Annotated in this window: 49 protein-coding genes and 2 tRNA genes (2 of these 51 running past the window's edge); 38 read left to right on the top strand and 13 right to left on the bottom strand. The window is 66.4% G+C overall.

All coding sequences use genetic code 11. The features are described 5' to 3' along the window. From IPF36_RS31790 to IPF36_RS31725, 14 genes are all read left to right on the top strand, one after another. Positions 1–705, top strand: partial view of a transglycosylase SLT domain-containing protein gene (locus IPF36_RS31790; RefSeq protein ID WP_135705537.1) — the 3' portion only. 990 nt of this gene lie to the left of the window's left edge; only the last 705 of its 1695 coding nucleotides appear in the window; the start codon falls outside the window, past its left edge; it ends in the stop codon at positions 703–705. 139 nt (positions 706–844) lie between these two features. Then, on the top strand, positions 845–2764 hold the full coding sequence (locus tag IPF36_RS31785; protein ID WP_195431999.1) for a propionate--CoA ligase: 1920 nt from the start codon (positions 845–847) through the stop codon (positions 2762–2764). A 146-nt stretch (positions 2765–2910) separates the two neighbouring features. Then, positions 2911–5265, top strand: coding sequence for a bifunctional salicylyl-CoA 5-hydroxylase/oxidoreductase (locus tag IPF36_RS31780; RefSeq protein ID WP_195431989.1), 2355 nt, complete (start codon positions 2911–2913; stop codon positions 5263–5265). Beyond that, positions 5262–6065, top strand: a complete 804-nt coding sequence (locus IPF36_RS31775; protein WP_133096083.1) for an SDR family NAD(P)-dependent oxidoreductase — start codon at positions 5262–5264, stop codon at positions 6063–6065. The genes IPF36_RS31780 and IPF36_RS31775 overlap by 4 nt, the downstream gene beginning before the upstream one ends. Before the next feature lie 25 nt (positions 6066–6090). Continuing rightward, positions 6091–6942: an enoyl-CoA hydratase family protein gene (locus IPF36_RS31770; RefSeq protein ID WP_133096084.1), complete on the top strand. Its 852-nt coding sequence runs from the start codon at positions 6091–6093 to the stop codon at positions 6940–6942. Between the two features lie 14 nt (positions 6943–6956). Continuing rightward, positions 6957–8126, top strand: coding sequence for an acyl-CoA dehydrogenase family protein (locus IPF36_RS31765; protein WP_135705535.1), 1170 nt, complete (start codon positions 6957–6959; stop codon positions 8124–8126). Between the two features lie 49 nt (positions 8127–8175). After that, positions 8176–9870: an AMP-binding protein gene (locus IPF36_RS31760; protein ID WP_195431987.1), complete on the top strand. Its 1695-nt coding sequence runs from the start codon at positions 8176–8178 to the stop codon at positions 9868–9870. Then, positions 9867–10292: a thioesterase family protein gene (locus IPF36_RS31755; RefSeq protein WP_133096087.1), complete on the top strand. Its 426-nt coding sequence runs from the start codon at positions 9867–9869 to the stop codon at positions 10290–10292. The genes IPF36_RS31760 and IPF36_RS31755 overlap by 4 nt, the downstream gene beginning before the upstream one ends. 67 nt (positions 10293–10359) lie before the next feature. Then, a complete protein-coding gene (locus IPF36_RS31750) occupies positions 10360–10770 on the top strand; it encodes a RidA family protein (RefSeq protein WP_133096088.1) in 411 nt (136 codons plus the stop codon). A gap of 346 nt (positions 10771–11116) precedes the next feature. Further along, positions 11117–12253, top strand: a complete 1137-nt coding sequence (gene carA, locus IPF36_RS31745) for a glutamine-hydrolyzing carbamoyl-phosphate synthase small subunit (RefSeq protein WP_133096089.1) — start codon at positions 11117–11119, stop codon at positions 12251–12253. A gap of 36 nt (positions 12254–12289) precedes the next feature. Continuing rightward, positions 12290–12961, top strand: coding sequence for a leucine efflux protein LeuE (gene leuE, locus IPF36_RS31740; RefSeq protein ID WP_133096090.1), 672 nt, complete (start codon positions 12290–12292; stop codon positions 12959–12961). 100 nt (positions 12962–13061) lie between these two features. Then, a complete protein-coding gene (gene carB / locus IPF36_RS31735; RefSeq protein ID WP_195431985.1) occupies positions 13062–16310 on the top strand; it encodes a carbamoyl-phosphate synthase large subunit in 3249 nt (1082 codons plus the stop codon). Between the two features lie 264 nt (positions 16311–16574). Then, positions 16575–17051, top strand: a complete 477-nt coding sequence (greA, locus tag IPF36_RS31730) for a transcription elongation factor GreA (protein WP_063238187.1) — start codon at positions 16575–16577, stop codon at positions 17049–17051. A gap of 58 nt (positions 17052–17109) precedes the next feature. Beyond that, positions 17110–17613, top strand: a complete 504-nt coding sequence (locus IPF36_RS31725) for a DUF4149 domain-containing protein (RefSeq protein ID WP_133096092.1) — start codon at positions 17110–17112, stop codon at positions 17611–17613. Between the two features lie 51 nt (positions 17614–17664). On the opposite strand, the gene IPF36_RS31720 is transcribed toward IPF36_RS31725, so the two are convergent. After that, the gene (locus IPF36_RS31720; RefSeq protein WP_133096093.1) at positions 17665–18168 is read right to left on the bottom strand and encodes a YhbY family RNA-binding protein; all 504 of its coding nucleotides are present in this window, start codon (positions 18166–18168) and stop codon (positions 17665–17667) included. Positions 18169–18366: 198 nt separating this feature from the next. Here IPF36_RS31720 and IPF36_RS31715 point away from each other — a divergent pair, with 198 nt between their 5' ends. The 11 genes from IPF36_RS31715 (at position 18367) to phoR (ending at position 30606) form a co-directional block, all read left to right on the top strand. Beyond that, positions 18367–19032: an RlmE family RNA methyltransferase gene (locus IPF36_RS31715; protein ID WP_195431983.1), complete on the top strand. Its 666-nt coding sequence runs from the start codon at positions 18367–18369 to the stop codon at positions 19030–19032. Between the two features lie 150 nt (positions 19033–19182). After that, positions 19183–21066, top strand: a complete 1884-nt coding sequence (ftsH, locus tag IPF36_RS31710; protein WP_133096095.1) for an ATP-dependent zinc metalloprotease FtsH — start codon at positions 19183–19185, stop codon at positions 21064–21066. A 209-nt stretch (positions 21067–21275) separates the two neighbouring features. Beyond that, positions 21276–22076, top strand: coding sequence for a dihydropteroate synthase (folP, locus tag IPF36_RS31705; RefSeq protein ID WP_240745999.1), 801 nt, complete (start codon positions 21276–21278; stop codon positions 22074–22076). 77 nt (positions 22077–22153) lie between these two features. Next, positions 22154–23497, top strand: a complete 1344-nt coding sequence (gene glmM, locus IPF36_RS31700) for a phosphoglucosamine mutase (protein ID WP_195431981.1) — start codon at positions 22154–22156, stop codon at positions 23495–23497. Positions 23498–23728: 231 nt separating this feature from the next. Next, positions 23729–24760 (top strand): phosphate ABC transporter substrate-binding protein PstS, encoded by a 1032-nt coding sequence (pstS, locus tag IPF36_RS31695; RefSeq protein WP_133096098.1) that lies wholly within the window; start codon positions 23729–23731, stop codon positions 24758–24760. A 117-nt stretch (positions 24761–24877) separates the two neighbouring features. Beyond that, positions 24878–25846 (top strand): phosphate ABC transporter permease PstC, encoded by a 969-nt coding sequence (gene pstC, locus IPF36_RS31690; RefSeq protein WP_195431979.1) that lies wholly within the window; start codon positions 24878–24880, stop codon positions 25844–25846. Between the two features lie 5 nt (positions 25847–25851). Continuing rightward, a complete protein-coding gene (gene pstA, locus IPF36_RS31685; RefSeq protein WP_135706291.1) occupies positions 25852–26757 on the top strand; it encodes a phosphate ABC transporter permease PstA in 906 nt (301 codons plus the stop codon). Between the two features lie 66 nt (positions 26758–26823). Further along, complete coding sequence (gene pstB, locus IPF36_RS31680) at positions 26824–27612, top strand: phosphate ABC transporter ATP-binding protein PstB (RefSeq protein ID WP_022535815.1); 789 nt, start codon at positions 26824–26826, stop codon at positions 27610–27612. A gap of 55 nt (positions 27613–27667) precedes the next feature. Further along, positions 27668–28372, top strand: a complete 705-nt coding sequence (gene phoU / locus IPF36_RS31675; protein ID WP_029046387.1) for a phosphate signaling complex protein PhoU — start codon at positions 27668–27670, stop codon at positions 28370–28372. Between the two features lie 27 nt (positions 28373–28399). Next, on the top strand, positions 28400–29107 hold the full coding sequence (gene phoB / locus IPF36_RS31670) for a phosphate regulon transcriptional regulator PhoB (protein WP_133096101.1): 708 nt from the start codon (positions 28400–28402) through the stop codon (positions 29105–29107). Between the two features lie 134 nt (positions 29108–29241). After that, complete coding sequence (gene phoR / locus IPF36_RS31665; protein ID WP_135705532.1) at positions 29242–30606, top strand: phosphate regulon sensor histidine kinase PhoR; 1365 nt, start codon at positions 29242–29244, stop codon at positions 30604–30606. Between the two features lie 83 nt (positions 30607–30689). On the opposite strand, the gene ppk1 is transcribed toward phoR, so the two are convergent. After that, a complete protein-coding gene (gene ppk1 / locus IPF36_RS31660; RefSeq protein ID WP_133096103.1) occupies positions 30690–32816 on the bottom strand; it encodes a polyphosphate kinase 1 in 2127 nt (708 codons plus the stop codon). Between the two features lie 148 nt (positions 32817–32964). On the opposite strand from ppk1, the gene ppx reads away from it, so the two are divergent. After that, the gene (gene ppx, locus IPF36_RS31655; protein WP_133096104.1) at positions 32965–34497 is read left to right on the top strand and encodes an exopolyphosphatase; all 1533 of its coding nucleotides are present in this window, start codon (positions 32965–32967) and stop codon (positions 34495–34497) included. Between the two features lie 47 nt (positions 34498–34544). On the opposite strand, the gene IPF36_RS31650 is transcribed toward ppx, so the two are convergent. From IPF36_RS31650 to infA, 3 genes are all read right to left on the bottom strand, one after another. Further along, on the bottom strand, positions 34545–35384 hold the full coding sequence (locus tag IPF36_RS31650) for a GNAT family N-acetyltransferase (RefSeq protein ID WP_133096105.1): 840 nt from the start codon (positions 35382–35384) through the stop codon (positions 34545–34547). 431 nt (positions 35385–35815) lie between these two features. Further along, entirely contained in the window at positions 35816–36292 is a 477-nt protein-coding gene (locus IPF36_RS31645) for a histidine phosphatase family protein (RefSeq protein WP_133096132.1), read from the bottom strand. Between the two features lie 218 nt (positions 36293–36510). After that, positions 36511–36732 (bottom strand): translation initiation factor IF-1, encoded by a 222-nt coding sequence (infA, locus tag IPF36_RS31640; RefSeq protein ID WP_008641674.1) that lies wholly within the window; start codon positions 36730–36732, stop codon positions 36511–36513. A 650-nt stretch (positions 36733–37382) separates the two neighbouring features. Here infA and IPF36_RS31635 point away from each other — a divergent pair. Both IPF36_RS31635 and IPF36_RS31630 read left to right on the top strand, forming a co-directional pair. Beyond that, entirely contained in the window at positions 37383–37904 is a 522-nt protein-coding gene (locus tag IPF36_RS31635; RefSeq protein ID WP_135705529.1) for a hypothetical protein, read from the top strand. A gap of 164 nt (positions 37905–38068) precedes the next feature. Beyond that, positions 38069–38827 (top strand): exonuclease domain-containing protein, encoded by a 759-nt coding sequence (locus IPF36_RS31630; protein ID WP_133096107.1) that lies wholly within the window; start codon positions 38069–38071, stop codon positions 38825–38827. Between the two features lie 94 nt (positions 38828–38921). Here IPF36_RS31630 and IPF36_RS31625 read toward each other — a convergent pair. Continuing rightward, positions 38922–38998: transfer RNA gene (locus IPF36_RS31625), tRNA-Pro, on the bottom strand. A 410-nt stretch (positions 38999–39408) separates the two neighbouring features. On the opposite strand from IPF36_RS31625, the gene IPF36_RS31620 reads away from it, so the two are divergent. Together IPF36_RS31620 and IPF36_RS31615 are read left to right on the top strand one after the other, a co-directional pair. Next, complete coding sequence (locus IPF36_RS31620) at positions 39409–40656, top strand: GGDEF domain-containing protein (RefSeq protein ID WP_133096133.1); 1248 nt, start codon at positions 39409–39411, stop codon at positions 40654–40656. Positions 40657–40707: 51 nt separating this feature from the next. Further along, positions 40708–40784, top strand: a tRNA-Arg gene (locus IPF36_RS31615). A 97-nt stretch (positions 40785–40881) separates the two neighbouring features. On the opposite strand, the gene IPF36_RS31610 is transcribed toward IPF36_RS31615, so the two are convergent. From IPF36_RS31610 to IPF36_RS31590, 5 genes are all read right to left on the bottom strand, one after another. Then, complete coding sequence (locus IPF36_RS31610) at positions 40882–41220, bottom strand: copper-binding protein (RefSeq protein ID WP_195431977.1); 339 nt, start codon at positions 41218–41220, stop codon at positions 40882–40884. After that, complete coding sequence (locus tag IPF36_RS31605; RefSeq protein WP_195431975.1) at positions 41217–44390, bottom strand: efflux RND transporter permease subunit; 3174 nt, start codon at positions 44388–44390, stop codon at positions 41217–41219. Before IPF36_RS31605 ends, IPF36_RS31610 begins: the two co-directional genes overlap by 4 nt. Further along, a complete protein-coding gene (locus tag IPF36_RS31600) occupies positions 44387–45937 on the bottom strand; it encodes an efflux RND transporter periplasmic adaptor subunit (protein ID WP_195431973.1) in 1551 nt (516 codons plus the stop codon). The genes IPF36_RS31605 and IPF36_RS31600 overlap by 4 nt, the downstream gene beginning before the upstream one ends. Next, complete coding sequence (locus IPF36_RS31595; RefSeq protein ID WP_195431972.1) at positions 45934–47241, bottom strand: TolC family protein; 1308 nt, start codon at positions 47239–47241, stop codon at positions 45934–45936. Before IPF36_RS31595 ends, IPF36_RS31600 begins: the two co-directional genes overlap by 4 nt. Before the next feature lie 72 nt (positions 47242–47313). Next, positions 47314–47712 carry a copper resistance protein gene (locus tag IPF36_RS31590; protein WP_133096112.1) on the bottom strand — a complete coding sequence of 133 codons (399 nt, stop codon included), beginning with the start codon at positions 47710–47712 and terminating at the stop codon, positions 47314–47316. Positions 47713–48166: 454 nt separating this feature from the next. On the opposite strand from IPF36_RS31590, the gene IPF36_RS31585 reads away from it, so the two are divergent. Next, positions 48167–48694, top strand: coding sequence for a cytochrome c (locus IPF36_RS31585; RefSeq protein ID WP_195431971.1), 528 nt, complete (start codon positions 48167–48169; stop codon positions 48692–48694). Positions 48695–48882: 188 nt separating this feature from the next. Next, a complete protein-coding gene (locus IPF36_RS31580; RefSeq protein ID WP_195431970.1) occupies positions 48883–49350 on the top strand; it encodes a nucleoside deaminase in 468 nt (155 codons plus the stop codon). A gap of 11 nt (positions 49351–49361) precedes the next feature. On the opposite strand, the gene IPF36_RS31575 is transcribed toward IPF36_RS31580, so the two are convergent. Next, positions 49362–49520: a hypothetical protein gene (locus IPF36_RS31575; RefSeq protein WP_195431969.1), complete on the bottom strand. Its 159-nt coding sequence runs from the start codon at positions 49518–49520 to the stop codon at positions 49362–49364. Between the two features lie 15 nt (positions 49521–49535). Between IPF36_RS31575 and IPF36_RS31570 the strand changes: the two genes are divergently transcribed. After that, positions 49536–49697, top strand: coding sequence for a hypothetical protein (locus IPF36_RS31570; RefSeq protein WP_165971515.1), 162 nt, complete (start codon positions 49536–49538; stop codon positions 49695–49697). Positions 49698–49867: 170 nt separating this feature from the next. Next, on the top strand, positions 49868–51157 hold the full coding sequence (locus IPF36_RS31565; protein ID WP_133096113.1) for an MFS transporter: 1290 nt from the start codon (positions 49868–49870) through the stop codon (positions 51155–51157). A 106-nt stretch (positions 51158–51263) separates the two neighbouring features. Here IPF36_RS31565 and fabI read toward each other — a convergent pair whose 3' ends face one another. Continuing rightward, positions 51264–52049 carry an enoyl-ACP reductase FabI gene (fabI, locus tag IPF36_RS31560; RefSeq protein ID WP_133096114.1) on the bottom strand — a complete coding sequence of 262 codons (786 nt, stop codon included), beginning with the start codon at positions 52047–52049 and terminating at the stop codon, positions 51264–51266. A 211-nt stretch (positions 52050–52260) separates the two neighbouring features. Between fabI and IPF36_RS31555 the strand changes: the two genes are divergently transcribed. The 4 genes in view from IPF36_RS31555 to IPF36_RS35040 are tightly spaced (at most 41 nt apart) and all read left to right on the top strand, a layout consistent with a single transcriptional unit that may run on beyond the window. Continuing rightward, entirely contained in the window at positions 52261–54159 is a 1899-nt protein-coding gene (locus IPF36_RS31555; protein ID WP_135705524.1) for an extracellular solute-binding protein, read from the top strand. 41 nt (positions 54160–54200) lie between these two features. Beyond that, a complete protein-coding gene (locus IPF36_RS31550) occupies positions 54201–55250 on the top strand; it encodes a microcin C ABC transporter permease YejB (protein ID WP_133096116.1) in 1050 nt (349 codons plus the stop codon). Beyond that, entirely contained in the window at positions 55247–56383 is a 1137-nt protein-coding gene (locus IPF36_RS31545) for an ABC transporter permease (protein ID WP_133096117.1), read from the top strand. The genes IPF36_RS31550 and IPF36_RS31545 overlap by 4 nt, the downstream gene beginning before the upstream one ends. Then, positions 56380–57671, top strand: partial view of an ABC transporter ATP-binding protein gene (locus tag IPF36_RS35040; RefSeq protein ID WP_135705523.1) — the 5' portion only. 376 nt of this gene lie beyond the right edge of the window; only the first 1292 of its 1668 coding nucleotides appear in the window; its start codon is at positions 56380–56382; its stop codon lies beyond the right edge, outside the window. The genes IPF36_RS31545 and IPF36_RS35040 overlap by 4 nt, the downstream gene beginning before the upstream one ends.

The following is a 57671-nucleotide window of genomic DNA, read 5'->3' as shown; positions in this document are numbered from 1 at the left end:
TTCCAGTACAACCTGAACACCTACCGCGGCGGGTTGTCGAGCTGGACCGCGGTCACGGTGGACGGGCGCGAGCGCGTCGAGTCGCTGGCGGCGCGGCTCAATGTCGATGCCGACACGCTGCGCGAAATCAACAGCATTCCCAAGGGCATGCGCCTGAAGGCCGGCTCGACCGTGATGATCCCGCGTTCGGGCCGCCACGACCAGGACATCAGCGCGAGCCTGGCCGACACCGCCATGCTGGCGATGGAGCCCGACCTGCCCGACGCGCGCCGCGTGGTGGTGCGTGCAAGCCGGCGTGATACGGTGACGTCGGTGGCGCGGCGCTACGGCGTGTCGCCGGGCCAGGTGCAGTCCTGGAACAAGCTGTCCGGCACCAAGCTGGTGGCAGGGCAGAGCCTGGTGCTGATGGTGCCGGTGCGCGGTGCCGGCGCGGTCCGCGCGGCGCGTGCCGAACGGGCCGACCGGGCCGAGCGCGAAGACCGCGCCGAGCGCGCCGAACGTGGCAGCAAGGGCAGAATCGTGCGCGTCTCGACACAGGGGGGCAAGGCCGAGCCGCGCAAGCGCATCACTGTGGAAGCCTCCCCGCGCCGCGGTACCAAGGCGGCGCCGACGGCCAAGGTGGCGCGCGAGGCCAAGGCGGCCCCGGTGAAGGCATCGGCCAAGTCCAGCGTCAAGGCCAGCAGCAAGGGCAGCAAGGCGCGCTGAGCGCAGGGCTTGAGAGCAAAAAGGCGTGCCGGCGGCACGCCTTTTTTGCATCTGCCGTGTGCATCGGCCGGGGGCGGCACCCCTCTGAATCCCGTTTCCTCCACGCCCGCGCCGGTGGCAAACTACCGTCATCATCACAATGACCGCAGACGCGGAGGAGACTGCCATGACGGCAAGCCATGCCGTGCATGCCCGTTCGCTGGCCGACCCGCAGGGGTTCTGGGCCGAACAGGCGGCACGCATCGATTGGGAAACTCCCTTCGATCAGGTGCTCGACAACAGCCACGCGCCGTTCACCCGCTGGTTCGTGGGCGGACGCACCAACCTGTGCCACAACGCGGTAGACCGCCACCTGGCGGCGCGCGCCAGCCAGCCCGCCTTGCACTGGGTTTCGACCGAAGTCGACCAGTCCCGCAGCTACTCCTATGCCGAGCTGCACGACGAGGTCAACCGCATGGCGGCGATCCTGCAGGGGCTCGGGGTGCAGAAGGGCGACCGCGTGCTGGTCTACATGCCGATGATCCCGCAGGCTGCGTTTGCGATGCTGGCGTGCGCGCGCATCGGCGCGATCCATTCGGTGGTGTTCGGCGGCTTTGCCTCGGTGAGCCTGGCGGCACGGATCGACGACGCCCGCCCGCGCGTGGTGATCAGCGCCGACGCCGGCTCGCGCGCCGGCAAGGTGGTGCCGTACAAGCCGCTGCTGGACGAGGCCATCCGGCTGTCGTCGCACCAGCCGGAGAAGGTGCTGCTGGTCGACCGCCAGCTGGCCGACATGCCGCGCACCGAAGGCCGCGATGAAGACTATGCCACCTGGCGCGACCGCGTGGCCGGCGTGCAGGTGCCATGCGCATGGCTGGAGTCCACCGAGCCGTCTTATGTGCTCTACACCTCCGGCACCACCGGCAAGCCCAAGGGCGTGCAGCGCGATACCGGTGGCTACGCGGTGGCGCTGGCCACGTCGATGGAATACATCTTCTGCGGCAAGCCGGGCGACACCATGTTCACGGCCTCGGATATCGGCTGGGTGGTCGGCCACAGCTATATCGTCTACGGGCCCCTGCTGGCCGGGATGACCACGCTGATGTACGAAGGCACGCCGATCCGCCCGGACGGCGGCATCCTGTGGCGGCTGGTCGAGCAATACCGGGTCAACCTGATGTTCAGCGCGCCCACCGCGATCCGCGTGCTGAAGAAGCAGGACCCGGCCTGGCTGACCCGCTACGACCTGTCCAGCCTGCGCCTGCTGTTCCTGGCCGGCGAGCCGCTGGACGAGCCCACCGCGCGCTGGATCCAGGACGGCCTGGGCAAGCCGGTGGTCGACAACTACTGGCAGACCGAGTCGGGCTGGCCGATCCTGGCGATCCAGCGCGGCATCGAGCCGCTGCCGCCCAAGCTGGGCTCGCCGGGCGTGCCGGCCTACGGCTACGACCTGAAGATCGTCGACGAGAACACCGGCGAGGAATGCCCGCCCAACCAGAAGGGCGTGGTCGCGATCGACGGGCCGCTGCCGCCCGGCTGCATGAGCACGGTGTGGGGCGACGATGACCGCTTCGTGCGCACCTACTGGGAGGCGGTGCCGAACCGGCTGTGCTATTCCACCTTTGACTGGGGCGTGCGCGACGAGGACGGCTATGTCTTTATCCTCGGCCGCACGGACGATGTGATCAATGTCGCCGGCCACCGGCTGGGCACGCGCGAGATCGAGGAAAGCCTGTCTTCGAACGCCGCCGTGGCCGAGGTGGCGGTGGTGGGCGTGCAGGATGCGCTCAAGGGCCAGGTGGCGATGGCGTTCTGCATCGCGCGCGATCCGGCCCGCACCGCAACGCCGCAGGAGCGGCTGGCGCTGGAAGGCGACCTGATGAAGACGGTGGAACAGCAACTCGGCGCCGTGGCGCGGCCGGCGCGGGTATTGTTTGTCAATGCGCTGCCCAAGACGCGTTCGGGCAAGCTGCTGCGGCGCGCCATGCAGGCCGTGGCGGAGGGGCGCGACCCGGGCGACCTAACCACCATCGAAGATCCGGGTGCGCTGGAGCAGATCCAGGCGGCGCTGAAGGGATGAAGGGTTGAAGCGGTCGACGGTGCGGAGTGCGTGGCGAGGCACTCCGCACCGAATGCTTGCCTTATCTCGTGATGCAATCTAATATTTGAAGCATAAAATATTTAGACATGATCTACATGACGGCACGGCCGGCAGGAGATGAAGCGATGCGAGTGCTTTGTATTGGCGGCGGCCCCGCCGGACTGTACTTCGGCCTGTTGATGAAACTGCAGGACCCGGCTAACGAAGTGATCGTGGTCGAGCGCAACCGGCCGTACGACACCTTCGGCTGGGGCGTGGTGTTCTCCGATGCCACCATGGACAACCTGAAGCAAGCCGATCCGGTGAGCGCCGACGAGATCAACGCCGCCTTCAACCACTGGGACGACATCGACATCCATATCGGCGGGCGCACCATCCGTTCCGGCGGCCATGGCTTTATCGGCATCGGCCGCAAGCGCCTGCTCAACATCCTGCAGGCGCGCTGCGAAGCGCTCGGCGTCAGGCTGGTGTTCGAGAACGATGTCACCGACGACCAGGCGCTGGCGATGCAATACCAGGCTGACCTGGTAATCGCCTCGGATGGCCTGAACAGCCGCATCCGCACCCGCTACGCCGAGACCTTCCAGCCCGACATCGATACGCGCCAGTGCCGCTTCGTCTGGCTGGGCACGCACAAGCTGTTCGACGCCTTCACCTTCGCCTTCGAGAAGACCGAGCACGGCTGGTTCCAGGCGCATGCCTACCGCTTCGACGACAACACCTCGACCTTTATCGTCGAAACACCGGAATCGGTCTGGCGCGCCGCCGGCATCGACGAGATGAGCCAGGAAGAGGGCGTGGCGTATTGCGAGAAGCTGTTTGCGCGTTACCTCGACGGCAACAAGCTGATTACCAACGCGGCGCACCTGCGCGGCTCGGCGATCTGGATCCGCTTCCCGCGCGTGATCTGCCGCCAGTGGGTGCATTGGAACACGCTGCCGGACGGTCGCCGCGTGCCCGTAGTGCTGATGGGCGATGCCGCGCACACGGCGCACTTCTCGATCGGTTCCGGCACCAAGCTGGCACTGGAAGATGCGATCGACCTGGCCGAAGAGATCCGCGGCAGCGGCCACGACGGCCTGCCTGATGCGCTGGCGCGCTATGAAGCCACGCGCGGCGTGGAAGTGCTGAAGATCCAGAATGCCGCGCGCAACTCGACCGAGTGGTTCGAGAACGTCGAGCGCTACGCCGGCAGCTTGCCGCCGGAGCAGTTCGCCTATTCGCTGCTGACGCGTTCGCAGCGCATCTCGCACGAGAACCTGCGCGTGCGCGACGCCGATTATGTGGCGCAATTCGAGCACTGGCTGGCGCAACACGCCGGCGTGCCGCAGCAAAGCCTGAAGCTGCGCGAGCATGAGCCGTTGCCGCCGATGTTCACGCCGTTCCGGCTGCGCGGCGTCACGCTGAAGAACCGCGTGGTGGTGTCGCCGATGGCGATGTACTCCTGCACCGACGGCATGCCGGGCGACTTCCACCTGGTTCACCTCGGTTCGCGCGCGCTGGGCGGCGCCGGCATGGTGGTGGCGGAAATGACCTGCGTGTCGCCCGATGCACGCATCACGCCGGGCTGCCCGGGCTTGTGGAACGATGAGCAGCGCGACGCATGGAAGCGCGTCGTCGATTTCGTCCATGCCAACAGCGATGCGCGCATCGCCATGCAGATCGGCCACTCGGGCCGCAAGGGGTCGACGCAACTTGGCTGGGAAGCGATGGACCATCCGCTGCCGCAGGGCAACTGGCCGGTGATGTCGGCCTCGCCGCTGCCGTACCTGCCCGGCGAGTCGCAGACCCCGCGCGAGATGACGCGGGACGACATGGACCGCGTGCGCGACGACTTCGTGGCCAGCGCGCGGCGCGCGGCCGAAGCGGGCTTCGACTGGCTCGAGCTGCACTGCGCCCACGGCTACCTGCTGTCGAGCTTTATCTCGCCGCTGACCAATACGCGCAACGACGAATACGGCGGCTCGCTCGCGGCGCGGCTGCGCTATCCGCTGGAGGTGTTCGAGGCCGTGCGCGCGGTATGGCCGCAGGACAAGCCGATGTCGGTGCGCATCTCGGCGCACGACTGGGTCGAAGGCGGCATCACGCCCGACGACGGCGTCGAAATCGCCCGCGCCTTCAAGGCCGCCGGCGCCGACATGATCGATTGCTCGTCGGGGCAGGTCAGCCCGGACCAGGCGCCGGTCTATGGCCGCATGTACCAGACCCCGTTCGCCGATCGCATCCGCAACGAGGCGGGCATCGCCACCATCGCCGTGGGCGCGATCTTCGAGGCCGATCATGTCGACTCGATCATCGCCGCGGGCCGCGCCGACCTGTGCGCGATCGCGCGGCCGCACCTGGCCAACCCGGCGTGGACGCTGCATGAAGCCGCGCGCATCGGCTACCGCGACATCAACTGGCCCAAGCAGTACCTGGCGGGCAAGCGGCAACTGGAAACCAATCTCGAACGCGCCGCGGCGCAGGAGAAGCAGGCTTGACGGGCAGCATGGCGACACTGGCCGGCAGGCACGCGCTGGTCACCGGCGGCGGGCGCGGCATCGGCGCAGCGATCGCGCGGCGGCTGCTGGCCGACGGCGCCAGCGTCACGCTGCTGGGGCGCGATGCCGGCACGCTGCAAGCGACGGTGCAAGTCCTGCGCGAGCAGGCACCGGCAGGCGCCAACGTTTCGTTCGTCACGGCCGATATCGCCGATGCCGGCAGCGTAGCGCGCGCCTTTGCCGCGGCCACGGAGCAGGCTGGTCCGGTATCGATGCTGGTCAACAACGCCGGGCAGGCGCACAGCGCCCCCTTCATGAAGACCGATGCCGCGCTGTGGCAGCGCATGCTCGACGTGAACCTGACCGGCACCTTCCTGTGCACGCAGGCCGCACTGCCTGCGATGCTCGAAGCCGGCTGGGGCCGCATCGTCAACGTGGCCAGCACCGCCGGGTTGATCGGCTACGGCTACGTCAGCGCCTATTGCGCGGCCAAGCATGGCGTGATCGGACTGACGCGCGCGCTGGCGCTGGAGACCGCGGCCAAGGGCGTGACCGTCAACGCGGTTTGCCCGGGCTACACCGAGACCGATATCGTGCGCGACGCCGTCGCCAACATCGTCGGCAAGACCGGCCGCAGCGAGGACCAGGCGCGCGCCGAACTGGCCGCGCGCAACCCGCAGCGGCGACTGGTGCAACCCGAGGAGGTGGCCGACGCCGTGGCATGGCTGTGCCAGCCGTCCGCCGGCGCGATCACCGGGCAGGCGATCCCGGTGGCCGGCGGCGAAGTGATGGCGGGCTGACAAGACAAGGACCTGAGAGAGAACCATGACTGAAATCGCACTCGACATGCGCCACCACAAGCGCAGCTTTGCCGGCTACGAACCGCGGCACTTCCTGTGGTCGGTGTCCGACGACGGCAAGGTCGGCACCATCACGCTGAACCGGCCGGAGCGCAAGAACCCGCTGACGTTCGACTCCTATGCCGAGCTGCGCGACCTGTTCCGCGCGCTGTGCTACGCCAGCGACATCAAGGCGGTGGTGGTCACCGGCGCCGGCGGCAATTTCTGCTCGGGCGGCGACGTGCACGAGATCATCGGGCCGCTGACGCAGATGACCATGCCCGAACTGCTCGACTTCACGCGCATGACCGGCGACCTGGTCAAGGCGATGCGCGCGTGCCCGCAGCCTGTGATCAGCGCGGTCGACGGCATCTGTGCCGGCGCGGGCGCGATGATGGCGCTGGCTTCGGACATGCGGCTGGGCACGGCGCAAGCCAGGACCGCGTTCCTGTTCGTGCGCGTTGGGCTGGCTGGCGCCGACATGGGCGCGTGCTCGCTGCTGCCGCGCGTGATCGGACAGGGGCGTGCCAGCGAGCTGCTCTATACCGGCCGCGCCATGAACGCGGAGGAGGGGCTGCAGTGGGGCTTCTTCAATGCGCTGCATCCGTCCGAGGCCGTGCTGGCACAGGCGCAGGCACTGGCCGCGCAGCTCGCCGCCGGGCCGACCTTCGCCCACGGCGTGACCAAGAAGCTGCTGCACCAGGAATGGAACATGGGGCTGGACGAGGCCATCGAAGCCGAAGCCGAAGCCCAGGCCATCTGCATGCAGACGCGCGATTTCCGCCGCGCCTACGATGCCTTCGTGGCCAAATCGAAGCCGGTGTTCGAAGGCGACTGAGCCAGGGAGCCGCGATGTCAGACAAGACCTATCTCGACCTGCCGCTGTTCGACGACGCGCACCGCACGCTGGAGCGCGAGCTTGACGCCTGGTGCGCGCAGCACCTGCATGTCGACCACGGCGATGCCGATGCCGCCTGCCGCGCCCTGGTGCGCCAGCTCGGCGAAGCGGGCTGGCTGCGCTATTGCGTGCCGGCCACGCACGGTGGCGCGTTGCCCGCGCTCGACTCACGCTCGCTGTGCCTGCTGCGCGAGACGCTGGCGCGCCATGACGGCCTGGCCGACTTTGCCTTCGCGATGCAGGGGCTGGGCTCGGGCGCGATCTCGATTGCCGGCAGCGAAGCGTTGCGCGCGCAATACCTGCCGCGCGTGGCGCGCGGCGAAGCGATCGCCGCCTTTGCCCTGTCCGAGCCCGAGGCCGGTTCCGATGTCGCGGCGATGCAATGCAGCGCGCGGCTGTCGGAAGACGGCAAGCACTATGTGATCGACGGCACCAAGACCTGGATCTCCAATGGCGGCATCGCGGACTTTTATTGCGTGTTCGTGCGCACCGGCGAAGCGCCGGGCGCGCGCGGCATCTCGGCCTTCGTGGTCGATGCCGACACGCCGGGCCTGACCATCGCCGAGCGCATCGACGTGATCGCGCCGCACCCGCTTGCCACGCTGCGCTTCGACAACTGCCGCGTGCCGGTCGGCAACCGGCTGGGCGAGGCGGGGCAGGGCTTCAAGGTGGCGATGATGACGCTCGACATCTTCCGCGCCTCGGTGGCGGCGGCTGCATTGGGCTTCGGGCGCGCCGCGCTGGACGATGCGCTGGCGCGTGCCTGCGAGCGGCCGATGTTCGGCGGCGTGCTGGCCGACCTGCAACTGACGCAGGCCGCCATCGGCGACATGGCAACGGCCATCGACGCGGCCGCGCTGCTGACCTATCGCGCGGCCTGGCTGCGCGACGTCAGGAAAGAGCGCACCACGCGCGAAGCGGCGATGGCCAAGATGGTCGCGACCGAGAACGCGCAGCAGGTCATCGACCGCGCGGTGCAGATGTTCGGCGGCCTCGGCGTCAAGGTCGGCACGCGCGTGGAAAGCCTGTACCGCGAGATCCGCTCGCTGCGCATCTATGAAGGCGCCACCGAGGTGCAGAAGCTGATCATCGCCCGCGAAACACTGGCCGGCCGGAAGGCCTGAGCCATCCGACCGGAACTGCCGTACCGACAGAGCAGACAGGAGACAAGCCATGGCGACCACCGCCCACCTCGATACCTTCGCCCGCGACCGCCTGCCGCCGCCCGAGCAGTGGCCGGTGTTCCGCTTCAATGCCGACACTGACTACCCGGCGCGGATGAACTGCGCGGTGGAACTGGTCGATCGCCACGTGCGCGAAGGTCGCGGCGAGCGCATCGCCATTCGCCATCGCCCTGCGAGTCAAGCAGGCCAGGCGGGCCAGATCGAGACGGTCACCTACGCGCAACTGGCGGCGCTGGTCAACCGCATCGCCCATGTGCTGGTCGAGGACATGGCGCTGGTGCCCGGCAACCGTGTGCTGCTGCGCGGGCCCAACAACCTGATGATGGCCGCAAGCTGGCTCGCCACCATCAAGGCCGGCCTGATTGCCGTGCCGACCATGCCGCTGCTGCGCGCCAGGGAACTGAAGCAGGTCATCGACAAGGCGCAGGTCACCGCGGCGCTGTGCGATGCGCGGCTGCGCGAGGACCTCGACGCCAACCAGCGCCCCGGCGGCGCATACCATTGCCCGACCCTGGCGCGCGCGCTGTATTTCAACGGCACCGGCGAGGGTTCGCTGGAAGCCGCGATGGCGGGCAAGCCCGACAGCTTCGATGCCTGCGACACCGCCAGCGACGATATCTGCCTGATTGCCTTCACCAGCGGCACCACCGGACAGCCCAAGGGCACCATGCATTTCCACCGCGACGTGCTGGCCATGTGCGACCTGTTCCCGCGCCATGTGCTGCGCTCCGTGCCGGACGATATCTTCTGCGGCACGCCGCCGATCGCCTTCACGTTCGGGCTGGGCGGCATGCTGTGCTTTCCGTTGCGCATCGGCGCCAGTACGGTGCTGGCGGAGAAGCTCACGCCGGAATCGCTGCTGGAGCTGATCCACGACTTCCGCGCCACCATCGTCTTCACCGCGCCCACGTTCTACCGGCAGATGGCGGCGCTGGCGCCGCGCTTCGATATCTCCAGCCTGAGGCATAGCGTATCGGCCGGCGAGGCGTTGCCGGACGCCACGCGCCAAGGCTGGAAGGCCGCTACCGGCATCGAGATGACCGACGGCATCGGCGGCACCGAAATGATGCATATCTTTATCTCCAGCGCCGGTGCCGAGGTCAGGCCGGGTGCCATTGGCAAGGTGGTGCCCGGCTACGTGGCGCAGATCGTCGACGACGAGATGCGGCCGCTGCCTCCGGGGCAGGTGGGCAAGCTGGCGGTGCAGGGCCCGACCGGCTGCCGTTACCTGGACGACCCGCGCCAGGCCAACTACGTGAAGGCGGGCTGGAACCTGCCGGGCGATACCTTCACGGTCGACGCAGACGGCTATTACTTCTACCAGGCGCGCTCCGACGACATGATCATCTCGGCCGGCTACAACATCGCCGGCCCCGAGGTGGAGAGCACGCTGATGCAGCACGAATCGGTGGCCGAGTGCGGCGTGGTCGGCGCACCCGACGACGGGCGTGGGCAGGTGGTCATGGCCTACGTGGTGCTGCGCGAGGGCGTGCCCGCGGACGACGCCACGCGCACCGCGCTGCAGGACTACGTCAAGCGCCAGATCGCGCCGTACAAGTATCCGCGCCGCATCGAGTTCGTGCCGGCGCTGCCGCGCACCGAGACCGGCAAGCTGCAGCGCTTCCGGTTGCGCCAGATGGCGGAGCAGGGCAATGGCGGCAACCACGGTGGGAGCAAATCATGAGCCCGGTCTTCCGCAGCACCGTCCTGGTGCGCTTCAAGCACTGCGACGCGGCCGGGATCGTGTTCTACCCGCGCTACTTCGAGATGCTCAACGACTTCATCGAAGACTGGTTCGGCGAAGCGCTGGGCTGGCCCTTCGACGTCATGCACGGCGAGGGCCGGGCCGGCGTGCCGACCGCGGAGCTGGAATGCCGCTTCCTGGCGCCGAGCCGGCTGGGCGAGGTGCTCACGCGCGAACTGCGCGTGCTCAAGCTCGGCCAGTCCAGCTTCACGCTGGCGATCCGCTTTGCCGGCCCGCACGACGATACCCGCATGGAAGTGACGCAGCGGCTGGTCTGCGTCGACACCGGCTCGATCGCGCCGCAGCCGTTGCCGGAGGCCGTGCGCCAGGCCATGGCGGCCTACCTGGTGGCAACGGCCTGACTGGCCGGCTACCGCATTCCCGACCGAATTCCCGATCCATCAATCAGAAAGCAAAAGGACATCAACCATGAAAATCCTGCAGCCGCCCGACTGGGCGCCCCCGCGTGGCTACGCCAACGGCATGATGGCCGAGATCCAGGCCGGCAGCCGCCTGCTCTTTGTCAGCGGCCAGATCGGCTGGAACGGCAAGTGCGAGTTCGAGACCGACGATTTCGGCCTGCAGGTGGCGCAGGCGCTGCGCAATGTGGTCGACGTGCTGGCCGCCGGCGGGGCGAAGCCTGAACATATCGCGCGCATGACCTGGTATGTGAAGGACAAGGCGGAATATGTCGGTGCCTATGGGGCGATCGGCCAGCACTACCGCGCCATCATTGGCCGGCACTTTCCGGCGATGACGGCGGTCGAGGTGGCCGACCTCGTCGAGCCGCGCGCCAAGGTGGAAATCGAGGTGACGGCGGTCGTGCCGCCGGATGCGTAACGGGGTCTGCACACCGCCGGACCTGGGCGCGGGCACCGGCGGGCCGGGTGCCCGCGGCGGCGCCCGTGTGATGCAAGTCCTTGAAAACTTGAGAAATTGGGTGGCGCGGGATATAATTCAAAAGTTTCGCTTTCAGAACCCTTCACCCTAGCGCCAACCGCTTTCCACCTTCCGCCGCCCCCATCCGCGCCGCCTTTGCCGTTCGCACCTGATGTGATGCAAAGAGCATGCCGCGACCGGATCCGACCGCATCGGCGCAATGCCGCTGCCGACGTCACGGATCCAGCCTGGGAGGCACGAGGCGTCGATTGGTCGGTCACGGGGTGAGTCCAGCAGGAGCCTACCCGTGTTACCGTCTTTTCCGTCCGCCATTCTCGCGCTAGCAGACGGCACGGTCTTTCGTGGCTATTCCATTGGCGCTTCCGGCCATACCATCGGTGAAGTGGTGTTCAACACCGCCATCACCGGTTACCAGGAAATCCTCACCGACCCGAGCTATTCGCGGCAGATCGTCACGCTGACGTATCCGCATATCGGCAACTACGGTGTCAATCCTGAGGATGTCGAAGCCACGAAAGTCCATGCCGCCGGCCTGATCATCAAGGATCTGCCGATCCTGGCCTCCAATTTCCGCAAGGAACACACCCTCGCGCACTACCTGAAGCAGGAAAAGGTGGTGGCGATCGCCGGCATCGATACCCGCAAGCTGACCCGCATCCTGCGCGAGAAGGGCGCCCAGAACGGCTGCATCCTGGCCGGCGAGGACAACGTGCAGAAGGCCATCGACCTGGCCCGCTCGTTCCCCGGCCTGGCCGGCATGGACCTGGCCAAGGTGGTCTCGGTCAAGGAACCGTACGAGTGGACCCAGTCCGAGTGGGCGCTGGGCGAAGGCTACGGCAAGCAGGACAAGCCGCAGTTCCACGTGGTTGCCTATGACTACGGCGTCAAGTTCAACATCCTGCGCATGCTGGCCGAGCGCGGCTGCAAGGTGACGGTGCTGCCGGCCCAGGCCACCGCCGCCGACGCGCTGGCGCTGAATCCGGACGGCGTGTTCCTGTCCAACGGCCCCGGCGACCCGGAGCCGTGCGACTACGCCATCGCCGCCACGCGCGAGTTCATCGAGCGCGGCATCCCGACCTTCGGCATCTGCCTGGGCCACCAGATCATGGCCCTGGCCGTCGGCGCCAAGACGCTGAAGATGAAGGCCGGCCACCACGGCGCCAACCACCCGGTCAAGGACCTGGAGGATGGCCGCGTGATGATCACGTCGCAGAACCACGGTTTCGCGGTCGATGCCGACACGCTGCCCGCCAACGCGCGCGTGACCCACGTGTCGCTGTTCGACGGCACGCTGCAGGGCTTCGCGCTGACCGACAAGCCGGCGTTCTGCTTCCAGGGTCACCCGGAAGCCTCGCCTGGCCCGAACGACGTGGCTTACCTGTTCGACCGCTTCATCCAGCACATGACCGACGCGCGCAAGTAAGCGCGACCGGAACAGCGCTGGACCAAGGGACATCCCATGAACGCCTTCATGCAAACCGCCTTCGGCATCACCGATTTCTGGACCTACCTGCTCGGCACGATCTTTATCGTGCTGCTGCCGGGGCCGAACTCGATGTACGTGCTGTCGGTGGCGGCGCAGCGCGGCGTGCGCGCCGGCTACAAGGGCGCGTGCGGGGTGTTCCTGGGCGATTTCGTGCTGATGGTGCTGTCGGCGGCGGGCGTGGCCTCGCTGCTGAAGGCCAGCCCGGCGCTGTTCTACGTGGTGAAGTACATCGGTGCGGCCTACCTGGCGTGGATCGGCTTCAGCATGCTGCGCGGCGCGGTGCGCAACTGGGCCGCGCGCGGCGATGCGGCCGCGACTGCGCCCGTGGGCAAGGCCGACCAGTCCGACCCGTTCCGCAAGGCGTTGCTGATCAGCCTGCTGAACCCGAAGGCGATCCTGTTCTTCATTTCGTTCTTCATTCAGTTCGTCGATCCGGCCTTCGCCTATCCGGCGCTGTCGTTCTCCGTGCTGGGTGTGGTTGCCCAGCTATGCAGCTTCGCCTACCTGACCACGATCATTTTCGTGGGCGCGACGCTGGCCGATGCGTTCCGGCGCCGCCGGCGCCTGTCGGCGGGCATGTCGAGCGGGGTGGGCGCGATGTTCATCGGCTTCGGCGCCAAGCTGGCCACGGCCACCATGAACTAACCGCAGCGGCGGACAGACTGACATTTTCGAATCCCGACGGATTCCCTGATTACCGGCGCGGCCCGCATGCAAGCGGGCCGGCCCATAAAGAGAGCGTGCAATGCCAAAACGCACAGACATCAAGAGCATCCTGATCATCGGCGCGGGCCCCATCATCATCGGCCAGGCGTGCGAGTTCGACTATTCCGGCGCCCAGGCCTGCAAGGCCCTGCGCGAAGAAGGCTTCAAGGTCATCCTGGTCAATTCGAATCCGGCGACCATCATGACCGACCCGGCCACGGCCGACGTGACCTACATCGAGCCGATCACCTGGGAAGTGGTCGAGCGCATCATCGAGAAGGAGCGCCCCGACGCGATCCTGCCGACCATGGGCGGCCAGACCGCGCTGAACTGCGCGCTGGACCTGCACCGCCACGGCGTGCTGGACAAGTACAAGGTCGAGCTGATCGGCGCGTCGCCCGAGGCCATCGACAAGGCCGAAGACCGCCAGAAGTTCAAGGACGCGATGACCAAGATCGGCCTGGGCTCGGCCAAGTCCGGCATCGCCCACTCGATGGACGAAGCCGTGGCCGTGCAGGGCCGCATCGCCCAGGAAACCGGCACCGCCGGCTACCCGATCGTGATCCGTCCGTCGTTCACGCTGGGCGGCACGGGCGGCGGCATCGCCTACAACCGCGAGGAATTTGAAGAGATCTGCAAGCGCGGCCTGGACCTGTCGCCGACGCGCGAGCTGCTGATCGAGGAATCGCTGCTGGGCTGGAAAGAGTATGAGATGGAAGTCGTCCGCGATAAGAAGGACAACTGCATCATCATCTGCTCGATCGAGAACCTGGACCCGATGGGCATCCACACCGGCGACTCGATCACCGTGGCCCCGGCCCAGACCCTGACCGACAAGGAATACCAGATCCTGCGCAACGCCTCGCTGGCCGTGCTGCGCGAGATCGGCGTGGACACCGGCGGCTCCAACGTGCAGTTCTCGATCAACCCGAAGGACGGTCGCATGATCGTCATCGAGATGAACCCGCGCGTGTCGCGTTCGTCGGCGCTGGCCTCCAAGGCAACCGGCTTCCCGATCGCCAAGGTCGCGGCCAAGCTGGCCGTCGGCTACACGCTGGACGAGTTGAAGAACGAGATCACTGGCGGCGCGACGCCGGCGTCGTTCGAGCCGTCGATCGACTACGTGGTCACCAAGGTGCCGCGCTTCGCCTTCGAGAAGTTCCCGCAGGCGGACAGCCACCTGACCACCCAGATGAAGTCGGTGGGCGAGGTGATGGCGATGGGCCGCACCTTCCAGGAATCGTTCCAGAAGGCGCTGCGTGGCCTGGAAGTGGGCGTGGATGGCCTGGACGAGAAGTCGACCGACCGCGACGAGATCGTCGAGGAAATCGGCGAAGCGGGTCCGGACCGCATCTGGTATGTCGGCGATGCGTTCCGCATCGGCATGTCGCTGGAAGAGGTCTACAGCGAGACCGATATCGATCCGTGGTTCCTGGCCCAGATCGAAGACATCGTCAAGACCGAAGGCCTGGTCAAGGCACGCACGCTGGAAAGCCTGTCGGCCGCCGAACTGCGCCACCTGAAGCAGAAGGGCTTCTCCGACCGCCGCCTGGCCAGGCTGCTGAAGACCGACGCCCGCGCCGTGCGCGAAGCGCGCATCGCCCACAAGGTACGCCCGGTCTACAAGCGCGTGGATACCTGCGCGGCCGAGTTCGCCACCAACACCGCCTACATGTACTCGACCTATGAGGCCGAGCATGGCGAGTGCGAAGCCAACCCGACCGACAAGAAGAAGATCATGGTGCTGGGCGGCGGCCCGAACCGGATCGGCCAGGGCATCGAATTCGACTACTGCTGCGTGCACGCCGCGCTGGCGCTGCGCGAAGACGGGTACGAGACCATCATGGTCAACTGCAACCCGGAAACCGTGTCGACCGACTATGACACCTCGGACCGCCTGTATTTCGAGCCGGTGACGCTGGAAGACGTGCTGGAGATCGTCGCGATCGAGAAGCCGGTCGGCGTGATCGTGCAGTACGGTGGCCAGACCCCGCTGAAGCTGGCACTGGACCTGGAAGCCAACGGCGTGCCCATCATCGGTACCAGCCCCGACATGATCGACGCCGCGGAAGACCGCGAGCGCTTCCAGAAGCTGCTGCAGGACCTGGGCCTGCGCCAGCCGCCCAACCGCACCGCGCGTGCCGAGGACGAAGCGCTGCGCCTGGCCGAAGAGATCGGCTACCCGCTGGTGGTACGCCCGTCGTACGTGCTGGGCGGCCGCGCGATGGAAATCGTGCACGAGCCGCGCGACCTCGAGCGCTACATGCGCGAGGCCGTCAAGGTGTCGAATGACTCCCCGGTGCTGCTGGACCGCTTCCTGAATGACGCTATCGAGTGCGATGTCGACGCCCTGAGCGACGGCAAGCGCGTGTACATCGGCGGCGTGATGGAGCACATCGAGCAGGCCGGCGTGCACTCGGGCGACTCCGCCTGCTCGCTGCCGCCGTACTCGCTGTCGGCCGAGACCGTGGCCGAACTGAAGCGCCAGACCGCCGCCATGGCCAAGGCGCTGAACGTGGTCGGCCTGATGAACGTGCAGTTCGCTATCCAGCATAACAACGGTGTCGACACCGTCTATGTGCTCGAAGTGAACCCGCGCGCTTCGCGTACGGTGCCGTACGTGTCCAAGGCCACCGGCATGCAGCTGGCCAAGATCGCCGCGCGCTGCATGGCCGGCCAGTCGCTGGACGAGCAGGGCATTACCGACGAGGTGGTGCCGCCGTACTACAGCGTCAAGGAAGCCGTGTTCCCGTTCAACAAGTTCCCGGGTGTCGATCCGGTCCTCGGACCTGAAATGCGCTCCACCGGTGAAGTGATGGGCGTGGGCAAGACCTTCGGCGAGGCACTGTTCAAGAGCCAGCTGGCAGCGGGTTCGCGCCTGCCGGAAAAGGGCACCGTGCTGATCACCGTGAAGGACAGCGACAAGCCGCGCGCGGTTGCCGTGGCCCGCATGCTGCACGACCTGGGCTACCCGATCGTCGCCACCCGCGGCACCGCGTCGGCCATCGAGGCCGCCGGCATCCCGGTCAAGGTGGTGAACAAGGTCAAGGACGGGCGTCCGCACATCGTCGACATGATCAAGAACGGCGACCTGGCGCTGGTGTTCACCACCGTCGACGAGACCCGCGGCGCGATCGCGGACTCGCGTTCGATCCGTACCTCGGCGCTGGCCAACCGCGTGCCTTACTACACCACCATCGCCGGCGCCAGCGCCGCGGTGGAGGGCCTGAAGCACATGCAGAGCCTGGAGGTCTATGACCTGCAAGGCCTGCACGGCACGCTGGCGTAAGCCACGCTGCACATTGCCATCCCGCCGGGCGCTCGCGTCCGGTCAAAGGGACGGCAAGGCCCGGAAGCCCGCCGGTGTTGATGCCGGCGGGCTTCTTGGCCTAAACTACGTCAAATTCATCGATCGAATCGGCCTGGCACCAGTGCATGCAGTGTGCGGCCCTTCGGTCCTGTCTGAAAGCCGCGGTTGAGCGGAAGTGCCCTGGCAGGTATTGCCAGGATGGCTCCTGCTCCGCTGCGGCTCATTTTTTTGTTGAACGAAGACATGAGCACCATTCCGATTACCAAGCGTGGCGCCGAACTGCTCAAGGAAGAGCTGCAGCGCCTCAAGGCTGTCGAGCGTCCGGCGGTGATCAATGCCATCTCCGAAGCACGCGCTCAAGGCGACCTTTCCGAAAACGCCGAATACGACGCTGCCAAGGAAAAGCAGGCCTTTATCGAAGGCCGCATCCTGGAAGTGGAGTCCAAGCTGTCGACCGCGCAGGTCATCGACCCGACCCAGCTGGATACCGACGGCCGCATCGTCTTTGGCGCGACCGTTGACCTGGAAGACCTGGAGTCCGGCAGGCCGGTCAGCTACCAGATCGTGGGCGATGACGAGGCCGACCTCGACACCGGCAAGATCTCGGTCAGCTCGCCGATCGCGCGTGCGCTGATCGGCAAGTTCGAAGGCGACGTCGCCACCGTGCTGGCCCCTGGCGGCGAGCGCGAGTACGAAGTCATTACCGTCCGCTATATCTGAGGCCGGTCGGGCCGGGTATGGCGCTCGCCCGCCATCCGGCCCCCGGAAAGACCGGCACGTGTTCTCTTCTTCCTATAACAGCCTGCCGCCGCTGCCGCACCGGCTATTCCTGCTGCTGACGGTGGTGTGGGCGGGCAGCCTGTGGACGGTTGGCTACATGGTGGCGCCGACGCTGTTCTCGGTACTGCCCAGCCGCGAGATGGCTGGCATGATCGCAGGTCACCTGTTTCATACCGAAGCCATCATCGGCGTGACCATCGGCGTGCTGCAGCTGGTGCTGTGCAACGTGATGATCCGCCGCGGCGCCAACCGCTATCGCAGCCTGCGCTGGCTGGTGCTCGGCATGCTGTGCTGCGTACTGGTCGGCTACTTCGGCATCCAGCCGTTCATGGGGAGCCTGAAGGAAAAGGCGCAGGCGCTGGGGCTGGGGGTTTCGGAATCGCCTTACCGGGCACAGTTCGGCATGCTGCACGGCGCGTCGAGTGCTTTCTACCTGCTGCAAAGCCTGCTCGCGCTGGTGCTGGTGTGGCGCGCTTCGGCGCCGCGTTCGGCCGGGGAGTGAGTGGAGTGCTGCGGCCACCTGGCGGTGGCCGCAATAGAAGCAGCGGGCGGATCAGCCCAGGGCTTTCTTCTTCTGGCTGGTCGGCCGCGCGCGCGCGCGCTTGACGTTGCCGCCGGCCGTGACGCGCTCGTTGCCGAGTACGGTCACTTCCTTGCGGGTCGGGCGACGGTTCGGTGCGGCGCTGGGCTTCTTGACCGTCACCGTGCGCGGCGCGGCGCCGCCACGGCGGGCCGGGGCAAGGCGGCCCAGGCTATCCGGCTGGTTTTCCTTCAGGCGTGCCTCGCCCGGGCGCCAGACCACCAGCAGCTTGCCGATGTGCTGGATCGGCGCGGCGTGCAGCGCGTCACAGATTTCTTCGTAGATGGCAATGCGCGCGTCGCGGTCATCGCCGAACACGCGGATCTTGATCAGGTCGTGCGCAGCCAGGCTGCGGTCGATTTCGGCCAGTACGGCGCGGGTCAGGCCCTCGGCGCCGACCATGACGACCGGGTTCAGGGCATGGGCACGGGAGCGCAGTTCGGAGCGCTGGGCGGGAATCAGTTGTAGTGCAGGCATAGGTTGGCGCCGGTGGCGCTGGAGTTTGGTGCGCGGCGGGCCCGGCAGATGCCGGTTCGGCAGGCGGGCGGAGCGCGAATTGGCGCGTATTATCCGTCAATCCGGCACTGTCGGGCGGCAAAATCATCAAAACAGTAGAAAAACCTTGAGCATGCGGCGCACGCCGCGTGCCGGGGCAGGCAACAGGCTGGATCTGGCATGGCAAAGAACAAGTTCAACCATTCGTGGCTGCACGACCACATCAACGACCCGTACGTAAAGATGGCGCAACGGGAGGGCTACCGTGCCCGCGCCGCCTACAAGCTCAAGGAAATCGACGAGCAGGACAAGCTGATCCGCCCGGGGCAGGTCATCGTCGACCTTGGCGCCGCCCCGGGCAGCTGGAGCCAGTACGCACGCAACAAGCTGGCTGCGTCGACCCGGGCCAAGGACGGGAAGATCGACGGCGCGGTGGTGGCGATCGATATCCTGCCGATGGAGCCTGTCGCTGACGTCACTTTTATCCAGGGCGATTTCCGCGAGGAAGAGGTGTTCCGGCAACTCGAAAGACTGGTGCTGGAAGCCTCCGGCGGCGACAAGATCGACCTTGTTATCTCCGACATGGCCCCCAATTTGTCAGGTGTGGCCTCCGCCGATTCGGCCCGGATCGAGTACTTGTGCGATCTGGCCCTTGAGTTTGCGCAGGCCCATTTGAAGCCGGAAGGCGCATTGCTGGTAAAGTGTTTCCACGGGAGCGGCTACAGCCAGATCGTGGAGAAGTTCAAACGGCAGTTCAAAGTGGTCGCGAAGCGCAAGCCCAAGGCGTCACGCGACAAATCTTCCGAAACCTTTATCCTTGGGCGCTACCTGAAGGCGGTGGATTAACTGAATCCGATCAGGCCAGGGCAAAATAAGAGGGCAAAAGTGCCCCACCCGCGGCTATCGGCGTCATAGTTTCGCTGTTTCCCCCCGAGGGCGGGCGCTGCATTACAATGCAGCTATCCGTTGGCAAGGCAATTGCAAAGGAGTTCGGCCTTGAATAACAACCTGTTTCAAAAGGCGGCAATCTGGCTCGTGATCGCGCTGGTGTTGTTTACCGTCTTCAAGCAGTTCGACAAGCCCCGTGCGCAGGACAGCGTCACCTATTCGCAGTTCATGGATGACGCCAAGAACGGCAAGGTGTCGCGTGTCGACGTGCAGGGCCGCAACCTGGTGGTCTCGCCGAAGGAAGGCGCCAAGTACACCATCATCTCGCCGGGCGACATCTGGATGGTCGGCGACCTGATGAAGTACGGCGTCCAGGTGACCGGCAAGGCGGATGACGAACCCAACGTGCTGGTCCAGGCCCTGTACTACCTCGGACCGACCCTGCTGATCATCGTGTTCTGGTTCTACATGATGCGCCAGATGCAAGGCGGCGGGAAAGGCGGCGCATTCTCATTCGGCAAGTCGCGTGCGCGCCTGATCGACGAGAACCAGAACGCCGTCACGTTCCAGGACGTGGCCGGCTGCGACGAGTCCAAGGAAGAAGTGGTCGAACTGGTCGACTTCCTGAAGGATCCGCAGAAATTCCAGAAGCTGGGCGGCCGTATCCCGCGCGGCGTGCTGCTGGTCGGCCCTCCGGGTACCGGCAAGACGCTGCTGGCGCGTGCCATCGCCGGCGAGGCCAAGGTGCCGTTCTTCAGCATCTCGGGTTCCGACTTCGTTGAAATGTTCGTCGGCGTGGGCGCGGCGCGTGTCCGCGACATGTTCGAGAACGCCAAGAAGCAGGCCCCCTGCATCGTGTTCATCGATGAAATCGACGCGGTCGGCCGCCATCGTGGCGCCGGCATGGGCGGCGGCAACGACGAGCGCGAGCAGACCCTGAACCAGATGCTGGTCGAGATGGACGGCTTCGAGGCCAACTCGGGCGTGATCGTGATTGCCGCGACCAACCGTGCCGACGTGCTGGACAAGGCGCTGCTGCGTCCGGGCCGTTTCGACCGCCAGGTCTACGTGGGCCTGCCGGACATCCGCGGCCGCGAGCAGATCCTGAAGGTCCATATGCGCAAGGTGCCGATCGGCAACGACGTCGACGCTTCGGTGATCGCGCGTGGTACCCCGGGTTTCTCGGGCGCCGACCTGGCCAACCTGGTCAACGAGGCCGCGCTGTTTGCCGCCCGCCGCAACAAGCGCGTGGTCGACATGCAGGACTTCGAGGACGCCAAGGACAAGATCTACATGGGTCCGGAGCGCAAGTCGACGGTCATGCGCGAGGAAGAGCGCCGGGCCACGGCTTACCACGAGTCGGGCCACGCGGTGGTGGCCAAGCTGCTGCCCAAGGCCGACCCGGTGCACAAGGTCACCATCATGCCGCGTGGCTGGGCGCTGGGCGTGACCTGGCAGCTGCCCGAGCATGACAAGTATTCGAAGTACAAGGACAGCATGCTGGAAGAGGTCGCTATCCTCTTCGGCGGCCGCGCGGCGGAAGAGGTCTTCCTCAACGCCATGAGCACCGGCGCGTCCAACGACTTCGAGCGCGCCACCAAGATCGCCCGCGACATGGTGACCCGCTTCGGCATGAGCGATTCGCTCGGCGCCATGGTCTACGTGGATACCGAGCAGGACGGCATGTTCGGCAAGCTGTCTTCGAAGACCGTGTCGGAAGCCACGCAGCAGAAGGTCGACGCCGAGATCCGCCGCATCATCGACGAGCAATACGCGCTGGCCAAGCGCCTGCTCGAAGATAACCGCGACAAGGTCGAGGCCATGACCAACGCGCTGATGGAGTGGGAAACCATCGACGCCGACCAGGTCAACGACATCATGGCCGGCAAGCCGCCGCGTCCGCCGCGCGGTGTGTCGGGCCCGAACGGTGGCGGGAGCACGCCTCCGGGCGGCTCGCCGGTGGCGCCGACCAACGCGCCTGCCACGGCCTGATCGCATCAGCTCGTCGACCTGACGACGCCTGCATGCTGGCTGTGTAATGCATGACCCTGAAGCCGGTGCCTGATGCACCGGCTTTTCCTTTTGCGCGGCCGGGTTCGCGCACCGCTTGATTGAGTATTCAGACCTTGCAGCAGACTCCAGAGACCCGGTATTTCCAGTGCGGACGCTTCCGCTTTGCGCTTGGCCAGCGCCCGCTCGTGATGGGCATCCTCAATGTCACGCCCGACTCTTTCTCGGACGGCGGCCAGCACGCCGGCCGCGACGCCGCCGTGCGCCACGCCGAGCAGATGATCGCCGAGGGCGTGGACATCATCGACATCGGCGGCGAATCCAGCCGCCCGGGCTCGGCCGCGCTGCCGCTCGAGGATGAACTGTCGCGCGTGATCCCGGTGGTCGAGGCGCTGCGCGACTGCGGCAAGCCGCTGTCGATCGACACCTACAAGCCCGAGGTCATGCGCGCCGCGCTGGCGGCCGGTGCCGATCTCATCAACGATATCTGGGGCTTCCGCATGCCGGGCGCGGTGGAGGCACTGGCGGCGCCAGAGGCGGGCCAGGCGGGGCTGTGCGTGATGCACATGCAGCGCGACCCGCAGACCATGCAGGAAGACCCGCACTACGAGGATGTGGTCAGCGAGGTGGCGGATTTCCTGGCCGAGCGGATTGCCGTGCTGCGCGCCGCCGGCATCGACGACGCGCGCCTATCCCTCGATCCGGGGTTTGGCTTTGGCAAGACGCCGGATCATAATCTGCGCCTGCTCGGCCAGTTGCCGCGGATGGCGCTGGAGGGTCTGCCGGTTCTGGCGGGGATCTCGCGCAAATCCACGCTGGGCGCGATCCTGGGCGGGCGCCCGCCACAGCAACGAATTGCCGCCAGCATTGCCGCCGCGGTGTGTGCGGTTGAGCGCGGTGCGTTTATCGTACGCGTGCATGATGTGGAGCAGACCGTGGACGCGGTCAAGACCTGGTGGGCCGTGCGCAATGAGTCCGTCACGGCAGCCTGAACACCCCGTCCACCCGGGGCAGGCGCCGCAGAGCGCCAGGTAGTGCAACGCAGGACAGAACAGAAAGGGAACAGCGAATGACACGCAAATATTTCGGGACCGATGGCATCCGGGGGCGCGTTGGCGAGGCGCCGATCACCCCCGACTTCGTGATGCGCCTGGGCCATGCGGCCGGCAAGGTGCTGGCGCACGGCGCCAAGACCGGGCAGGGCCGCCCGACCGTGCTGATCGGCAAGGACACCCGCATTTCCGGCTATATGCTCGAAGCTGCGCTGGAAGCCGGCTTTACCTCGGCCGGCGTGCACGTGCTGCTGACCGGCCCGCTGCCCACGCCGGGCATTGCCTACCTGACGCGCGCGCTGCGCCTGTCGGCCGGCGTGGTGATCTCGGCCAGCCACAACCCGTACTACGACAACGGCATCAAGTTCTTCTCCGCCGACGGGGACAAGCTGCCCGACGCGGTCGAGGCCGAGATCGAGGCCGCCATCGACGAGCCGATGTTGTGCGCGCCCTCCGACGACCTGGGCCGCGCCCGCCGCATCAATGACGCCCCAGGCCGCTATATCGAGTTCTGCAAGAGCACCTTCCCCCATGAGCAGGACCTGCACGGCCTGAAGCTGGTGGTCGATTGCGCCCATGGCGCCGCCTATCACATCGCGCCGCACGTCTTCCACGAGCTGGGCGCCGACGTGGTCTCGATCGGCAACCAGCCGGACGGCCGCAATATCAACGCAGGCTATGGCGCCACCGCGCCCGCCAGGCTGATCGAGGCGGTCAAGGCCAACGGCGCCGACCTCGGCCTGGCCTTCGACGGCGACGCCGACCGGCTGCAGGTGGTGGATGCCGACGGCCGGCTTTATAACGGCGACGAGCTGCTGTACCTGATCGTGCGCGACCGCCAGGCCAATGGACAGGTGGTGCCCGGCGCAGTGGGCACGCTGATGACCAATATGGCGGTGGAACTGGCGCTGCAGCGCCAAGGCGTGGAATTCGTGCGCGCCAAGGTCGGCGACCGCTACGTGCTGGAAGAGCTGAACAAGCGCAAGTGGACGCTGGGTGGCGAGGGCTCCGGCCACCTGCTGTGCCTCGATCGCCACAGCACTGGCGACGGCATCGTCTCGGCGCTGCAGGTTCTGGCGGCACTGCGCCGCAGCGGCAAGACGCTGGCGCAGCTGCTGGATGGCGTCTCGCTGTTCCCGCAGACACTGATCAACGTGCGTGTGCAGAAGGGATTCGACTGGCAGTCGCACGCTGGCCTGCAAGCCGCGCGCGCCAAGGTCGAGCCGGCCCTCGAAGGCCGTGGCCGGGTGCTGATCCGCGCCTCCGGCACCGAGCCGGTGGTACGGGTGATGGTAGAGGCTGAACAGGCCGAGATGGCCGAGCGCGCCGCGAAGATGCTGGCTGATGCGCTGAGCGCCTGATCCGCCGCAGCGGTGACGCAAACGCCGGGTTCATCCCGGCGTTTTTTCTGGGTATTCTGCAATTAACCGCCGTCACATTGCACCCCCATGAGAGATCGAGGGCGCGTTGAAACCTAAGCTGGCAGCGGCTTTCAAGAAGATTTAAAGATGTCACGGAATTGTCATATGGGGAGCATACAGTTCGTCTTGTCAAAAATTTGTCATTCCCAACCAATGTTCTCTGGAGGACATATGAAGCTGGTCAAGACTGCCGTGGCAGGCATCGTTTCGATGGTCGTAGCGGGTACTGCGTTCGCGGCGGAAATTACCGGTGCAGGCGCTTCCTTCCCGGCGCCCGTGTATTCCAAGTGGGCCGACGCATACAACAAAGCAACGGGCAACAAGGTCAACTATCAATCCATCGGCTCGTCGGGCGGCATCAAGCAGATCGGTGCCAAGACGGTCGATTTCGGTGCCTCGGACGCGCCGCTGAAGGACGAGGAACTGAACAAGCAGGGCCTGGTCCAGTTCCCGACGGTGATCGGCGGCGTGGTGCCGGTGATCAACCTGCAAGGCGTGAAGCCGGGCGAGCTGACCATCACCGGCGAGGTGCTGGCCAATATCTACCTGGGCAAGATCAAGAAGTGGGACGACCCCGCCATCAAGGCGCTGAACCCGCAAGCCAAGCTGCCGAGCCAGGACATCCTGCCGGTGCGCCGCGCCGACGGTTCGGGCACCACCTTCATCTTCACCAACTACCTGTCCAAGGTCAGCGCTGACTGGAAGGGCTCGGTGGGCGAGGGCACCACGGTCAACTGGCCGGGCGGCGGCACCGGCGGCAAGGGCAACGAGGGCGTGGCCGCTTTCGTGCAGCGCCTGAACGGCGCCATCGGCTACGTCGAGTACGCCTATGCCAAGCAGAACAAGATGACCCACGTGAACATGAAGAACGCGTCGGGTGCCGTGGTCAAGCCTGGCGACGATGCCTTCAAGGCCGCCGCTGCCGGCGCGGACTGGAGCAAGAGCTACTACCAGATCCTGACCAACCAGCCGGGCAAGGATGCATGGCCGATCGCCGGCGCCACCTTCATCCTGGTGCACAAGAACCAGGAAAAGCCGGCGCAGGGCGCGGAAGTGCTGAAGTTCTTCGACTGGGCCTACAAGAGCGGCGCCAACATGGCCGCCGACCTGGACTACGTGCCGCTGCCGGAGAGCGTGGTCAACCAGATCCGCTCGACCTGGAAGACCAGCGTGAAGGACGCCTCGGGCAAGGCGCTGTACTGATCTGACGGTATCGCCGGCCCCGCGCTCGCGCGGGGCCGGTGTCGGGCAGCCTGACTCCCGCCCCGACACCGCGCTCCCGCCCAGGCGGGAGCGGCGATCCACCCTGAATTCTCCGACATGGCGACTATCCCCTCCGACCCCCGCGGCGTCCAGCCTCCGAGCCGGCTCGGCGACATCCTGTTCGGCGGCCTGACCCGCGGCGCCGCCATCGTGACGCTGCTGCTGCTGGGCGGCATCATCGTCTCGCTGGCGATCAGCGCCTGGCCCTCGATCGAGGCCTTCGGCGCGCGCTTCCTGTGGTCCGCGGAGTGGAATCCTCCTGCCGATGTCTACGGCGCGCTGGTGCCCATCTACGGCACCATCGTGACCTCGCTGATCGCGCTGATCATCGCGGTGCCGGTTAGCTTCGGCATCGCCCTGTTCCTGACCGAGCTGTCGCCCGCCTGGCTGCGCCGTCCGCTCGGCACCGCCATCGAGCTGCTCGCCGCGGTGCCGTCGATCGTGTACGGCATGTGGGGCCTGCTCGTGTTCGCGCCGATCTTCGGCGAGTATTTCCAGAAGCCCCTGGCGGCCACTGTGGGCCAGCTGCCGGTGATCGGCAAGCTGTTCCAGGGCGCGCCGCTGGGTATCGGCCTGCTGTGCGCGGGCGTGATCCTGGCGATCATGATCATCCCGTACATCGCCTCGGTGATGCGCGACGTGTTCGAAGTCACCCCCGTGCTGCTCAAGGAATCCGCCTACGGCGTGGGCTGCACCACCTGGGAAGTGATGTGGAACGTGGTTCTGCCCTACACCCGCGCCGGCGTCATCGGCGGCGTGATGCTGGGCCTGGGCCGCGCGCTGGGCGAGACCATGGCTGTCACCTTCGTGATCGGCAATACCAACCTGCTGGACAGCGCCTCGCTGTTCTCGCCGGGCAACAGCATCACCTCGGCGCTCGCCAACGAGTTCGCCGAAGCCGGCGCCGGCCTGCATACGGCCGCGCTGATGGAGCTGGGCCTGATCCTGTTCTTCATTACCTTCGTGGTGCTGGCGTTGTCGAAGCTGCTGCTGCTGCGACTCGCCAAGAATGAGGGCGCCAAATGAGCCAAATGACCCAAGCGAGCCAGGCTGTGTCTTCCGTATCGATCCCCGCCGTCCGTCCCGATGCCGATGCCGTGCGCGCGCGCCTGCAGGCCCGCCGCCGCCGCGTCAACCTGTATGCGCTGACCGCTTCGCTGGTGGCGATGGGCTTCGGCCTGTTCTGGCTGGCGTGGATCCTGTGGACCACCGTCACGCTGGGCGTGGGCGGCCTGTCGCTGGACCTGTTCACGCAGATGACGCCGGCACCCAACACCGCCGGCGGCGGCCTGGCCAACGCCATCTTCGGCAGCTTCGTGATGGTGGGCATGGCCACACTGTTCGGCACGCCGCTCGGCATTCTGGCCGGCATCTACCTGGCCGAGTATGGCCAGCGCTCGCCGCTCGCCAGCTTAATCCGGTTCATCAACGACATCCTGCTGTCGGCGCCGTCGATCGTGATCGGCCTCTTTGTCTACGCGCTGGTGGTGACCCGCATGGGCCACTTCTCGGGTTGGGCCGGCATCTGCGCGCTGGCGCTGCTGCAGGTACCGATCGTGGTGCGCACCACCGAGAACATGCTGAACCTGGTGCCCAACGCACTGCGCGAGGCCGCCTTCGCCCTGGGCACGCCCAAGTGGAAGATGGTGCTGTCGATCACGGTGAAGTCATCGTACGCCGGCATTGTGACGGGCGTATTGCTGGCGGTGGCTCGTATTGCCGGTGAAACCGCGCCGCTGCTGTTCACCGCGCTGTCCAACCAGTTCTGGACCTCCGACCTGAACAAGCCGATGGCCAACCTGCCGGTGACCATCTTCCGCTTCGCCATGAGTCCGTTCACCGAATGGCAGCAACTGGCCTGGGCGGGTGTGTTCCTGATTACGATCGGCGTGCTGGCCCTGAACATCCTGGCGCGCATCCTGTTCCAGAAGAAATAAGCGGCGGGACGACCATCCCACGTTTCGCCCTGAAGACTGCAAGCTGACTGCAAGCGAGAGAACGCAATGACCTCCACCGTCATCGACATTCCTGATTCGGTACGCGCCAAGATCGACGTGCGCAACCTGAACTTCTACTACGGCCAGTTCCATGCGCTGAAGAACATCAACATGTCGATCCCCGACCGCAAGGTCACGGCTTTCATCGGCCCCTCGGGCTGCGGCAAGTCGACGCTGCTGCGCACCTTCAACAAGATGTATGCGCTTTATCCCGAGCAGCGTGCCGAGGGCGAGATCAACATGGACGGCGACAACCTGCTGACCGCCAGGCAGGACATCGCCCTGCTGCGCGCCAAGGTCGGCATGGTGTTCCAGAAGCCGACGCCGTTCCCGATGTCGATCTACGACAACATCGCCTTCGGCGTGCGCCTGTTCGAGAAGCTGTCGCGCTCGGAGATGGATGACCGCGTGGAATGGGCGCTGACCAAGGCCGCGCTGTGGAACGAAGCCAAGGACAAGCTGAACCAGTCGGGCTACGGCCTGTCCGGCGGCCAGCAGCAGCGCCTGTGCATCGCGCGCGGCATCGCCATCCGCCCCGAAGTGCTGCTGCTCGACGAGCCGTGCTCGGCACTGGACCCGATCTCCACCGGCCGCATCGAAGAGCTGATCGCCGAGCTGAAGGACGAGTACACGGTGGTGATCGTGACCCACAACATGCAGCAGGCCGCGCGCTGCTCCGACTACACCGCCTACATGTACCTGGGCGAGCTGATCGAGTTCGGCGAGACCGAGAAGATCTTCATCAAGCCGCACCGCAAGGAAACGGAAGACTACATTACCGGCCGCTTCGGTTGATTAGGCCGATCGTCACCGCAGGGCGTAGCATACCAACAGCGGCCAGGAGAAACCCATGCCAGACAAGCACCTTTCGACCCAGTTCGACGCCGACCTCAACGCGATCAATACCAAGCTGCTGCAGATGGGCGGGCTGGTCGAGTCGCAGATCGAAGTTGCCATGCGCGCGCTGGCCGACTTCGACGCCGACCTGGCCGACCAGGTCATTGCACGCGAGCAGCAGCTCAACGCGCTGGAAGTCGAGATCGATGCCGATTGCGGCAATATCATCGCCCGGCGCCAGCCGACCGCGCGCGACCTGCGCCTGGTGATGGCCATTTCCAAGACCATCACCAACCTGGAGCGTGCCGGCGACGAGGCGGAGAAGATCGCCAAGCGCACCAAGCACATCATGGAAGACGCGTCGGCGCACAGTATCAACTACGCCGAGGTGAAGCTGTCGGGCGAGATGGCGATCTCGCTGCTGCGCCAGGCGCTGGATGCCTTTGCCCGCCTGGATACCGTGGCGGCCGCGCGCATCGTCAAGGACGACAAGGCGATCGACGAGGAATTCCGCGGCTTCGTGCGCAAGCTCATCACGTACATGATGGAAGACCCGCGCACGATCTCGGTCGCGCTGGATTTCCTCTTTATCGCCAAGGCGGTGGAGCGCATCGGCGACCACGCCAAAAATATCGCGGAATTTATCATTTACATTGTCAAGGGGACGGACGTCCGCCATGTCTCGCGCGAGGACATGGAGCGCGAAGCCCTGAGCTGACCCGCCTGATTGCGGAGAACGATACACATGCCGAGCAGTATTCTCGTTGTCGAAGACGAACCGGCGATCGCAGAACTGATCGCTGTCAACCTGCAGCACGCGGGGCACTATCCGATCCGGGCCTATAACGCCGAGCAGGCGCTGTCGCTGATGAGCGACGTGCTGCCCGACCTGGTGCTGCTGGACTGGATGCTCCCGGGCAAGTCGGGTGCAACCTTCGCCAAGGAGTTGCGGGCCAACGACCGTACCCGCCAGATCCCGATCATCATGCTGACCGCCCGCGGCGAGGAGCAGGACAAGGTGATGGGCCTGGAAGCCGGTGCCGACGACTACGTCACCAAGCCGTTTTCGCCCAAGGAGTTGCTGGCCCGCATCAAGGCCGTGCTGCGCCGCCGCGCGCCGCAGCTGACCGATGACGTGGTGGCGATCAATGGCCTGCGGCTGGACCCGGCCACGCATCGTGTCACCGGCGAGGACGACAGCGGCCCGATCAAGCTGGACCTGGGCCCGACCGAGTTTCGCCTGCTGCACTTCCTGATGACCCATCCGGAGCGCGTGCACAGCCGTTCGCAGCTGCTCGACCAGGTCTGGGGCGACCATGTCTTTGTCGAAGAGCGCACCGTCGACGTGCACATCAAGCGCCTGCGCGCAGCGCTGACCCCGGGCGGCTACAGCAATATGATCGAAACCGTGCGCGGCAGCGGCTACCGCCTCGCGCGCGCCCCCGGCGCCTGACAGGCCGGGCTGGCACGGGGCGACGCCGTTCGCCCCGTGCTACTCCCCACGCTGCTGGCAGGGCGCGGCGAAATCGTGGCACACTCCGTCGCAACCCATGCGGCCGCTGCCGGCCGCTAGCCTGAACCCTGCGCATGAACGTCATCTGGGCCCGTTCCGCGGCCATCCTGATCAGCCTGGTGGTGGTAGCCGCCGGCGTTTACCTGGCCCTCGGTCCGCTCGCCGCGCTGGCACTGGCCTGTGCGGTGCTGTTCGGGCTGCTTTGCTTCTACCTGTACCAGATCAACCGCCTGTGGAAAGTGCTCGACGCGCCCGTCTACGGCGAGATCCCGAGCGCCGTGGGCCTGTGGGGCGAGGTGTATTACCGGCTGCACCGTCTGGTCAAGCGCTGGCGCACGCAGGTACTGCAGGTCGAGCAGCAGCACACCCGCTTTATCCAGGCGATCCAGGCCTCGCCCAACGGCGTGCTGATGCTGGACGATGCCGACCAGATCGAATGGTGCAACGACGTGGCCGAGCAGCACTTCGGCCTGAACGCGCGCCGCGACGTGCGCCAGCGCATCACGCACCTGATCCGCCGGCCCGAATTCGTCCACTACCTGACGCGGCAGCGCTTCGACGATCCGCTGGTGATGCGCGACATGGGCACACACAAGCACAGCGTGATCGCGGTCCAGATCCTGCCCTACGGCGATAACCGCAAGTTGGTGATCACGCAGGACATCACCAAGCTCGAAAACACCGAGGCGATGCGCCGCGACTTCGTCGCCAACGTTTCGCATGAACTCAAGACGCCGCTGACGGTGCTAACCGGTTTCCTGGAAACCGTGCGCGACCTGCCGGTGTCGGACGATGATCGCCGCCGCTATGTCGACATGATGCTGGTGCAGTCGATGCGCATGCAGAGCATCGTCGAAGACCTGCTGGCGCTGGCAAAACTTGAAAGCGATGCGCAGCCGCCGGGTAACGACATGGTCGCCGTGCAGGCAATGGTTGCGCACCTGATGCATGATGCCGAAGCGCTTTCGCAGGGCCGGCACAGGATTACGGCCGAGATCGACCCCACGGTGGGATTCCGCGGCGCGGAGACCGAGCTGTTGTCGGCGCTGGGCAACCTGGTGTCCAACGCAGTGCGCTACACGCCGGACGGCGGGCGCATCTCGTTGCGGCTGGGCTGGGAAGAGGGCCATGCCGTGTTCTCCGTGGCCGACACCGGGCTTGGCATCGCCGCCGAGCATATCCCGCGGCTGACCGAGCGCTTCTACCGCGTCGACCGCAGCCGTTCGCGCGATACCGGCGGCACCGGGCTGGGCCTGGCCATCGTCAAGCATGTGCTGTCGCGCCACCATGCCGACCTGCGCGTGACCAGCGAGGAAGGGCGCGGCAGCGTGTTCCGCATCATCTTCCCGCTGGAGCGCAGCGTGCGCAGCCTGAGCGACGCGGCCGCCGCCGTGCCGGCATCGCCGCAGGCGCCGGATTCTTCGCGCCGGGCCGCCTGAGCGGACTGCCTCGCCGGTCCACCAAAGCAACAAGCCCCGCCTGGCGGCCGCCATGACGGGGCTTGTTGCTTTTCAGGCAGCATTCACGGATTGCCGCCGAACATCGCCAGCATGTCGTTCTGGCTGACGCGCGGATGCCTGGAGCGCGTCTGCTTGCGCACGTAGTTGCCGTCCGGCTGCATGATCCACGCGGAAGCATTGTCGCGCAGGTGCACCTGCAGGCTTTCCTTGATCACGCGCGCCTTCAGCGCCTTGTCCAGCACTGGGAAGGCTACCTCGACGCGGCGGAACAGGTTGCGATCCATCCAGTCGGCGCTGGACAGGTACAGCACCTCTTCGCCGCCCGCGCGGAAATAATAGACGCGATGGTGTTCCAGGAACCGCCCGACGATCGACCGCACCGAGATGTTCTCGGACATGCCCGGCACGCCTGGCATTAGCGCGCAGACGCCGCGCACGATCAGGTCGATCTTCACGCCCGCGCGCGAGGCCTTGTACAGCTCGTCGATGATCGACGCCTCCAGCAGCGCATTCATCTTGGCGATGATCCGGGCCGGCTTGCCGGCGCGCGCGTTGCGGGCCTCGGCGCGGATATGCTCGACCAGGTTGGTCTGCATGGTGAACGGAGATTGCCACAGGTGGTTCAGCCGGATCGTGCCGGCGGTGCCGGTCAGCAGCTGGAACACGTGGTGCACGTCTTCGCAGATCGCCTCGTCGGCGGTCAGCAGCCCGAAGTCGGTATAGAGGCGTGCGGTGCGCGGATGGTAGTTGCCCGTGCCCAGGTGCGCGTAGCGGCGCAGCTTGACCTGCTTGGCCTTGGGACCGGTTGGCTCGCGGCGCACGATCAGCAGCATCTTGGCGTGGCACTTGTGGCCGACCACGCCATAGATCACGTGCGCGCCGGCCGATTCCAGCCGCTCGGCCCAGTTGATATTGGTCTCTTCGTCGAAGCGCGCGAGCAGCTCCACCACCACCGTGACTTCCTTGCCGTTGCGCGCGGCGGTCATCAGCGCTTCCATCACCAGCGACTCGTTGCCGGTGCGGTACACGGTCTGCTTGATCGCGACCACGTTGGGATCGGCGGCGGCCAGCTGCAGCAGGTCGAGCACCGAGCTGAAGCTCTCGTACGGGTGGTGCAGCAGCACGTCCTGCTGGCGCATCACGTCGAACATCGAGGCCCCCGTGGCAAACGCCTTCACCGGCGCCGGCACATAGGGCGGGTACTTGAGGGCGGGGCGATCGACCATGTCGGGGATCTGCATCAGCCGCGCCAGGTTCACCGGGCCGGAGACACGGTACAGGTCCTGCTCGCTCAGGCCCGATTCCAGCAACAGCCGGCGCGCCAGCGGCGTCGGCGTATCGGAGGACACCTCCAGCCGCACCGTGTCGCCGAAATGACGCGTCGGCAGTTCGCCCTGCAGCGCTTCGCGCAGGTCGGTGATCTCGTCCTCGGAAACGAACAGATCGGAATTGCGCGTGACGCGGAACTGGTAGCAGCCGTGCACCGCGATCGCCGGGAACAACTCATGCACAAAGCCCTGCATGAACGACGACAGCATCACGAAGCCGAACGGGTAGCCCGACAGCTTCTCCGGCATCTTCACCACGCGCGGCAGCGCGCGCGGCGCCTGCACGATGGCAAGGTCGGCCTCGCGGCCGAAGGCATCCTTGCCGGACAGCTCGACCACGAAGTTCAGGCTCTTGTTGAGCACGCGCGGGAAGGGGTGGGCGGGGTCCAGCGCGATCGGCGTCAGCACCGGCGCCAGCTCGCGCTGGAAGAACTCGCGCGCCCATTCGCGCTGCGCGTCGGTCCAGGTCGTGGTCAGGTGGAAAAAGACACCTTCTTTTTCAAGTAGTGGAAAAATGGTGTTCTGCAGCATGTCATACTGCGAAGCCACAAGCCGCTGCGTGCGCTCGGTGACAAGCTGGTAAGTCTGCTGGAAGGACAAACCGTCCGGCGTCAGCCCCGAAGCGTTGTCGCGCATCTGTTCCTTCAGGCCCGCCATGCGGATTTCAAAGAACTCGTCCAGATTGCTGGACACGATGCAGATAAACTTCAACCTCTCCAGCAGCGGTACCTTGGGGTCCGCGGCTTGCGCCAACACGCGGGCATTGAATTCCAGGATGCCCAGCTCGCGGTTGAGCAGCGTGCTGGACGGCGTCGTCGACATGGTCATGACCTTCTTTTGGTAATGTGGCGACTTTTTCATAAAATCGTGTCACTTTTATGACAGTTTGATTTTGTCATGAGGCGGACATGACACGGACATATTTTTGCGGGGCGCGTGCGCCGGCGGCGGGACACCTAGCCTGGACCGGGCCACGCAACACGAACGCGAACCAGCTCTCTAGCACACGATGAACAACACTCCACGCCTGCTCGCCGCCGTCGACATGGGCTCGAACAGTTTCCGCCTGATGATCGGGCGGGTGGACGAGACCACCACGGCCAACGGCACCGCGAGCCAGATCTTCCAGGTCGACGCCCTGCGTGAGCCTGTGCGGCTGGCGGCTGGCCTGACGCCCGACAAGTACCTGGACCAGCCCGCGCGCCGGCGCGGCATCGATGCGCTGCGGCGCTTCGGCGACCGCCTGCGCGACTTTGCGCCCGACCAGGTGCGTGCGGTCGCCACCAATACGCTGCGCGTCGCCAAGAATGCATCCGAGTTCCTGATCGAGGCCGAGAACGCGCTCGGCTTCCCGATCGAAGTCATCGCCGGGCGCGAAGAAGCGCGGCTGATCTACCTGGGCGCCTCGCACGATGCGCCGGCCTGCCAGGGCAACCGGCTGGTGGTGGACATCGGCGGCGGCTCGACCGAATTCATCATTGGTAGCGGCTACCAGTCCAAGCTGATGGAAAGCCTGTACATCGGCTGCGTATCGCATAGCCGGCAGTTCTTCCCCAGCGGCAACGTCGACGAATACGCGATGAAGCAGGCCGAGCTGGCCGCGCGCCGCGAGATCCAGGTGCTGGTGCGCCAGTACCGCGCCGCCGGCTGGCAGCAGGCGGTCGGTTCGTCCGGTACGGCGCGCGCGCTGGCCGAGCTGATCGAGCTCAACGGCATGAACGACAACCCGGCTGACCACGGCATCACGCGCGAAGGGCTGGAGCGGCTCAAGCGCGCGCTGATCAAGGCCGAGAACACCAACCGCGTCAAGCTTACCGGGCTGAAGGCGGACCGCATCCCGGTGCTGCCGGGCGGGTTGTCGATCATGCTGGGCGTGTTCGCCGAGCTCGACATCGACCGCATGGACGTCACCGACGGCGCGTTGCGCCTGGGCGTGCTCTACGACCTGCTGGGGCGCAGCCACCATGAGGACATGCGCACCGTCACGGTCGACCAGTTCATGCGCCGCTACGGCGTCGACCGTGCCCAGGCGGGGCGCGTGCGCGGTACCTCGCAGGCGCTGCTGTCCCAGTTCCCGGATCCCGCCAACGAACGGCGCGATGACAACCTGGCGCTGCTGGGCTGGGCTGCGAGTCTGCATGAGATCGGCATGTCGATCTCGCACAGCGGCTACCACAAGCATTCGGCGTATATCGCCACGCATGCGGACATGCCGGGCTTTTCCAAGACCGACCAGGCGCGGCTGGCCACGCTGCTGCTGGGGCATGCGGGCAAGCTTGGCAAGCTGTCGGGCAGCGGCAAGTTCGTCGACTGGCGCATGCTGTTCAGCCTGCGCCTGGCCTTCGTGCTGTGCCGGCGCCGTTCGGACGTCGGCTCGCCCGATATCCGCGTCAGCCAGCTCGCCGAGGCGCTCGACGAGGGCTTCGAGGTGCGCCTGCCCAAGATGTGGATCGAGGCCAATCCACTGATCGAATACAGCCTCGCGCAGGAGGCCGACGAATGGCAGCGGATCGGCAAGCGCTACAAGGTCGTCTACGACTGACCAACGGCTGAGCGCGGAAGAAGGGGCCGCCGCTCGGGCGGCCCCGATCATACGGCCTGGTTCAGGCCGAGGAAGTGGCGGGCGTAGCGCGGGTTCATGTCGTTCACGCGCAGCAGCGTCAGGAAGTCGGCCACGTTGAAATCCGGATCCCAGGCCGGCTGGCCGCAGATCTTTGCCCCGAGGCGCAGGTAGCCCTTGATCAGCGCGGGCGGCTCGACCTCGAGCTGCTGGTTCAGGTCCTCGACCGGCAGCGGCAGGCGCGGGAAGGCATGGTATTCGATCGGTGCCAGGTAGCGCTCGCTGAACAACCGGTGCAGGCTGGCAGCATAGTGGCCGCCGTCGCTCATCGGCACGCTGGCGCAGCCCAGCATCGACTCGATGCCCCAGCGCTGCAGGTACTCGCCCAGCCCGCCCCACAGCGCCATGATGACGCTGCCCGAGCGATAGTCGCGGTGCACGCAGGAGCGGCCCAGTTCCAGCATCTTGGGGCGCAGGTGGGACAGGCGCACCAGGTCGAATTCCGATTCCGCGTAGAGGCAGCCCAGGCGCTTGGCCTGGTGCGGCGGCAGCACGCGATAGGTGCCGACCACGCGCAGCGTGGCCATGTCGCGCACGATCAGGTGGTCGCAGTAGCCATCGAACATGTCGATGTCCAGCTCCGGCACCGAAGACGTCAGGCGTGCGCCCATCTCCTCGGCGAACACCTTGTAGCGCAGGCGCTGCGCCTCGACTACTTCGTCCTGGTGGCGCGCCCACGCCACGCTGAGAGCAGGCGACTCACTTGCCTTATCCGATTGGCGATGAAGACGGCTCCGCGCCGTCTGGCCGGCAAGGCCATTGGGCAAAGAGTCAAAAAGCGGCTGGGTCGGCGTGGGGAGGTCTCGCATCAGTATGTCCTTTTGGTGACGAAACTGTTGCGATGCAATGTAGTGAGCCGCGGTGACATTGCCGTGACCTGGCGATGACGCTTCCGTGACGTCCGGCGAGGTGCTGGTGCTGGTGCCGGTGGCGCCGTTGCGCGACCGGCCAGCTTCGGGGGATGGTTCTGCCGGCGCGCCTGCGGGTTGGCGGGGAAGATGGGGGTCCGACGGGCAATCCATGGAAATCTCCGTGACACCTGTGGTCGAAGCCCATGCCTGGCATGGCGAGGGCGGCGCGGCCAGAGGGCTGCGCCGTAGCGACTCTAGGGAGCGGAGAATGCGGCTGCCATCAGCTATTTCGGATTTTTGCCAGGCGCGACCATGCCGGCCATGCCAGAAGCTGCAGCCGGCTCATGCGTGCCGGCTGCAATGGCGAAGTCGGAAATATCTGGGCCGCGTCAGAGAAATTCGGGATTGATAACCGCGCGCAGCACGGTCTGTGCCTCGCTTTCGCGGGTCCGTCCGGTCAGCCACCAGATGCCTGCCTTGCGCACGCTCCAGTCCATCTCGTTGCCGGCCAGAAGCAGGCTGGCGACGCGGCCGATCCATGGCTGGTGCCCGACGACCACCACGTGCTCGGTGCGTTCGGGCCATTGCACCGCGGCCAGCACCGCGCTGACGTCGGCGCCGGGGGCCAGCTCCTCGACGATCTGCGCGTTGCCCGTCAACGCCGCCGCGGTTTCGCGGGTGCGTACGGAGGGGCTGCACAGCACGCGCGTGTCCGATGGCAGGTGCGCACGCAGCCATTTGGCGGACGCCTCCGCCTGCTTGCGGCCGCGGCGCGTCAGGGGCCGCTGCATGTCGGCATGGCGGCTCAGGCTGAGGGCGTCGGGGAGGTCTTCGGCTTCGGCGTGGCGCCAGAGGATCAGGTTCATGTCGGGTGTGGCGAGGGTGATGCTTCGAGTATGGTGAAGCTGCCCGACCAGCGCAAGCGGATGGCCTGGTGCCACGAATTGCCGTAAACGAAGTCGGGCCGCCCGTCGGGCAGCCCGCAAGTGTGTCCGGGCGCGGTGTCAGCTCCATGACAGCGCGTCGGCAACGCCCCGGAATTCACTTGTACGGCGGGAGCGGCGGGCTCCGGCCGTGCGAAGACTCAGGACTTGTGGCGGAAGTTGATGCGGCCCTTGGTCAGGTCGTAGGGCGACATTTCCAGGGTGACGCGGTCGCCGGCCAGGATGCGGATGCGGTGCTTCTGCATCTTGCCCGAAGCGTATGCCCAGATTTCCACGCCGTTTTCCAGCGTGACACGATAGCGGTTGTCGGGCAGGGCTTCCGACACCACGCCGCCAAATTCAATGAGTTCTTCCTTAGCCAATCTGCTTTCCTTTTCGGCAGCCCGCGAAGGCTGCATGGTTGCGTTATCAAAAATTCCGGTCCGGTTCGTCCGGCCCGAGGGCACGGCGCGAACCGGCGCACATTCGCCAGGCTGGCGAACCGCGCCAATGAAGTCGTTCGGGGCAGGCGCACGCGGACGATGCCGCGCGGCGCCACGCGTGGCGCCAGATACTCGATCCATGCCGGTCGCGCCCCGGCCAGGCGGGCACGGATTGCCTGGCGTGGACACTGCCGGTGACGGCCTGGGTGGCCGTTCGCTACGCGGAGCAGGGCGGGCAGGTGTACCCGGTGGTTCGCCAGTTCTGGTGTCGCCGCGGATGGCCGCGCCGGCTGCTGCTGAGCGCTCGCGAGAGCGCGCTGGTGAGAACGCCCGGTTACAGGGATGCACGGACACCCCGGGGCTACTTGCTCTCATATTGTATCACGTACGCAGTTGCAGCATTGCCCCTGCGAACATGGGGAAGCCGTGGGACAACTGCGCATTGTGCAGCGCATGGTCCATGCGATGTCAGGTGATGTATGAAGCTCTTTGCGTATCCGGCATGCCTTGGTATTTGCCTCGTATGAGCTAGAACTAACTCGTACGGCCGCCGGGAGTCAGCGGGGCCGGAATCTCGCAAGGAGACTGCCATGGAACTCCATCTGGACTCGCACCGCTTCGTCCGCTGCACTCCGGACTGGCGGGCCGCCGTGGTGGCCGGGCTGATCGCCGGTGCAGTGTATATGGTGCTTGAGCTGCTGACGGCGCGCTTCCTGATGTACCAGGGCGCCTGGGGCACGGTGAAGATGGTGGCGGCCATTATCCTCGGCCGCGAAGCGCTTTCCGCCGATGCCTTCAACTGGACCGTGGTGCTGTCGGCCGGCACGGTTCATTTTGCGCTGTCGATCATACTTTCGGCAGTGCTGGCGATGATCCTGTCCTCATTCCGTCTCGATTCCAGCATGGGGTTGGCGTCGCTGGTCGGCATCGTGTTCGGCGTGGTGGTCTACCTGGTCAATTTTTATGTGTTCGGCAGCTATTTCAACTGGTTCGACGAGGCGCGCGGGTGGGAAAGCCTGTTCGCCCACGCACTGTTCGGGCTGGTCGCGGCGGATGTGTACGTGAATCTTGAGCGGCGCCGCGGCGATTCCACCGGCCCGCAGCAGGCCTGAGATGGCCGGCCTGGTGCCGAGGCGCCGGCCTATCTCCAACCGATGGCGCCTCCGGCTAGCCCATCTGGTTGATATGACGTTTGGCACCCCCGCACTACGCTAGAGGCAAACGACCATAGCGGCCGCCGCCAACGTGCCTTGCGGACGGCTACACCGGAGTGCCCATGCGGGTCGCAATCGTCAGTACCGAGACAACCGGGCTCACGCCAGTGGACGAGCCTGTCAGCATCGGCCTGCTGCTTGTCGAAGTAGCGCCGAGGGCGGGCAGTCTCGTGCGCGAAATCACTGACTACTACGGTTCGCAGGAGCCCACCGTGCCGATCAGCGAGGCCGCTACCGGCATGCACGGCCTGACCGCCGAGATGCTGCGCGGGCAGCGCTTCGATGTCGGTGCGATCCGTGCCATCGTCGAGGATGCTGACGTGCTGGTCGCCCATGGGGCCGAATTCAATGTGCGCATGCTGGAAAAGGTGCTGCCCGAGGTACAGCGCAAGCATTGGCGCTGCTCGGTGCGCCAGGTGCGCTGGTCCCAGTATTTCCATGCTCCCAACCACAAGCTCGATACGCTGTGCGAACACCTGCGCATCTTCCGGCCGCGACCGCAAATCGCGCTGGACGACTGCCTGGCGCTGTCCAAGCTCCTCTTCCAGCAGATGGGAGCGGTAGGGCAGGCCACGCCGATGGGCTTTCTGCTGGCGCAGCCGGACTATGTGCCGCGGACTGTCGTGCACGGCGCGGCGGCCTCCCCGGCCAATGCGGCGCCGACAGCGCCCGTATCGCCACAACGGGACGGCGGCCCGGGCTGGCAGCCTCAGGTCGACAAGCAACACGACAGTGCCAGCCGCGGCCTTGTGCTGGCGGCCGTGGTGCTGCTGCTGATCGCGGCCGCACTGCTCTGGCCCGACATGATGCCGCGGTGGTGAGCGGGGCCGACGCAGTCGCGCGGGGGCGGGCAGAAAAGAAAAACGGCCTGGACATTGCTGTCCAGGCCGTGTTCCTTGAAGCCAAACTTAAAACTGGTCGGGGCGACATGATTCGAACATGCGACCCTCTGATCCCAAATCAGATGCGCTACCAGGCTGCGCTACGCCCCGAAGCCGAGCATTGTAGCGCGCGCCGGCAGGGCCGGTCAATCTGGCGTATCCGGCACATCGCGGTACGCGAGCCGTCCCGCGGGCGCGCTCCCCCTTTTGGCGGGGGACACTTTGGCTTGACTTGGGTTTGCGCGCTGCGATAATCCGCACACCGCTCTTAGTCCGACCGGCGTGATGTCGGGAATGCCGGTTTGCAGATTCCTTCCGGACTGGCCTGATCACCATAACAAGAACGGCGCTCCCTGTCCTGGCGAGCGCCTCGGCGCGTTGGCTTTGCCGCTGGCAACGCCACGGCGGCCCGACACAGGATATGCGGCAATCGATGAAAACGGTCCGGCACAGGACCGGCATAAAAAGGGGAAAGGCGGCGCCTGGCGGGGCGCCGTTGGTCGCCTTGGACGGGAATGAAGATGTTTCAGTCGCATATTGTGGTGCTCATCGCAGGGCTGTTTGCCGTGCAGATGGCGGTGGTTTGCGTCGTATTGCGTCGATCCGCGGGCATGGGCCGCAGTGGCCTGACGTCATGGGCACTGGGCAATGCCGCCGCGGCGATCGGCTCGGTGCTGGCTGCGGTGCAGGACGCGCGCCCCGCGTGGCTGGTGCCGGACGCAACCGATCTCGCGTTGCTGGCTGCGTTCGCCTTGATGGCGATCGGGGCGCGTCATTTTGCTGGTCGCTCCGGCAAGACCGGGCTCCTACTGGGAACCTGCCTGGCTGCCGCTGTCGGCGTGGCATGGCAGTTGGTGGCAGCCGGCATCCCCGATGCGCCGCTGGCAGGGCTGCAGATGGCGCCGCTGCTGACGGCATGCCATATCGGCTTGCTGCTCGACGTGACCCGCAGCATCGGCCCATCGGTGCGGACTTCCCGCGGCGTCGGGCGCCTGGCTGCTGCTTCGCTGGTGCTGATTGCCCTTGCCGTGGCCGCGACCAATGCATGGACCATGGCCTTGCCGGTTGCCGCGCTGGTGCAGGGCGGCGCCTGGCCGCGGCCATTGCCGTGGGACGGCGAACTGGCCATGCTCAACGTCTTTGCGCTGGTTGGCCTCTCGGTCAGCTTTGCGCTGATGGCGCATGACCGGTTGCGGCGCATGCTGGAGCGGCGCGCGCGGCATGACGACCTGACCGACGTGCTGCTGCGCGGCGCCTTCTGGGAAGCGCTGGAGCAAGCCTGCCTGCAGGCCGAGCGCCAGCGCAAGCCGTTGACCGTGGCCTTTGTGGACCTGGACCACTTCAAGGCGATCAACGATGTCTACGGCCACCTGGCCGGCGACAGCGTGCTGCGCCACTTCGCCGGGCTGCTGCGGCGTACCAGCGGCCCGCACGACGTGCTCGGGCGACTCGGCGGCGAAGAGTTTGCCATCGTCATGCCCGATACCGTGATGGAAAATGGCCGGCTGGCCTGCATGCGGCTGGCGACCGCCGTGCGCGCGAGCCCTTGTCCTTCCGAGCCGGATGCAATCGCTTACACCGTCAGCATCGGCCTTGCCACGCGCAACCCCGGGGAGGGCGCCGACGCGCTGATGCGCCGCGCCGACCGCGCCTTGTATGACGCCAAGCTCAAAGGCCGCAACGGCGTATCGATGCACCCGGTTGCCGGCAACCATGCGTCGGCGGCGGGCCGCTACGTCACCCGCGCGAACGAGCGCCTGGCTTCCTGAACGCCTCCGATCCGCACTGCGGGCCGGCGCTGCGGTAGAATGCACGCCTTCGCGTCCTTAGCTCAGTTGGATAGAGCACTCGCCTTCTAAGCGAGCGGTCAGAGGTTCGAATCCTCTAGGACGCGCCAAGCACGCTTTGCGGGCGATCGCCTGCATGCTCCGGTCACCGGCGTGGCCCCGGGAAATGCCGTTCCGGCCATTTGCCGTGTGCCACCGCGCCTTGCCTTACTTGTGCCGTAGGTCAATCACTGTCGGCTTCCCTTCGATCGTGTCGAAGATGGCGGAAACCGACTCGCCTTCCTTGAAGTTCTTCAACGAAGCAGGGTCCTTGACCGGGAACGCCATGGTCATGGCCTGCATCCCGAGGTTCTCGATCGGCCCATGCTTGAGCGTGACCTTCCCGGCCCGCGCATCAATCTTTTTGATTTCGGCCGCAACGGCGCGTGGGGCTTGCCGGGTTGCGGCAGGCGTCTTCATGTCCATGCTGTCCATCGAGCCGGCAGCAAATGCGACCGGCGCGGCAGCAAGGGCCAGGGCGGCAGCGAACGTCTTAACGTGGTTCATTTCGGGTCCTCCTGAAGTGAGGGATTGGGGGAAAGAGAAGAAGCCGCCTTCGCGTGACGGCGGCGCAGTAACAAGTAGACGGCCGGTACCACGAACATCGATAGCAGCGGGGCGGTCACCATGCCGCCGACCATGGGAGCCGCGATACGCTGCATGACCTCGGAGCCGGTGCCGTGCGACCACATGATGGGAATCAGGCCGGCCAGGATGACGGCGACGGTCATCGCCTTGGGGCGAACGCGCAGGACTGCGCCTTCCTGGATCGCGTCCAGCAAATCCGTGACGCCGGTCTCTCCGTTCTTGATGCGCTCGGCCCATGCCTGCTTCAGGTAGAGCAGCATGATCACGCCGAACTCCGCCGCGACGCCAGCCAGCGCGATAAACCCGACAATGCCGGCCACGGACAGGTTGTAGCCGAGCAGATAAAGCAGCCAGAATCCACCGATCAGGGCGAGCGGCAGGGTGCCCATGATCAGGATCGCCTCATCCAGGCGGCCGAATACCAGGTAGAGCAGCACGAAGATGATCAGCAGCGTGAACGGTACCACGACCTTCAGCCTGCCGGTGGCGCGCTCCAGGTACTCGAACTGGCCCGACCAGCTCAGCGAGTAGCCCGCGGGCATCGGCACCGCCTTTGCCACCGCGGCCTGCATGTCGTGCACGGCGGAACGCAGGTCGCGTCCGCGAATGTCGACATAGATCCAGCCGGACAGGCGCGCATTCTCGCTGCGCAGCATCGGCGGGCCCTGCACGACTTCAACGCGGGCCACGTCGGACAGCATGATCTGCAACCCCTTGTCGGTCACGATGGGGAGGCTTCGCAATTGCTCGATGGAATCGCGGTAGTCGCGCGGATACCGGACGTTGATCGGAAAGCGCGCCAGTCCGTCGACCACTTCGCCGACATTCTCGCCACCGATCGCGGATGACACGATGCCTTGCACGTCCTCGATATTGAGGCCATACCGGCCCGCGGCCCTGCGGTCGATATCGACGTCGATATAGCGGCCGCCGGTAAGGCGTTCGGCCAGCGCGGAGGTGACGCCCGGGACGTTCTTGACGGCTTCCTCGATGCGGGTGGCCAGCCGGTCGATCTCCATCAGGTCCGTGCCGGCCACCTTGATGCCGACCGGGCTCTTGATCCCCGTGGCGAGCATGTCGATCCGGTTGCGAATCGGCGGCACCCAGATGTTCGACAAGCCCGGCACCTTCACCACGCGATCCAGTTCCTCCACCAGCTTGTCGGTGGTCATGCCCGCACGCCACTGATCGCGTGGCTTGAACTGGATGGTGGTCTCGAACATCTCGATGGGAGCCGGATCGGTGGCGGTATCGGCGCGGCCGGCCTTGCCGAACACGGTCGCAACCTCGGGCACGGTCTTGATCAGGCGGTCGGTCTGTTGCAGCAGTTGCGCCGCCTTGCCGGCGGAGAGCCCGGGCAACGCCGAAGGCATGTACAGCAGGTCTCCTTCATCGAGAGGCGGCATGAACTCGCCACCGATGCGCATAATCGGCCAGGCGCTCGCTACCAGGAGCAGCGCCGCGATTGCCAGTGTGATCTTCGGATGCGAGAGCACCCTGGCGAGCAATGGCTGGTAGCCACGGATCAGCCACCGGTTGAGCGGATTGGCCTGTTCCAGTGGAATCTTGCCGCGGATCATGTAACCCATCAGCACCGGCACCAGCGTGATCGACAAGCCCGCGGCGGCGGCCATCGAGTAGGTCTTTGTAAACGCCAGCGGCGAGAAGAGCCGCCCCTCTTGCGCTTCAAGCGTGAATACCGGGATAAACGAGAGCGTGATGATCAGTAGCGAGAAGAACAGGGCCGGACCGACTTCCGCAGCGGAATCGCCGACGATGCGCCATCGCTCCCGTGCGGACAGTTCCACTCCCGGGTTGTCGGCGTGCCAGTGCTCCAGGTGCTTGTGCGCATTCTCGATCATCACCACCGCCGCATCGACCATCGCGCCAATGGCGATGGCGATGCCGCCAAGGGACATGATGTTGGCGTTCACGCCCTGATAGCGCATGACCAGGAACGCAGCCAGCACGCCGAGCGGCAGCGAGACAATGGCGACCAGGGCCGAGCGCAGGTGAAACAGGAACACCAGGCAGACCAGCGCCACCACGATGAATTCCTCGATGAGCTTGGCCGTCAGGTTATCCACGGCGCGATGGATAAGCGCCGAGCGATCGTAGGTGGTCACGATCTCCACGCCCTTTGGCAGGCTTGTCTGCAGGGCGGCAAGCCTGGCCTTGACCGCGTCGATGGTCTCCAGTGCATTCTTGCCGGATCGCATCACGATGACGCCGCCCGCGACTTCGCCCTGGCCATCGAGCTCGGCAATGCCGCGCCGCATCTCGGGGCCGAACTGAACGGTGGCCACGTCGCCGAGCCGTACCGGGATGCCGGCCTCGCTGGTTACCAGCGGGATCTGGCGGAAGTCATCGAGCGTCTTCAGGTAGCCACTGGCCCGCACCATGTACTCGGCTTCTCCCAGCTCCAGCACGGACCCTCCGGTTTCCTGGTTCGCACCCTTGAGCGCCGCCAGCACCCTGGCCTGCGATAGGCCATGGGCACGCAGCCGGTCTGGCATCAGCACGATCTGGTACTGCCTGACCATCCCGCCCAGCGACGCGACCTCGGCCACATTGGGCAGCGATTTGAGCTCGAAGCGCAGGAACCAGTCCTGCATGGCGCGCAACTGGCTGAGGTCGTGCTGCCCGGTCTTGTCGATGAGGGCGTACTCGTAGATCCAGCCCACGCCGGTCGCGTCGGGCCCAAGCGCCGGCCTGGCGGCGGCGGGGAGCCGGGATTGCACCTGGTTCAGGTATTCCAGCACGCGCGAGCGCGCCCAGTAGAGGTCCGTCCCATCCTCGAACAGCACGTAGACGAAGGAATCGCCGAAGAACGAATAGCCGCGTACGGTCCTGGCGCCGGGCACGGACAGCATCGTCGTGGTCAGCGGATAGGTGACCTGGTTCTCCACGATCTGTGGTGCCTGGCCGGGGAGCGGCGTACGGATGATCACCTGTACGTCGGACAGGTCCGGCAATGCGTCGAGCGGCGTACTGCGCACGGCCCACAAGCCCCAGGCGGTGAGCATGGCGGTGGCCAGCAGGACCAGGAAGCGATTCCGGATGGAAGCAAGGATGAGCCGCGCAATCATGGCCTGGCTCCCTGTGCAGAGCTGGCGGGCTCCACCGACGACAGGATCGCCGCGCCTTCGTTGTTCACGCGGAAGCGGAAGCGGATGCGGTCACCTGGCTTGAAGCCCTTCGCCATGCCTGTCGGCGGTGCGGCAAAGTCCATGGTCATGGCGCCCCACTGCATCGACTGGATCGGGCCGTGGGAAATCGTCATGCCTTCAGCGCTCACCGCCTCCACACGCCCGACGCCTTCGTGCTCCGGCCCTGCGGCCGCGGCGGCGGGTGCCGAAGCGGCTGGCGCTGCCGTCATGCGCTGCGCGGTACCGCGCAGGCTGGCTTCGGAGTCGATCAGGAACTGGCCGGATACCACGACCTTCTGTCCGGCCTTGAGGCCCTCGATCACTTCGGTCTGTCCGCCGGCCTCGGCACCTGTCTTGACCTCGACGGGACTGAAGCCACCCTGGCCGGCTTCCACCATGGCAAGCGTGCGCGTCCCGGTGCGGATCAGCGACTCGGTCGGGACAAGCAGCCGGTCCGGTCCGGGCGGGGCACCAAAGCGGGCAGTCACGAACATGCCAGGCAGCAACTGACGGTCCTTGTTCTGCAACTCAATCCGTACCTTGATCGTCCGGGTGCCTGGGTTGATGTCCGGAAGGATGGCGTCGACCTTGCCAGTCAGCGCTTGTCCGGGCAGCGCTGCCGCGATTGCCGACAAGGCTTGTCCGGGCCGTAGCTGCGCGGCCTGGCTCTCTGGCACTTCGGCCAGCACCCATACCGTGGCCAGGCTGGCAATGCGAAAGAGCGTCGTGCCGGGGGACACCGTCATGCCCTCGCGCGCGCCGATCTCGGTGACGATGCCGTCTGCGGGACTTGCAACGGTGAGCCGCGGCTGCAGCTTGCCGGTGTCCTGCACCAGGCGGATGTGGCTGTCGGCCATGCCGGCCTGCCGCATGCGGGCAATGGCGGCTTCGCGCAAATCGCCCTGCAGGTTACCGCTCATGCGGGCCACGGCCAGGTACTCCTCTTGCGCGGCGACCCAGTCAGGCGAGTAGATCTGCGCCAGTGGCTGGCCTTTACGGACCGGGTCCAGCGTCGTCCTGGCATAGGTGTGCTCGACGAACCCAGTCGTACGGGCCTGCAGCACTTCGATGCCGCGTTCGTCGATCGCGACATTCCCTGGAACTTCCAGTGCGGATGCCAGGCGACCCAGCTTGACTTCCGCGGTTCGAATGCCGAGGCTTTGGCTGACACGGCTATCGATGGTGACAGCCGCGCCGCCACCGGCGTCTTCGTACACGGGCGACAGCGCCATATCCATGAATGGCGACTTGCCAGGCTTGTCAAAGCGCTGGCCCGGCACCATCGGGTCATGCCAATAGAGGATGCGCTTGCCGTTTCGGGGATCGATATCCCCGGCCTTCAGGCTCGCATCGCCAGGGTCGCCCGCGGGCGTCGTCGACGCGGCCGTATGCTGGCGTCCCTGTTGCTGGCCGAGGTAGTAGGCACCGGCGACGCTCGCCACCACAGCGAGGGTTGCTCCTGCCCGTGCAATCGTGGTCCTTTTCATTGCTGGACTCCTTGCGGAAACATGGCTTGTGCGGCAGTCGGCAAAGGCATCAGGAAAGCGAGCTCGGCCCAGAGCCTGGCGGTAGCTGCCTCCAGCTTGAGCCGCTCGAGCGAGAGGTCGAGCGCCTTGCGGCTGGCCTCGGCCACCGCTGTCAGGCTGCCGGCGCCGGCGCGATAGGCGCTCAGGGCCGCCTCGGTCTGCGCCTTCGCCAATGGCAAGGTGGCATTTCGATAGCGCTCCAGGCGCGAGCGGCCGAGTTGCAGTTCGGCCTGCTTGCCGCGGAGCTGTCCAATCACGCCGCGGCGTACCGATTCGGCTTGCGCCCGTGCGGCATTGGCCTGCGCGAGCCTGGAGGCCAGTTCGCGATCCTGGCGATTCTTCTGGTCCCACGGCACCGGCAGCGAAACATTCAGCGACACCATGTTCGAATAGGCGGGACCGCGCTGGCTGTACATCAGTTCGACGCTGACGTCCGGAACCTTGCTCTCGCGCGCGAAGCGGCTTTCCGCGTCGGCCACGCCGACCTGGGCCTCCGCGGCGGCAACCTCTGGCACTTGCGTGGCGCCGGCAGCGTCGAGCGTATCGAGCCAGGCCGGCGCATCGAGCGCGGGGCGCTCGGTCAGCGGCAATTCCGCAGCGTTGCCGACCCACCGGCGCAGCATCGCCCGGGACGAAGCGACCGCGGCGCGGGCTTCGTCTTCGCGATCCTGCAGTCGCTGCCATTCAATCTCGGCCGCCAGGATATCGGCACGCGAACCGCGGTTGCCGCGATAGGCGGCCTGTGCCGCATCCACCAGCAGCTTGATCGACTGCGACTGTTCGGTGAGCACGCCGTATGCGCGCTCGGCATACCAGCGCTCGAGCCATGCCGTGGCGGCGCCGCGCTGCACGGCGGCCAGCGCCACCGTGCGTTGGGCCTCGGCCGAAGACGCTTCGGCCTCGAAGCGCTCGGCGCGGGCCTGGCGCTTCGCCGCGCGCGTGAATTCCTGCATGACGCTGATCGACCTCATGGTCATCGAATCCGTGCCAAGCGAGAACCGGTCAGGGCCATTCGCCGGCACGTTGTTGACGCCGACCTTCAGCACCGGGTCCGGCAACTGCTTGCCGGCTACTGCCATCTCAATGGCTGACTGGACCGCCGACCGCGATGTCTCGGCATCCGTCGAACGCGACGATGCGCGTGCGACCGCTTCTTGCAGGGAGAGCGCGGCCAGGGATTCCGCCCGTGCCGGATGGACAATGGCAAGCAGCGTGATGGCGAGCACCAGCCGGCGCCCGCACATGGTGGGGAAACGCAAATGCATAAAGCCTCCGCAAAGCAACGACCGCCCTGACGCCTATGGCTCAGGGCACGATGGCAGGCGTTGCTTCGGAGGCTACGTTCGGAAGCAGCAGTTGAGGATAGGGAGGGGGCGTGGCGGCGCGCGCGGAATTGCGTCGCGGGAAACCGCTACGCGATGTGCCAGTACCGGTACCGGGGTGGGCACCACAATATTGACGAGCACCGGATGGAAGGCGGGAACCTGGGGTGTTGCATGGTCGGCCGACTTGGAGCCGAGCTGGCAGTGCTCCTGGCAAAGCCCGTCATGCATGCCCGGCGCGGCGTCTTCCTTTGCCATGTCGGGGCAGGCTTCCGTCATGCCCGGCATTCCCTCCATCGAGCCAAGCGAATACCGGCTGCCCTCGCAGGCATACGCTGCCGCTGCCAGTTGCACTGTCAGGAAAGCGCTCAGCAGGAATACGGCAAGCAAGAGCCGATGAAGGGGAGTACGCATGTTGTGATGCCGGTGTGGCACGAATGGTAGCAGCCTTTGCCTGCTTGCAGCATATGCCGGTTGTGGCGCTTTGTCGCACGTCAAGCGCATGCTGCCGGCCATGGATGGGAGCGCCAATTCGCCAGACACCTTACCGGGATGTAATGGCCGCGTAACGTCCTGGTGAGAGAAGGCCTCATACGATGGATTCGCGGGTGCGCCCGCGTTTGGGAGCCAATGGGGGAGCCACATTGCCTCCCGGCCGCCCTTTGCGATAGTGTTGCCGTACCCGCTGATGCATTTCTTCCATGGCAGCCAAAAGGAGCCAGGGGCAACGCCACGGTAATAGGCAAAGCGGATGCCTCGATGGGTCCCGGCCGCCGATGATTGCGGCGCTGGCGATGAGCCTGAGTTCTGCCTCGGTCATTACCAATGCGTTGCGGCTCAGGGGGGCTGCTACTTGACGCGAGCCAACATGGAAGATTCAAGCAAGCGACGCTGGCGCATCGCTGGACTGATCGCACTCGGCGCGGCGGCTGCCGCCGCCGTTGCGCTGCAGGCCAAGCGATATATCGAGGCGCCCATCCCTGCCGGAAAGGCAAGCGATGCGCGGCAGCTTCGCATCGATGCCTCCGATACGGTACTGGTTGCGCAGGGTCGGAAGATCTACGCGCAGCAGTGCAGGTCGTGTCATGGCGCCAGCCTGCAGGGGCAGCCCGAGTGGCGCCAGCGACTGCCAAGCGGCCGGATGCCGGCGCCTCCGCATGATGCTTCCGGCCACACGTGGCATCATCCCGACGCCGTGCTGTTTGCCATTACCCGGAATGGCCTGGTCCCGGGCGTTACCGCGCCGGAGGGCTATGAGAGCGACATGCCGGCGTTCGCACCGTTGCTGTCCGATGCAGACATCATCGCCGTGCTGGCGTATATCAAGAGTACCTGGCCACAGAAAATGGCAGCCGCGCAGCGGGAGGCAACGGAGCAGTACGCCGGTCGCCGGTGACGCGCCGCACCGGGTCCCGGCGAAAGCGTCGCCGTCAAGCCGCGTTGCGGCTCAGCACCGGCAGCGAGCTGGAACCAAATTCGCTGTATAACAACTTGCCGCACGCCGCGCACGCACGCTGGCCTATAGTCTGTCAGCCAGCCACCTCATCGGCCCAACCAGGGCCGAGCCCTCACAGGAGATAACGCGTGTCGACCACGGAAACCTATCTGATCGATTCCATCCGCCTTGCCATGGAAAACGTGCGGGAGCGCAACACCTGGCCCTTCGGCGCCGTGGTGGTCAAGGACGGCAAGGTGCTGGCGCGCGCGGTCAACGAGGTGGAAGCCACCTGCGATCCCAGCGCGCACGCCGAAATGCAGGCAGTGCGCGCCGCGAGCCGTGCACTGGGCAAGCCCGACCTGAGCGGCTGCACGGTCTACGCCAGCGGCTACCCGTGCCCGATGTGCCTGACGGCGATGTACCTGGCCGGTGTCGGGGCGGTCTACTACGCCTATTCCAACGAAGACGGCGCGCCTTACGACCTGTCCGCGGAGCGCGGCTATGTCGAGCTGGCGCGGCCTGTCGAACAGCGCGAGATGAAGCTGGCCTACCTGCCGGCGCGCGACGAAGGCCCGGACCTGTATGAGGCGTGGCGCGAACGGCAGGACCGCTAGGGCATAGGCCTTCACCGGATGCCGCGCGATGCCTTGTCCGCGCGGCCGTGCAGCGCGCGACTTCCTGCCCGCAGGTGCTCCAGCACCCGGGCGGCGCGCGGCGACAGCGGCCACTCGGCACGATGGACCAGCCAGAGCGTATCGACCGCCGGCGGGCCAGAGTCGACCAACTTGACCGCCTCCGCATGCGCGAAGGCCTTGCGCGCACGATCGAGCTGGCGCGCGCGATGCGCGAGGGCGGCCTCGACCTGCTCAACGTCAGCGTCGGCTCTCCACGCCCGACGCCGTCGTGGGTACTGCCGGCGCCTTACGCGCACTGGCTGGAGCGCTGCCGGCTTCAAGCCTGAGCGCGGGCCGGGCGTGGGCTGAACGCGGCGGCGTGCCGGCACGTTTCCGCGTTTTGCCGCACAATAACGCCTTGCGCGCCGCACAGGAGCACGCTGGATCACCAGAGGCGGGGTCATCGACCCGCCCGGCAGCGGGCGGCATTTTCGTAGAACCCCCTGCAATCCTGTACATGGCCGCCCCACATGCACACGCCGCCGCGGACGCCGTCCGCGGCGTTCCGCCTTCCGGCCCCTCGCGCGATGCGAGCACGCCGAATCTTTCCGACCACCCTGCAAAGGCCAGACGGCCGGCAAGTTCCGGCCGCCTCGCACTGCTGGCGCTTGGCGTCGGCAGCTTCGCCATCGGTACCGGCGAATTTGTCATCATGGGTCTGCTGCCCGATGCCGCGCGCGACCTCGCCATCTCCATCCCCGAAGCCGGCCACCTGATCAGCGCCTATGCGCTGGGCGTGGTCATCGGCGCGCCGCTGCTGGCGGTGCTGGGCGCGCGCTGGCCGCGGCGCAACCTGCTGGTGGCGCTGATGGCGGTGTTCGCGGCGGGCAATCTCGCCAGCGCGATGGCGCCGGCCTACCTGTCGATGCTGGTGGCGCGGCTGCTGACCGGCTTCCCGCACGGCACCTACTTTGGCGTGGCGGCGCTGGTCGCCGCGGGGCTGGTGCCGCGCGAGCGGCGCGCGCAGGCGGTAGGACTGGTGATGCTTGGGCTGACCAGCGCGACGCTGGTCGGCGTACCGATCGCCGCCACGGTCGGCACCTGGCTCGGCTGGCGATCGGCCTTCGTGATCGTGGGTGCGCTCGGCGCGCTGACCGCACTGCTGGTGTGGCGCTGCGTGCCGTTCGTGCCGGCCGACCGGCATGCCAGCCCGCTGCGCGAGTTGTCGGCGCTCAGGCGCAAGCAGGTGTGGCTGACGCTGGGCATCGGCGCGATCGGGTTTGGGGGCATGTTCTCGGTGTTCAGCTACATCAAGCCGACCATGCTCGAACTGGCGCACATGCCGGCCGCGGGCATCCCCGTGGTGCTGGCGCTGTTCGGCGTCGGCATGGTGGTGGGCAACCTCGCCGGCGCGCGGCTGGCCGACAAGGCGCTGATGCCGACCATCGGCGGCGTGCTGGTGTGGACCGCGCTGGTGCTGGGCGCCTTCACCTTCACCGCGCCGCATGCGTGGCTGGCCGCGGCCAATGTGCTGCTGGTCGGCACCGTGGTGGCACTGGGCCCGGCGCTGCAGATCCGGCTGATGGACGTGGCCGGCGATGCGCAGGCACTGGCGGCCGCGCTCAACCACTCGGCGTTCAACATGGCCAATGCGCTCGGCGCGTGGCTGGGCGGCGTGACCATCGCAGCCGGCTATGGCTGGACCTCGACCGGCTGGGTCGGCCTGCTGCTGGCGCTGGGCGGCCTGGCGATCTATGCCTGGTCGGTGCTCGACATGGACCGCCGCGGCGCCACTGCCACGGCTTGATCTTGCTCGCGGCGCTACGACAGCCGGCTTGCAACCTGCCAGGAAAAAAGGGCGCCATCGCTGGCGCCCCTTGTCGATTCCGGCGCTGCGGCCGGCAGTGCTGCCCTCAGGCGTCCGCGACGCTCGCGCCGACGATATTGAAGCCGCCGTCGACGTAGGTGATCTCACCGGTCACGCCGCTGGCCAGGTCGGACAGCAGGAAGGCGGCCACGTTGCCGACTTCGTCGATGGTCACGTTGCGGCGCAGCGGCGCGGCCTGCTCGAAGTGGCCCAGCAGCTTGCCGAAGTCCTTGATCCCCGACGCGGCCAGCGTCTTGATCGGGCCGGCCGAGATGCCGTTGGCGCGGATGCCGCGCGGGCCGACCGAGGAAGCCAGGTAGCGCACGCTGGCTTCCAGCGCGGCTTTGGCCAGGCCCATGGTGTTGTAGTTGGGAACCACGCGCTCGGCGCCCAGGTAGGTCAGCGTCAGCAGCGAGGCCTTGTCCGACAGCAGCGGCAGCGCGGCCTTGGCCAGCGCCGGGAAGCTGTAGGCGGAAATGTCATGCGCGATGCGGAAGCCTTCGCGCGACAGGCCCTCGAGGAAATCGCCGGCGATGGCTTCGCGCGGCGCAAAGCCGATCGAGTGCACCAGCCCGTCGAACTTCTCCCAGCGCTGGCCCAGCGCGGCGAAGGTCGCGGCAATCTGCTCGTCGCTGCCGACGTCGCACTCGAACACCATGTCGGTACCGAATTCCTTGGCAAACTCGCTGATCCGGTCCTTGAACCGTTCGCCGACATAGGTGAAGGCGAGTTCGGCGCCTTCGCGCTTGCACGCGGAGGCAATGCCATAGGCGATCGAGCGGTTCGAGAGCAAGCCCGTGATAAGGATCCGCTTACCTGCCAGAAATCCCATAAGTTCTCCAAGGTGGTGTATCAGGCACGCTTCCTGCGTCCGCCGTGCGGCCGTGCGCGTGCCCTGGCTGTTCTGCGGCCGTTTTATTGCGCCGCGCAGAGGGAATGTCCGGATGGCTGGCGCCACCCCGGACGCATGTAAAATTGTCTCATACTTGGCCCGGCCGCAGAACGCCGGGACCCCAGAGGTCATAGTGGAGGAATCCAACGGGATGCCTATTCAAGCACGTTGGCCGCTTCAGGCGGCATGGCAGTGCTTCCGGCGGGATGCGGTACTGCGGTTCGGGCTGGCGACCATGCTGGCGGCGGGGGTCTCCCTGGTCTCTCTGGTCTCTTCCCCGGCCATGGCGGCGCATGGGTTCGCGCTGCACGGAGACCTGAAATACGCCGAGAATTTTCCGCACTTCGACTATGTCAACCCCAACGCACCGGCTGGCGGCACGCTCACGCTCGCCAATCCGGACCGGCGCACCAGCTTCGACAAGTTCAACCCGTTCACGCTGAAGGGCACGTCGGCGCCCGGGCTCAATGCGCTGATGTTCGAGTCGCTGCTGGTCAGCAGCGCCGACGAGACCGCCAGTGCCTACGGCCTGCTGGCCGAGGACGTCACGGTCGCGCCGGACGAGATGTCGGTCACCTTCCGCATCCGCCCGCAGGCGCGCTTCTCCAATGGCGACCCGGTGCTGGCATCTGACGTCAAGCATTCTTATGACATGCTGATGAGCAAGGCGTCGAGCCCCGGCTACCGCAGCATGTGCACCGATGTGAAGGCGGTGGTGGTGACCGGCGAGCGCACGCTGCGCTACGACTTCAAGCAGCGCAACCGCGAACTGCCGCTGATCGTCGGCGCACTGCCGGTGTTCTCGAAGAAGTGGACCGCCAAGGTGCCGTTCGAGAAGCTGACCTTCGAGCCGCCCATCACCAGTGGCCCCTACCTGATCGAGCGCTACGACGCCGGCCGCGGCATCATCTTCAAGCGCGATCCCGGCTATTGGGGCAAGGATCTGGCGGTGCGCCGCGGCACCTTCAACTTCGCGCGCGTGGTCTACCGCCTGTACAAGGACGAGACCGCCAAGCTGGAGGCCTACAAGGCCGGCGAGTTCGATGCCATCGTCGAGTACCGTGCCAAGAACTGGGCCAAGAGCTACCAGGGCACGCGCTTCCGCAACGGCGAGCTGATCAAGACCGAGTTCCCGCACCGCAACGGCGCCGGCATGCAGGGCTTCGTGATGAACATGCGCAAGCCTGTGTTCCAGGACGTGCGGGTGCGCCAGGCGCTGATCCTGGCGCTGGACTTCGAATGGCTGAACCGGCAGCTGTTCTACGGCGCGTACAAGCGGCTGGACAGCTGGTTCTCCAACAGCGAGCTGGCCGCCAGCGCCACCGTCGACGGCCGGCCCGGCCCCGGCGAGATGGCGCTGCTGGAGCCGCTGCGCGCCGAGCTGCCGCCCGAGGTCTTCGGCCCCGACGTGGTGCAGCCCAGCACCGCGGCGCCGCGGTCGCTGCGCGACAACCTGCGCCTGGCCCGGCGCCTGCTGGCGCAGGCCGGCTGGACCTACACCGACGGCGCGCTGCGCAACACCAAGGGCGAGCCGCTGGTATTCGAGTTCCTGGACGATGGCGGCGCCATGAGCCGCGTCATCACCACCTATGTGCGCAACCTGGAAAAGCTCGGCATCCAGGTGCACCAGCGCACCACTGACTTTGCGCTGTACCAGAAGCGGCTGGAAGACTTCGATTTCGACATGGTGTCGATCCGCTTCCCCGACTCGCAGAGCCCGGGCAACGAACTGCGCGACCGCTTTGCCAGCGAGGCCGCGACCACGCCCGGCTCGGACAACCTGTTCGGGCTGAAGTCGCCGGTCGTCGACAAGCTGGTCGACAACCTGCTGCATGCCCATACCCGCCAGGAGCTGATTACTGCCGGGCGCGCGCTCGACCGGGTGCTGATGCACGGCTACTACATCGTGCCCAACTGGTACAGTGCGTCACACCGGGTCTCGTACCGCAAGGAACTGGCTTATCCGGAGCGGCTTCCCTATTTCTATACGGCCGAAGGCTGGATCCTGAGCCAGTGGTGGCGCAAGGACGTCCAGCCGCAAGCGCGCTGACGCTTTCAGTGCAGATTAGCTAAAGGAACAAGGACCGGCCGATGCTTGCCTACCTGCTCAAGCGCATCCTGCTGATGATCCCGACGCTGATCGGCGTCATCACGCTGACCTTTGTCGTCATCCAGTTCGTGCCGGGCGGTCCGGTCGAGCAGATGATGATGGAACTGAAAGGGCGGGGCGGCGCTGGCGAAGCCAGCGGCGGCGGCGCCGAATACCGCGGCCGCCGCGGCGTCGACCCGGAGAAGATCAAGGAGATCCAGGCCCTGTACGGCTTCGACAAGCCGCCGCTGGAGCGCTACTTCCTGATGCTCAAGCGCTTCGCCCAGTTCGACCTGGGCCAGAGCTATTTCCAGCACCGCAGCGTGTGGGAGCTGGTCAAGTCCAAGCTGCCGGTGTCGGTCAGCCTGGGTTTGTGGACGTTTTTCCTGACCTACCTGATATCGGTGCCGCTCGGCATCTCCAAGGCGATCCGGGCGGGCAGCCGCTTCGACGTGGTCACCAGCATCGTCGTGCTGGTCGGCTATGCGATTCCCGGCTTCGTGCTGGGCGTGCTGCTGCTGGTGCTGTTCGGCGGCGGCACCTTCGTGCAGTGGTTCCCGCTGCGCGGGCTGACCTCCGACAACTGGGAACAGCTGTCGCTGATGGGCAAGGTGATGGACTACCTGTGGCACCTGGTGCTGCCGATCACCGCCTCGGTGGTGGGCAGCTTCGCGGTGGTGACCATGCTGACCAAGAACGCCTTCCTGGAGGAAATCCGCAAGCAGTACGTGCTGACCGCGCGAGCCAAGGGGCTGGGCGAGCGCCGCGTACTGTGGAAGCATGTGTTCCGCAACGCGCTGATCCCGCTGGTGACCGGCTTTCCGGCGGCCTTTATCGGCGCCTTCTTCACCGGCTCGCTGCTGATCGAGACACTGTTCTCGCTCGACGGGCTGGGCCTGCTGTCGTATGAGGCCGTGCTGCGGCGCGACTACCCGGTGGTGCTCGGCACGCTCTACCTGTTCACGCTGATCGGGCTGGTCACGCGCCTGATTTCCGACGTCTGCTACGTGCTGGTCGATCCGCGCATCCATTTCGAGGGCCTGCACCGATGAAACCGTTCTCGCACGCGGTGCCCAACGGCCTGCCGCATTCGCCCTCGCCGCGCCAGCGCGCCTGGCAGCGCTTCCGCCGCAACCGCCGCGGCTACTGGAGCCTGGTGATCTTCGTCGCCATCTTCGTGCTGAGCCTGGGCGCGGAGATGTTGTCCAGCAACCGCCCGCTGGTGGTGCGCTACAACGGCGACTACTACTTCCCGATCGTCAAGACCTACCCGGAGACGACCTTCGGCGGCGACTTCCCGACGCAGGCCGACTATCTCGATCCGTTTATCCGCGACCGCATCACCAGCGACGGCAATTTCGCGGTCTTCCCGCTGAACCGGTATTCGTACGACTCGCTGAACTACTTCGCCAAGGAGCCCAACCCGGCGCCGCCGTCGGCCGAGAACTGGCTTGGCACCGACGACCGTGGCCGCGACATCCTGGCGCGGCTGCTGTACGGCTTCCGCGTATCGGTGCTGTTCAGCCTGGCGCTGACCGTGATCGGCGTGGTGATCGGCACGCTGACCGGGGCGCTGATGGGCTTCTTCGGCGGCCGCTTCGACCTGTTCTCGCAGCGTGCCATCGAGATCTGGAGCTCGATGCCCGAGCTGTACCTGCTGATCATCTTCGCCTCGATCTTCGAGCCCAGCCTGGCGCTGCTGATCATCCTGCTGTCGCTGTTCGGCTGGATGGGGCTGTCCGACTACGTGCGCGCCGAGTTCTACCGCAACCGCTCGCTCGACTACGTCAAGGCGGCGCGCGCGCTGGGCTTGTCCAACGTGCAGATCATGTGGCGCCATATCCTGCCCAACAGCCTGACGCCGGTGATCACGTTCCTGCCGTTCCGCATGAGCGCGGCGATCCTGGCGCTGACCAGCCTGGATTTCCTTGGCCTTGGCGTGCCGCCGACCACGCCCAGCCTGGGCGAGCTGCTGGCGCAGGGCAAGGGCAACCTCGATGCCTGGTGGATTTCGCTGTCGACCTTCACCGTGCTGGTGGTGACGCTGATGCTGCTGACCTTCATGGGCGACGCGCTGCGCGATGCCTTCGACACCCGCCTGGGCCTGGCCGCGCTGCGTGGTCGGGTCGAACCCAAGGTCCCGGCCGGCGCGCCGGCGGCGCCGGCGCCGGGAGTCACGCCATGAGCGCCGTGTCGCCGCTGCTGCAGGCCGCCACCGGCCTCGCCCCCGCCGAGATCCCCGCGCCTGGCTCCACGCTGATGTGCGTGGACAAGCTGTCCGTCACCTTCGGTCACGGCGAACATGCCACCCGCGCGGTGCGCGAGGTCAGCTTTGACCTGCGCGCCGGCGAGCGCTACGCGCTGGTCGGCGAATCGGGCTCGGGCAAGACCGTGACCGCGCTGGCCATGCTGCGCCTGGTTGAAGATGCCTACTACGACGGCGCGATCCGCTTCGAAGGCAAGAACCTGCTCGACGTCTCCGACCGCGAGATGCGGGCAATCCGCGGCGCCGAGATCGCGATGATCTTCCAGGAACCGATGACGGCGCTGAACCCGCTGTACACCATCGGCAACCAGATCGTCGAAACGCTGGCGCTGCATGAAGGCCTGGACCGCCGCGCCGCGCGCGAGCGTGCCATCGCGCTGCTGGAGCGCACCGGCATCACCGACGCCGCCCACCGTTTCGACAGCTTCCCGCACCAGCTGTCCGGCGGCCAGCGCCAGCGCGCCATGATCGCCATGGCGCTGGCGTGCCGGCCCAAGCTGCTGCTGGCCGACGAGCCCACCACGGCGCTGGACGTGACCATCCGCGCGCAGATCATGGACCTGCTGCGCGACCTGCAGGCCGAATTCGGCATGGCGGTGATGCTGATCACCCACGACCTGAACCTGGTGCGTTCATTTGCCCAGCGCGTGGGCGTGATGGAGAAGGGCGTGCTGGTCGAGACCGGCGAGACCGCCCAGGTGTTTGCCGCGCCCCAGCACCCGTACACGCGCAAGCTGATCGACAGCCGCCCGAAGCGCGAGGTGCTGCCGCTGGTGCCGCTGGCGCCGGTGCTGCTGGAGGCGCGCAACCTCAGCGTCAACTACGCGCGCAAGCGCCGTGGCGTGGCCGGCTGGTTCGGCAAGGACCAGTTCGCGGCGGTCAAGGATGTCGATTTCCAGTTGCGCGAAGGCGAGACCATCGGCATCGTCGGCGAATCCGGCTCGGGCAAGACCACACTGGCGCATACCGTGCTGGCGCTGCAGCGCAAGGGCGCCGGCACCATCCATTTCCTTGGCCGCAGCTTTGACGACGCCACGCGCAAGGACCGCTGCCAGCTGCGCTCGCGCATGCAGGTGGTGTTCCAGGATCCGTTCGGCTCGCTGTCGCCGCGCATGACCATCGAGCAGATCGTCGGCGAAGGGCTGGCGCTGCACCAGCCCGGCCTGTCGCGCGAGGCCACGCGCGAGCGCGTGATCGACGCCCTGCG

Source organism: Cupriavidus sp. IK-TO18 (genome assembly GCF_015549295.1).
Lineage (GTDB): Bacteria > Pseudomonadota > Gammaproteobacteria > Burkholderiales > Burkholderiaceae > Cupriavidus > Cupriavidus oxalaticus_A.
This window is presented reverse-complemented; position numbering and strand designations above follow the sequence as displayed.

Excerpts from the sequence above, each read along its gene's own strand:
- IPF36_RS31785 (WP_195431999.1), top strand. The coding sequence starts at position 845 with ATGACCGCAGACGCGGAGGAGACTGCCATGACGGCAAGCCATGCCGTG.
- IPF36_RS31780 (WP_195431989.1), top strand. The coding sequence starts at position 2,911 with ATGCGAGTGCTTTGTATTGGCGGCGGCCCCGCCGGACTGTACTTCGGC.
- IPF36_RS31770 (WP_133096084.1), top strand. The coding sequence starts at position 6,091 with ATGACTGAAATCGCACTCGACATGCGCCACCACAAGCGCAGCTTTGCC.
- IPF36_RS31765 (WP_135705535.1), top strand. The coding sequence starts at position 6,957 with ATGTCAGACAAGACCTATCTCGACCTGCCGCTGTTCGACGACGCGCAC.
- IPF36_RS31760 (WP_195431987.1), top strand. The coding sequence starts at position 8,176 with ATGGCGACCACCGCCCACCTCGATACCTTCGCCCGCGACCGCCTGCCG.
- IPF36_RS31755 (WP_133096087.1), top strand. The coding sequence starts at position 9,867 with ATGAGCCCGGTCTTCCGCAGCACCGTCCTGGTGCGCTTCAAGCACTGC.
- IPF36_RS31750 (WP_133096088.1), top strand. The coding sequence starts at position 10,360 with ATGAAAATCCTGCAGCCGCCCGACTGGGCGCCCCCGCGTGGCTACGCC.
- leuE (WP_133096090.1), top strand. The coding sequence starts at position 12,290 with ATGAACGCCTTCATGCAAACCGCCTTCGGCATCACCGATTTCTGGACC.
- carB (WP_195431985.1), top strand. The coding sequence starts at position 13,062 with ATGCCAAAACGCACAGACATCAAGAGCATCCTGATCATCGGCGCGGGC.
- greA (WP_063238187.1), top strand. The coding sequence starts at position 16,575 with ATGAGCACCATTCCGATTACCAAGCGTGGCGCCGAACTGCTCAAGGAA.
- IPF36_RS31720 (WP_133096093.1), bottom strand. The coding sequence starts at position 18,168 with ATGCCTGCACTACAACTGATTCCCGCCCAGCGCTCCGAACTGCGCTCC.
- IPF36_RS31715 (WP_195431983.1), top strand. The coding sequence starts at position 18,367 with ATGGCAAAGAACAAGTTCAACCATTCGTGGCTGCACGACCACATCAAC.
- folP (WP_240745999.1), top strand. The coding sequence starts at position 21,276 with ATGGGCATCCTCAATGTCACGCCCGACTCTTTCTCGGACGGCGGCCAG.
- glmM (WP_195431981.1), top strand. The coding sequence starts at position 22,154 with ATGACACGCAAATATTTCGGGACCGATGGCATCCGGGGGCGCGTTGGC.
- pstS (WP_133096098.1), top strand. The coding sequence starts at position 23,729 with ATGAAGCTGGTCAAGACTGCCGTGGCAGGCATCGTTTCGATGGTCGTA.
- pstC (WP_195431979.1), top strand. The coding sequence starts at position 24,878 with ATGGCGACTATCCCCTCCGACCCCCGCGGCGTCCAGCCTCCGAGCCGG.
- pstA (WP_135706291.1), top strand. The coding sequence starts at position 25,852 with ATGACCCAAGCGAGCCAGGCTGTGTCTTCCGTATCGATCCCCGCCGTC.
- pstB (WP_022535815.1), top strand. The coding sequence starts at position 26,824 with ATGACCTCCACCGTCATCGACATTCCTGATTCGGTACGCGCCAAGATC.
- phoU (WP_029046387.1), top strand. The coding sequence starts at position 27,668 with ATGCCAGACAAGCACCTTTCGACCCAGTTCGACGCCGACCTCAACGCG.
- phoB (WP_133096101.1), top strand. The coding sequence starts at position 28,400 with ATGCCGAGCAGTATTCTCGTTGTCGAAGACGAACCGGCGATCGCAGAA.
- phoR (WP_135705532.1), top strand. The coding sequence starts at position 29,242 with ATGAACGTCATCTGGGCCCGTTCCGCGGCCATCCTGATCAGCCTGGTG.
- ppk1 (WP_133096103.1), bottom strand. The coding sequence starts at position 32,816 with ATGAAAAAGTCGCCACATTACCAAAAGAAGGTCATGACCATGTCGACG.
- ppx (WP_133096104.1), top strand. The coding sequence starts at position 32,965 with ATGAACAACACTCCACGCCTGCTCGCCGCCGTCGACATGGGCTCGAAC.
- IPF36_RS31650 (WP_133096105.1), bottom strand. The coding sequence starts at position 35,384 with ATGCGAGACCTCCCCACGCCGACCCAGCCGCTTTTTGACTCTTTGCCC.
- IPF36_RS31645 (WP_133096132.1), bottom strand. The coding sequence starts at position 36,292 with ATGAACCTGATCCTCTGGCGCCACGCCGAAGCCGAAGACCTCCCCGAC.
- IPF36_RS31635 (WP_135705529.1), top strand. The coding sequence starts at position 37,383 with ATGGAACTCCATCTGGACTCGCACCGCTTCGTCCGCTGCACTCCGGAC.
- IPF36_RS31630 (WP_133096107.1), top strand. The coding sequence starts at position 38,069 with ATGCGGGTCGCAATCGTCAGTACCGAGACAACCGGGCTCACGCCAGTG.
- IPF36_RS31620 (WP_133096133.1), top strand. The coding sequence starts at position 39,409 with ATGTTTCAGTCGCATATTGTGGTGCTCATCGCAGGGCTGTTTGCCGTG.
- IPF36_RS31610 (WP_195431977.1), bottom strand. The coding sequence starts at position 41,220 with ATGAACCACGTTAAGACGTTCGCTGCCGCCCTGGCCCTTGCTGCCGCG.
- IPF36_RS31605 (WP_195431975.1), bottom strand. The coding sequence starts at position 44,390 with ATGATTGCGCGGCTCATCCTTGCTTCCATCCGGAATCGCTTCCTGGTC.
- IPF36_RS31600 (WP_195431973.1), bottom strand. The coding sequence starts at position 45,937 with ATGAAAAGGACCACGATTGCACGGGCAGGAGCAACCCTCGCTGTGGTG.
- IPF36_RS31595 (WP_195431972.1), bottom strand. The coding sequence starts at position 47,241 with ATGCATTTGCGTTTCCCCACCATGTGCGGGCGCCGGCTGGTGCTCGCC.
- IPF36_RS31590 (WP_133096112.1), bottom strand. The coding sequence starts at position 47,712 with ATGCGTACTCCCCTTCATCGGCTCTTGCTTGCCGTATTCCTGCTGAGC.
- IPF36_RS31585 (WP_195431971.1), top strand. The coding sequence starts at position 48,167 with ATGGAAGATTCAAGCAAGCGACGCTGGCGCATCGCTGGACTGATCGCA.
- IPF36_RS31570 (WP_165971515.1), top strand. The coding sequence starts at position 49,536 with ATGCGCGAAGGCCTTGCGCGCACGATCGAGCTGGCGCGCGCGATGCGC.
- IPF36_RS31565 (WP_133096113.1), top strand. The coding sequence starts at position 49,868 with ATGGCCGCCCCACATGCACACGCCGCCGCGGACGCCGTCCGCGGCGTT.
- fabI (WP_133096114.1), bottom strand. The coding sequence starts at position 52,049 with ATGGGATTTCTGGCAGGTAAGCGGATCCTTATCACGGGCTTGCTCTCG.
- IPF36_RS31555 (WP_135705524.1), top strand. The coding sequence starts at position 52,261 with ATGCCTATTCAAGCACGTTGGCCGCTTCAGGCGGCATGGCAGTGCTTC.
- IPF36_RS31550 (WP_133096116.1), top strand. The coding sequence starts at position 54,201 with ATGCTTGCCTACCTGCTCAAGCGCATCCTGCTGATGATCCCGACGCTG.
- IPF36_RS31545 (WP_133096117.1), top strand. The coding sequence starts at position 55,247 with ATGAAACCGTTCTCGCACGCGGTGCCCAACGGCCTGCCGCATTCGCCC.